Genomic DNA, 57,671 nt, shown 5'->3' on the forward strand with positions numbered 1-57,671 from the left:
CGACCTCATGCACCTCACTCCACCACCGGAGCAAGAGGCCACACCTGCCACAAACCCTGGCATCGCCTGCGAAACGACCTGCCCCCACCTGGCATATCCGCCTGCCGATTACCGCTGAGCAGCCAGGCAAGAAACTCACCCAGATGCTTGGCCGAGGTATCAATCCGCTGCACGCCAGTTGAGTGGCACGAGGTGCAATGCCACCTCTGCTTGCCCGATTTCGACAGTCCGTACCGGATCAGCTTCCTGCCACAGGAATCGCATTTCGAGATGTTCACTCACCGAATCTGCCAGTACCAACTTTGACGCCCACTCTCCCGCACCATAAAGCCGAAAAGTCGATGTTTCACCAACACATTTTGTCCACCCTCAAAGTTGGCCCCCAACAACTTTGAACCAGACTTTCTCGCACTACAAAGCCGAAAGGTCGGGCTCAGACCAACTCTTTTTGTCCTTTAACCCGCTTAAAGGGGCAAAAAACCGAGTTACAGAAATAAAAAACCGACCGGATAAACCGGTCGGTTAAAATCGTGGAGCTAAGGGGATTCGAACCCCTGACCTCTTCCATGCCATGGAAGCGCGCTACCAACTGCGCCATAGCCCCGTATTAATTTGTCTCTACACTTAACGTGTAAGCGTGGAGCTAAGGGGATTCGAACCCCTGACCTCTTCCATGCCATGGAAGCGCGCTACCAACTGCGCCATAGCCCCAATCCGATAAAACGAACCGGTTTTGCGTTCAACCTTCGCTTAACGCAACGTGGAAAACTTTAGCCGCCACAAACCCGTTTTGGCAAATCCTTTAGCAGTGGCTTACGTCACCAAATTGCCGGGGTGGAGTTAGAGCTATCTGTCACGCTCACATTCCACTGGCGAATAGCCCAGCCTGGCGGGCGTAAACCGTTATGTAGCACCCCCCAGGCGCAGTTACCCAGAGATAGCAGTCCCGACCAGTTATTGGGGTCTAAACCAAGCAAACAGGTAGTGCCCATGGTCAACACTGCCGAGTGCGCTACCAGCACCACCGTATCGTCAGTGCCCAAGCCCTCCACGGCGTCGCGCATAGCTGCAGCAGAGCGGTGGCCTACCGCCTCACGCTCTTCCATGCCAATGCCGGCAGGAGTGGCGCACTTACCGCGCCACAGCTCAAACTCTTGAGGCCAGTTTGACTTAATTTCTTTGCCGGTCAGGCCTTCCCAAATCCCGAAAGAGCGCTCAATTAGGCGCTTATCGCTAGCTACCTTAACTCCAGTCAGCTTAGCTAACGCCTGGGCGGTTTGCTGCGCCCGTTCAAGCGGAGAAGCAATGATTTTAACCGGTTTGTAGGCCGCAATGATTGGCGCCGCCACGTCAGCTTGAGCCAAGCCAGCCTCATTTAAAGAAATGTCGGTTACCCCCTGCACACGCCCTTGCAGGTTGTAATCAGTCTGTCCGTGACGCCACACCACCAACTTAGCCATGTTTACTCGCCGTCAAGCACGCTGGCGGGCAGCTCAATCTGCGGGCAGTCCTTCCACAGACGCTCCATCGCGTAGAACTCGCGGTCCTCATCGCGCTGAACGTGCACCACAATGTCGTTGTAGTCCAGCAGCACCCAGTGAGCCTCAGAATAGCCCTCACGCATACGACGCTTAGCACCAGCCTTGTGCAGAGCCTCCTCTACAGCGTCCACCACGGCCATAACCTGACGCTCATTGCCGGCAGAGATCACTAGGAACACATCGGTTAGGGCCAAACGCTGTGAAACATCGATGGCGATAATGTCGCTAGCCTTCTTCTGGGCGGCTGCGTGGGCTGCTGCGTGGGCAAGTTCAATCGCATAAGGGGTGGCGGACATTTCGTCTCCTTAAATTTTTTAGCCTAAGTCTGATTAAAGCACAGCCGCCAAGCATGTAAATACTTGGCGGCTGCTTTGCTTTTTAATGTTTGCCTATTCGAGGCTGGCAAGTCCCAGGGCCAGAGCGTTGGTGGAGCCGCCGTCGAGCACAACGAACCACACCACTGCCGCAACCACCAGCGCCAACACAATGATCAGCAACATGGTCAGGAAGATACGCAAGCCACGTCCCCCCTGGCCGGAGTCATCATCTTCCAGGTGGTCATACAACCCAGTGTCTGCTAGCGCCTCATTGGGGGCCGAGTGAGCCTGCTGCTTAGCGCGAGCCTGGCTGAAGGCACCCCAGTTGGGTAATACCTCATCTTCAAACTCATCTTGAGTAGAAACTATCTCTTCAGTGCGCTGCACCGCCGGCGGGTTGGGGTTGGCAGGCTGAATAATGGTCAGCTCACCGGTGTTGGTGTCTACCTCACGTACACCCTTGGCTACTGAGGGGGCGCGCACGATCGGACGACGTGCCGGGGTCTCATTAGCGGCCGGGGCTGGGGTAGGCGCCGGGGCCGGGGTGGGCGCCGGCTGAGCGTTACCACCCAGCAGTGAACGACGACGCATCGGGGCTGCCTCAGCCTGCCCCGGGGCGGGCTGAGCGTCAGCCAGCGGCTCATTTACCGGTGCATAGGCGGCCGTAGAAACATTCCAGTCACCAGCCTCATCAGCAGAAGGCGCCTGCTGGTGGGTGCGGTCGGCGGCAACCGACTGCCACAGCGGGCCCTGCTGGCCACCACCAGGAGCCACCACCGGGGCAGGCTGGGGCGCTGACTGAGCTACTGGCAGCTCAGCTGAACGTGCAGACTGGGCAGCCAGGCGAGCATCCGTAGCCGGACGAGCATCCTGGTTAGCTAGCACAGAGTGCACAGGCAGGAAGGGCGAAGCCGGGGCGGCCTCAGCGCGCGGGGCAGCCGACGGCGTCGGGGCACTAACCGCATTAAAGACCGTGCGACGTCGGGGCAGATCCGCACCAAAATCAGAAACCGCCGAGTTAGCACTAGCTGCCGAGGCGGCAGTACCAGACAAGGCGCTAGGGGCACTGGCGGCAGAGCGGGCGCTAACCGCATTTACACCAGCTAAATCAGCTGAAGCAGCGGTAGCCGAGAAAATACTGGGGGCACTAGCTGCGCTAGCAGCCGCACGTCGGCGCGAGCGAGTCCCTGCGCGGCTAGCCAAATCAGCTGAAGCTGCCGTAGCCGAAGCCGCCGTGGCAGAGAAAGAACTGGGAGCACTAGCCGCATTAGCGCGGCGGCGGCTAGCGCGCCCCTCAACCGCATGCGCAGCCGAGGCGGCACTTAAAGAGCTGTAAGCACTAGCGCTACTGGCCATACCCGCACTGGCCGCGCTAGCAGCACGCCGCGAGCGCGCCGGGTAAGTGGGCAGTGAGGGGGCTCCAGCGTGGTTGGAATTTACGTGTACCACCGGCTGGTCTGCGCGGGCCTGGCCGCCCAGTGGGCCAGCTCCAGCATTGGGGGCGCTAGCAGCGGAAATGCCAAAGGAAGCGGCTGAGGCGGCGGTGGGTGAGCTGCCGGCTAGATGCGTAGGCAGCCCCATGCCAGGGCTATTACCACCATTACCGCCATTACCAGCGGGCGCGGTTACCGGCGGGAAAGCTGGGGCAGCGTGCCCAGCGCCTTCAGGCAGGCGACTAGCGGCGGTAGGTACCACGCGCGTGTCTCTAAGGTCTTCGCCGGCAGTAGCAGCCGGGGCAGCCGGGGCGCTAGAGCGACTAGAGGCAGCTAAATCACCGGGGGCGGAACCTAAAAGCGGCTCACGGATAGGCTCAAAACTGTTGTGTTCGTGCAGAGTGTGGCTCTTAATATCCATCTCTGCCATAGGGCTTTGCAGGGCTTGGGCCTCATCAACAGTTAATTCCCCTGAAGCTACTGCCTCGCGTAAAGCTTCTTGTTCTTCACGCAGGCGGCGCATTTCACGGCGGGTTAGCAGGGGCTGCTGGCCGGTTAGGAAGGCTTCACGCTCCGCTGAGCGCTCCGCTTCGCGGCGTGCTCGCCGCGACATTGGGCGGGCAGCTCCGTTTTGAGGCGCGTCAGTCACTTTCGCTATCCTTCCTGCCGGTTTGTCCTTGGGCTACATTGGCGGTCATTGAGGTGGTTGCGCCGCTGCGCTGCCCACTTCGATAGAGACCGTATTTACGAATGTATTGCACTACGCCGTCTGGTACCAGGTACCACACCGGCGCGGCGCGTTTAACTCTTTCACGACATGCTGTTGAGGAGATGGCCATAGCTGGCACCTCAACCAGTTGCACGCTATCTGGCAGTCCGGTTTTGTCTAGCACATGTCCCGGACGGGTGACCCCCACCATATGTGCAAGCTCGAATAGTTTATCGGCGTCTTTCCAAGAGAAAATCTGCGCCAACGCATCTGCGCCAGTGATGAAGAACAACTCCGTGCCCGGATAAAGTGCGGCGATATCACGCAAAGTATCCACAGTGTAGGTAGTCCCGCCGCGGTCAATATCCACCCTGGATACCGTAAAGCGCGGGTTAGAGGCCGTAGCGATAACCGTCATCAGGTAGCGATGTTCGGCTGCAGAGACGCGACGGTCACGTTTAAAGGGTTGGGAAGCTGTAGGAACGAAGATCACTTCATCAAGCTCAAAGGCGTCTTGCACCTCGCTTGCAGCCACTAAGTGGCCATGGTGAATCGGGTCGAAAGTGCCACCCATAATGCCTATGCGTGGTGCTCGCCCTGTTTTTTCCATGCCTACATACTGCCATGAATTAATATAAATAGCCTATCCTTATGGGGTATTAACCAAGTTTTCTTACAGTTTCGCGGCCTACTCTGGCAATCTGACACGTAATTACGGGAGGCAGTAATGACCAGGCATGATCGGCTTAGCGAGCTGCTGGCTATGGTTCTGGAAGCCGGCAGTGTGCATATTGACGACGTCGTCGCTCAGCTAGGGGTTTCCGCCGCCACCGCCCGGCGCGACCTGGATTTACTGGCTAGCCAACAGCTAGTTACCCGCACTCGTGGCGGGGCTAGCGCTAACCCTACTTCTTCAGAGCTGCCTTTGCGTTACCGCACTACGCGCATGTCTGAGGAAAAGACGCGTATTGCTCACGCCGCCGCCAAACTGGTTGAGCCAGGCCAAACTATTGCTCTTAATGGGGGCACTACCACCACTGAGATTGCTCGTGAGCTGGCCTTGCACGCCCCTGAACCCACTTTGGAAGTGCCGCAAGTTACGGTGGTTACTAATGCGGTCAATATTGGCTATGAGTTGACTGTGCGCTCGCATGTGCGCGTAGTGATGACCGGTGGGGTACCCCGCCCCCAGTCATATGAGCTGGTAGGCCCCCTGGCGCAGCGGATTTTGCCCGATATTTACATCAACACCTTGTTTTTAGGGGTTGAGGCTCTAGGTCCGCGCGGGGCCTACGCTTCTCATGAGGGTGAGGCAGCTATTAACGCGGCCTTGGCTGATGCAGCTGAGACGGTAGTGGCGGTTAGTGACCACTCTAAACTTGGCACTAGTGCCTTTGCGCTGATCCGTAAGCTGTCACAGATTGACCTGCTGATCACTGACAGTGGCGTGGATGAGGACACACTGGCGTGGATCAAAGCCGCCGGCGTAGAGACTATGATTGTTTAAGGGAAACATTTTCTCCCCTACCCCAACATAATCGAACACAGCTTGGGTGGCGCCTGACGCGTCAGCTTAGCTGTGTAACTGCTGCCGAGGAAGTCTGCAATGACCATGCCCCCCGCCCCGCGCACTACCGGTCGTGTCACTATGCCCATTCAAGAGGGCATTGATGAACAAATCCGCGCCCTTTGCACTGTTTTAGGTGCAGATGCCGTCCGTAACTCTGACGGCACTTGGCTCCCTGAAATCGCCTCTGAACTGGTGGATAAGGTTTACTCCACCTACTTCCCGGCCCGTGGCGATCAAGAATTTGCGCTGGCTCATCCCCAAACTTTGGTTAACCAGTATCTGCTTTCTGCCCGCCACACCGCTTTAGGGACCGCTGCCCTAGAAATTGATGTGATGGAGGGCTATTTCCGTGACCAGTTCGCCCCGCACTATGAGCGCTATGAGCGTTTTTGGGAGGTCACTGACCGCACCACTGGCCAGGTAGTGCCCACAGAAAACTGGCAGCTAGATCGCCAGCGCGGGGTGGTAACTATCCCCCAGCCCACGCCTTGGCATGAATACACCGTGGCTTTCCTAGCTGATCAGCTATGGGACTCCACCCAGATGTACAACTACATCACCAACAATTGGCAAGATGACCCCACCCGCGTCAAAGAGCGCCCCTATGACGCGCGTAAGCACCCGGTGTGGGAGCACACCCGCCAGGCTTTGACCGATTGGCTAGAGGCCCACCCGGAAGTGGATGTGGTGCGTTTTACCACTTTCTTCTACCACTTCACGCTGGTATTTAACGAGAGCGGCAAAGAAAAGTTTGTGGACTGGTTTGGCTACTCTGCCTCCGTCTCACCTGAAGCTTTGGACGCTTTTGAGGCTGAATATGGCTATGCTCTGCGGGCTGAAGATTTTGTCGACGCCGGCTACTACAACTGCCCCTTCCGCTCCCCCAGCCCCCAGTTCCTAGACTGGATTGATTTCACCTCCAGGTTTGTGGCCGCCAAGGCCAAGGAGCTGGTAGATATTGCCCACGCTAATGGGCGCGAAGCCATGATGTTCCTAGGTGATAACTGGATTGGCACCGAGCCTTACGGCAAGTATTTCCCCTCAATTGGGCTAGATGCGGTGGTTGGTAGCGCCGGTAGCGCCGCCACTACCCGCCTGATCAGCGATATTCCCGGGGTTAAATACACCGAGGTACGTTTCTTGCCTTACTTCTTCCCCGACGTTTTCAACCACGAGGGTGGAGACCCGGTAGGCCAGGCCAATGATTCTTGGCTAACTTCACGACGCGCTATTGTGCGCCACCCGCTAGACCGGATGGGTTATGGCGGCTATGTTTCGCTGGCTCTGGAGTTTCCTGAGTTTGTTCAGCGCATTGCCCAAATCTGTCAGGAGTTCCGCGATATTCACGAGTTTTCCGGCGGTAATTTGCCGGCTAATGCCCCCTTTAAGGTGGGTATTTTGAATGCCTGGGGTAAGCTGCGCAGCTGGCAAACCCATATGGTGGCTCACGCCCTGTGGTACAAGGCCTGCTACTCCTATGTGGGTGTGGTTGAGGCCCTGGCTGGTTTACCTTTTGAGGTGGAGTTCCTCTCCTTCGACGAGGTTTTGGACCAGGGTGTGCCCAAGGACATTGGGGTGCTGATTAATGCTGGCGCCGCTGGGACCGCTTTTTCTGGAGGCAAGGTTTGGGATGATCCGCGCCTGAGCGAAATTATTCGTGCCTGGGTGGCCGCTGGCGGCGGTTTCATTGGGGTGGGTGAGCCTAGCGCCTATTCCAAGGGCGGGGCTTTCTTGCAGCTCAGCGATGTTTTGGGGGTGGATCGCGAGCAGTCCTTGTCACTGTCTACTGACCGCTACCCGGTGGTTACTGCCGACCATTACGTTAGCGCTGATTTAGACTCTGTTTTCGACGACGGCCAGGGCGCTGGTGGGGATGTGTTTGCTACCAGCGCGCAGATTCTGCGTCTAAAAGAGGGCAGCGTACAGCTGGCAGTTAACCACTATGGATCCGGGCGCGCCGTGTATTTCTCAGGTCTGCCCTACTCCTATGTAAACAGCCGCACCCTGCAGCGCGCCCTGTATTGGGCGGCTAACCGCCAAGACCTCATCGAGCAGTGGCACACCAGCCACCCAGCTACTGAAGTAGCTTGGTATCCGCAGGTGCGCCGGTTCTTGGTGACCAACAACTCCTACCAGGCAGTTAGCACTAGCATATGCGGCCAGGGTCAAACCTGGCAGGTTGAACTTGAGCCTATGGGCAGCTGCTGGATGGATGTGAACTAAAGTGTTTAGGCGCGCGTTACCTAAACGCGCGCCTAAGCCTGCGCCAGCGTTTGGGACTGATAATTAGCTCAAGCCCAAAGACCACCATCCACACAAACAAAATAGTCAGGTGCACGCGCTGCGCAATGCCGCTGTAACGCTGGAGTACTTCTAGCACGGCGGCGGTAATCGCATAGAAGGCACTTGCCGCAGTCATTATGCCGGTTAGGTAACGACTAGCCGGCATAAGTTTGTGTAGCTTTAAGCCGCTGCGTGGGCTCAGTAGGCCGGTTAGGCCCGCGCCGGCGGCAATCCAGGCCCCTCCCACCACAATTGAGGAGCCCTCATGAACCCGATGCACCCAGCTGGTGGAGTGTGCCAGCTGCGCCTTGCAGCTGGCTAAAGACACCGCGCACTGCATGGGGAAACTAACATCCACAATGGTGGCCACCCCAATAAGTACCAGTCCCCCAAACCCTAGCAGGGCGCAGTGCCTACCCCAGCGGTTAAGCCTGCGCCAATGAACATTTCTACCTAGGTTGTTAAGCCCTACCACGCCGGTGCCGCTAACTAGCAGTGAGGCTACGCCGTCGCCAATGCGAGTCACCTTAGCGGTAGGTTGGCCACTAGCAGCCAGCTCTGAGGCGTAGGCGTTAACCCAGCTTAAATGCGAGCCCAGCAGACCAGACAGTAGCCAGGTGGAATAAACTATGGCGGCAAGTATTATGGCCACACCAGTGGTGCGTGCATATTTAAACGGCATCGCGTCCTCATCGGGATTGGGAGTACTGCCTTTATTATGGCTGTCCGCCCTGATTACTAACCAATTGCATCGCTCAAGGCAAATTGAGCCACTGTGAGATTTTAAGTAAACATGCTAAACGATTGACACATATAAGCTGGCTTCGCCGGGGCAAGACAAAGGCGTCCTACCCCACCTCACCAGGCGATATGCCCAAAAATCGTCCAGGTGCGGAAGCACCGTTAGTGGAGCGACCAGCGCGATTAAGGCCGCTCCGCTAACACGGTGCTAGCACGTCATACATGACGTCAGATCTTTGCCTGACAGCTTCACCAGGTTTATTTACGCTTCTGGGTCGGTCCACAAACCTTGGGCAGCTTCTTCACGCAGGGCTGCGCGGGCAGCCTCCTTAGCGTCCATACGTTCTTTGTATTCGGCTCGGCGCTGCTCGTTGGTACGGCGGTGGTAGTCCTCCACGCGCACATCCGTGCCACGCTGTCCCAGCAGCTCAGCCCCGGCAGTGAGGCTGGGCTCCCAAGTGAAGATGACGCCGTCGCTTAAATCACCAATCAGCACTGTGTCTCCACCCTGCGCCCCGGCCTTAAGCAGCTCATCTTCTACGCCAGCAACCGCCAGACGGTCAGCCAGATAGCCCACGGCCTCATTATTAGTGAAGTCAGTTTGCAGCACCCAGCGTTCAGGCTTGTGACCACGCACCTGATAAACCTTGCCCTCCTGGGGGTGGTTAATCAGCTTAATGGTAGCGATAGGCTCATTCTTGCGTCGTCCCACCGGGGCCGGGGTGATAACCGGGCGCAGCGTCTGACTTTCGGTCTCTTGTAGCTGCTGGCGATCCTGCTCTACCAGGGCCGCTAGCGCATAGGACAGTTCACGCAGGCCCTTACGGGTTAGCGCGCTCACCTCAAATACCGGCCAGCCGCGCTCTAGCAGCTCATCATGCATCATTTCCGCCATGGCGGCGCCGTCAGGCATATCCACCTTGTTAACCACAATCACGCGCGGGCGGCTCATCAGCGGCAAGCGGCCCGTAGCGCTGCCATCATCAGCTAGGCGCTGAGAGTAGGTGGCTAGTTCGGCTTCAATAACCTCAAGGTCATGGAGCGGATCACGGTCAGATTCCAATGTGGCCGCGTCAAGCACATGCACAATCACTGCGCAGCGCTCAATGTGGCGCAAAAATTCTAGGCCCAGCCCCTTGCCTTCACTGGCGCCGGGGATCAGCCCGGGCACATCCGCGATGGTGTAACGGTTAGAGCCGGCCTCAACCACACCCAGGTTTGGTACCAAAGTGGTGAAAGGATAGTCAGCAATCTTGGGGCGCGCCGCGCTCATGGCGGCAATCAGGGAGGATTTACCGGCGCTGGGGTAACCCACTAAAGCCACGTCGGCGATGGACTTTAGCTCAAGTACTACATCTTTTTTCTCACCGGGCAAACCCAATAGGTGAAAGCCCGGGGCGCGGCGCTTAGAGGAAGCTAGGGAGAAGTTACCGCGCCCGCCGGCGCCGCCTTCCGCCACTACCAGCTCTGCTCCCGGCTCAACCAGGTCAGCGATTACAGTGCCGTCAGTGTCTTTAACTACCGTGCCTTCAGGCACAGGCAGGATTACGTCAGCGCCGTTTTCACCGCGACGCCAGTCCCCCATACCGGGGGTGCCGCCGGCGGCACTGCGGTGGGGGCTGCGGTGGTAGCTAAGTAGAGTGGTGACCGAGGGGTCTACCCGCAAAATAACTGAACCGCCGTGACCGCCGTCGCCACCATCAGGACCAGCCAGGGGCTTGAACTTTTCACGGTGAATCGAGGTGCAACCATGGCCGCCGTCGCCACCGGCAACGTGCAAAACCACGCGATCAACAAAACTGGCCATGATCTCTCCTAGGTATCAGTTGCGGGCGTAGATATGACGCAAGGGCGGCCGGCATCGCGCCGAACCGCCCTCACATGACGTTTAGTCGCTGGTCTCAGGCCTCAACTAGAACGTTGACAACCTTACGACCGTGGTGGGTGCCGAACTCGACACTGCCAGCTGCGGTAGCAAACAGGGTGTCGTCGTTACCGCGGCCTACGTTTACACCAGGGTGGAAGTGAGTGCCGCGCTGACGCACGATAATCTCTCCGGCCTTAACAAACTGGCCGCCGTAGCGCTTAACGCCCAGGTACTGTGCGTTCGAGTCACGGCCGTTGCGGGAGGAACCCAGACCCTTCTTGTGTGCCATTTCCTAATCCTCTTTTCTGCTAAGACTAATCGATGCCGATATAGGGCAAGATCAGGCGATTGCGGTTACCTTGACGGCGGTCAGCTTGGCGCGGTGGCCCTGACGCTTGCGGTAACCGGTCTTGTTCTTGAACTTGAGGATGTTGATCTTAGGACCCTTCTCGTCGCCGACGATTTCGGCGCGAACGGATACCTCGGCTAGGCCAGCAGCGTCCGAGGTCACCTTGTCGCCATCCACCAGGAGTAGGGGGGCGAGGGTTACCTCGTCGCCGATCTCACCGGCAAGCTTGTCGACAACGACGACGTCGCCGACGGAGACCTTCTCCTGACGGCCACCAGCCTTGACGATCGCGTAGACCACGTTGATGCTCATCTCTTTTAGTCGTTTTAAGCGCCCCGTAGCTACTAAGCCAACTTGGCACTTTCTGGCAAACGGTGCGCAACGCACCGACGGTCAACTCTACGTGACGAAGGGGCGTTGCGCCAACCTGTTTTCGCTATTCTTCGGTGTGGTCTTGCGCACCGGTTTCAGTTTGTGCCGGTGCCACCACCCCGGAGCTAGCTGCCCGACGGCGCGGGCGACGCATAGTTTCCAGCACCGTGTCGGCGCTAGCAACTACCGATCCACCTCCGGAAATAGTCTGCTTCTGGGCCGGGGCGGCCGGTGCATGTGCGGGGGTGACGCTTACATTGGGAGCACTAGCGGCGCGGCGCACAGCCCGACGGCGCGGGCGCGGCTGGGCTACCTCGCTAGCTGCGTGTGCCTGCTCGGCTACCTCGGTGCTTGCGGGCGCCTGTCCGGTTACCTCCTCCTGGGAGGCTGCCGGCTCTAGTGGCGCGTCAGCCGGCTGCTGAGCCTCAGCGGCGCCGGCGTGGGCCGCAACGCTATCGCTGTCCGCAGCAGCGCCGTCGTGAGCACCAGCGTCGCCAGCGACCGGGGCGGCGTCGTGAGCAGCACCGTTGGCAGCGTCGTCGTGAGCCTGCTGCGGCTCCAAAACCTCCATAAAGTCAACCGGCGCAGCGCTCTGCACAAACCGACCCGAGCGGCGCACCCGGCGCGGGGGGCGGACGGTTTCACGCGGCGTCTCACTGGCCCCGCTTTCGTGAGCCTGCTCAGCGGCGGCAGCAATCTGGGCTAGAGCGTTGCGCACATTGTCACGCTCAGACTCATCGGCCACGCTAGCTGCAGCAGATTCGCTGGCGACGTCACCCTTATGACGCGGCTCTTCATCCCGGCGCTGCTTACGACGACGCTTACCACCATCTAGGTGCGCCGAGGCAGACATGGACATGTCCACCACCTGGTTTTCCACCGGGGCGTCATGAACGATAAAGCCACGCCCATTGCAGTGCTCACACGGCGTCGAGAAGGCCTCCACCAGCCCCTGCCCCACGCGCTTACGGGTCATCTGCACCAGACCCAAGCTGGTTACTTCAGTGACCTGGTGACGGGTGCGGTCGCGGCCCAGGCATTCGATTAGGCGGCGTAGTACCAGGTCACGGTTAGACTCCAGCACCATATCCACGAAGTCGATTACCACCATGCCACCGATGTCGCGCAGACGCAGCTGGCGCACAATCTCCTCAGCTGCTTCCAGGTTGTTGCGGGTGACGGTCTCCTCTAGGGTGCCGCCCGCGCCGGTAAAGCGCCCGGTGTTGACGTCAATAACCGTCATGGCTTCAGTGCGGTCAATTACTAAGGTACCGCCGCTAGGTAGCCACACCTTGCGGTCAAAAGCCTTAGCTAGCTGCTCATCCACCCGGTAAGTGGCAAACACGTCCACCGGGGAAACCCAGTGCTCTAGCCGGTCAGCTAGCTCAGGGCTCAGCTCAGTGACGTATTCACTAATGGTCTGCCAGGCCTTAGTGCCAGAGACGATCAGCTTGCGGAAGTCTTCACTAAAGACGTCACGCACCACGCGCAAAGCCAACTCCGGCTCGCCCTTTAGTAGCAGTGGGGCTTTGCCTGAGCCACGATTAACGGCCTCTACCTTCTTTTGGATCTGCTCCCATTGGGCGGTTAGGCGCTGCACGTCAGCGGCTAGCTGCTCTTCAGTAGCGCCCTCAGCGGCGGTGCGCACAATTACGCCGTGTCCGGCGGGCACAACCTGCTTCAAAATGCGCTTTAGGCGGCCGCGCTCAGTGTCGGGCAGCTTGCGTGAAATACCGGTCATAGACCCCCCGGGCACTAGCACCAGGTGGCGTCCGGCCAGGGTGATCTGGCTGGTTAGGCGCGCGCCCTTGTGACCGATGGGGTCCTTAGTTACCTGCACTACCACCGTGTCGCCGCTCTTGAGGGCGTCTTCGATGCGGCGGGGCTTGCCTTCCAGGCCGGCGGCGTCCCAGTTAACTTCACCGGCGTAAAGCACGGCGTTGCGGCCCTTGCCTAGGTCAACGAAGGCAGCTTCCATGGAGGGCAGCACGTTTTGTACGCGGCCGATGTAGACATTGCCCACCATTGAGGTTTGGGTGTGGCGGGCTACGTAGTGTTCTACCAGCATGTCGTCTTCAAGTACGGCGATCTGGTTGAGGCCGTCTTTTTCACGCACGATCATCTGGCGGTCTACGCTTTCGCGGCGGGCCAGGAATTCAGCTTCGGTCACGATGGGGCGACGGCGTCCGGCCGCGCGTCCTTCACGGCGGCGCTGACGCTTAGCTTCTAGGCGGGTAGAGCCTTTAAGCGCGGTAACTTCGTCTTTAACGTCCCGGGCTTCGTCTGAGCGGGTACGGGTGCGGCGGCGACGGCGACGGCGCAGCGAGCCAGACTCGCCGCCTTCTTCTTCCTCACTACCTTCTTCACTGGCCTGTGCGTCACCTTCAGCCTCTTGAGAGCCGGAGGCATCGGCAGAGGCGGCGCTGGGGGTGTTTTCTTCTTCCTCTTCGCGCATGCGTGAGCGGCGTCCGCGCCCGCCACGACGACGGCGCACAGACTTGCGGCCGTTTTCTTCGTCTTCTTCAGCTGTGATTACATCAGTACTTTCGTCCTGAGTTGCTTCGCTCTCTTCGTCAGCTACTTCGACGCGCTTTTCGCGGCTAGTACGTTCGTCACGGTGGCGAGTTTTGCGGGACTTAACGCTCGCGCGCGGGGTGCGGGCGGCGTCGTCGTCATTTTCAGCAGAATCAGCCTCTACTACCGGGCGCTTACGCACTGCCGAAAAATCGGGGGCCTGAAATAGTAGGGAACCAAAAGAAGCGGACGCACTGGGGGCTGCCTGGGGTTCCTCGGCAGCACTAAAAGTAGAGTCAGCCATTATTTTCTCCAAAGTGACGCAGCCCAGGTTCGCACCTACCCCAAGCTGGTCGGGTCGTCGCCGCAGTGGGCGGAAAGTCTAGGAGCATCCCTTATGGGATGTCAGGGCCGCCGCAGTGCGCATTCTAGCCGGGCTTTGCAGCGACGAACTTATGCGGCGCAAAAGCAGTTTGGCGAGCGCAGGGCAGGCGGAGAGCGCGCTGGTACGTAAGCGGAGCTCTTAGGGAATTATTCCACACCCATGGCACTAAAACCTGGTAGAGGCGTCACAGATGGCCAGTTTTTACTGTTGGCGTTAATAGCCTCAAGCGGAGCCTGAGCATTTTTCGGGCGTGTCGAAGCTGGCTTAGGGAGAGCACAAAAACGGGACTTAAGTCAGAAACATATAAACCGACCCCAGTCAGTAGGGACGTATGTCCCAGGTATTTTGCAAGGGTAAACAAATTCACTTGAGTCGTTTGCACCCTTAGTCAAAAAGTCCCACTTCTTCATGACAGCGCGTCAGGCTTGGAAGTACACTTACGGCGAAGTGTTTTGGCCCTACGGCTAAAAACTCAAGATTGAATCATTAGTACCAAGAAAGGTAGCGCTTGTGACCACCGCAATGGCGCTCGACAGTCTGGACCTAGCCCGCTGGCAGTTCGGGATCACGACCGTCTATCACTTCGTTCTGGTTCCGCTCACCATCGGCCTAGCACCGCTGGTGGCGCTCATGGAAACCGCTTGGCTCAAGACTGGTAACGAGCAGTGGCTAACTCTTACCAAGTTCTTCGGCAAGGTATTCATTATTAACTTCGCACTCGGTGTGGCCACCGGTATCGTGCAGGAATTCCAGTTCGGTATGAACTGGTCTGAATACTCTCGCTTTGTAGGCAACATCTTTGGCGCTCCGCTAGCCTTCGAGGCCCTGCTGGCCTTCTTCATGGAATCCACTTTCATGGGCGTGTGGATTTTCGGCTGGGACCGTCTGAGCAAGAAACTGCACAACCTGTGCATCTGGATGGTAGCGCTAGGCGTTAACCTGTCCGCCCTATTCATTTTGGCCGCTAACTCCTGGATGCAGCACCCGGTAGGCGCCGTCGTTAACCCCAAGACCGGCCGCGCCGAGCTTGATGGTATTGGCGGCTTCTTCGAGGTACTCACCTCTCCCCTAACCTGGGCCACCTACCTGCACGTAGTGACCACTGCCCTGCTGGTTGCCGGCGCCATGGTTATGGGTATTTCCATCTGGTGGATGGTGCGCGCGGTGCGTGCCGAGCAGAAGTTTGAGGCCACCGAGCTGTGGCGTCGCGGCGCTCGCTTTGGCGCCTACTTCGCCCTAATCGCCGGCCTTGGTGTACTAGGCACCGGTCACTGGCAGGGCCAGCAGATCGCTGAATACCAGCCCGCCAAGTTCGCCGCCGCCGAGGCCCTGTGCCAGAGTCAGGAAGGCGCCGGCTTTACCGTAGCTGCCTTTGGTGACTGCTCTGCCAACGGCGGCCCCACCCGCATCATTGAGATCCCCAAGGTCTACTCCTTCATGGCCACCAACGACTTCAACGCCCGCATGACCGGCTTGGACGACGCCCAGAAGGACATGGAGCAGCGCTTTGGTAGCACCGCTGCCGACGGCTCCAAGATCAACTACACCCCCGACGTGATGACCACCTTCTGGACCTTCCGTCTGATGATCGGCACCGGCTCGCTATCCATCTTGCTGGCCCTGGTGGTGCTGTACCTGACCCGCGCCAACAAGCTCATTGCTAACCGCAAGCTGGGCACGCTGGCTCTGTGGAGTGTGACCCTGCCCTTCCTGGGTGCCAGCTTCGGTTGGATCTTTACCGAAATTGGCCGTCAGCCTTGGGTAGTAGCCCCCAACCTGGCCACGGTACGTCCTGACGACCCCACCACCTGGGTATACATGCTCACCCAGAACGGTGTATCCACGGTAGTCTCTTCTGCTTCCGTATTGACCAGTATGGTCGTATTCACCCTGCTCTATGCCGCTCTGGGCGTGGTTTGGTTTATGCTCCTGCGTCGCTATGTGCGTGAAGGCGTACGCACCCCGGTAGCTGACAAACCGGCCGACGACGCCGAGCTGACCTTCCAGTACTGATAAATACAAGGAAGTAAGACAAAATGACGTTATCTGTTCTCTGGTTCATCCTCATCGCTGTTTTGTGGATCGGCTACCTGACCCTAGAAGGCTTCGGCTTTGGGGTGGGCATGATCTACAAGTTCGTGGCCAAAGATGAGCGCGAACGCCGCGCCCTACTAGGCACTATCGGCCCCCACTGGGACGGTAACGAGGTATGGCTACTCACCGCTGGTGGTGCCACCTTCGCCGCTTTCCCCGAGTGGTACGGCACGCTCTTTTCTGGAGCCTACCTAGTTCTGTTCCTGATCCTGCTGGCCCTGATCGTGCGTGTCTGCGCTATTGAGTGGCGCGGCAAGATCAACTCTGACACCTGGCGTGCTCGCTGGGACTGGGCCCACACCATCAGCGCCTGGCTGCCCGCCATCTTGTGGGGTGCGGCCTTCGCCAATCTGGTGCAGGGTATGCAGATTGAGGTAGTTGAGGTTGCCAGCCGCAAGGTTGTGCCCGTCTCTGAGGCCCTGGCGGCCCAGAGCGCCGGCACCCTGATTCCGGGTGCCTCCCACGAAATCACCGGTGGCTTCTGGAGCCTGATCACCCCCTTCACTCTGCTAGGTGGTTTGGTTACCTGCTCGCTGTTCTTGACCCACGGGGCCCTGTTCGCGGCCCTAAAGACCGCTGGCGATCTGTCCAAGCGTTGCTCCGCCCTGGCCCTGAAGCTGGGCGTGGTCTCCACCGTACTCACCGCACTGTGGGCGCTGTGGGCTCAGCTGGCCTACTCCGCCAGCCCCGCTTCTTGGATTGGTCTGGTACTGGCTGCCCTGTTCCTGGTGGCTTCCTTGTACCTGAATCTGCGTGGGCGTCAGGGTCTGGCTTTTGCCACCCACTTTGGTGCCATTGCCTTTGCCGTGGTGTTCATCTTCCTGGCTATCACCCCCGACATTATGCGTTCTGCCATCAACCCGGCTTACTCGCTGACCATCTCTCAGGGTGCTAGCGCGGATGTGACCTTGCTGATTATGAGCATTGCTGCCGTGGTATTCGTACCCGTGGTGCTGGTGTACACCATTTGGAGCTACAAGGTCTTCGCCAAGCGCATCAACGCTGAAAAGATCGACCCCAATGCCGGCCTGGACCCGGTTAAGGTGCGCGACAACTCCGCTAAGCCGGTGGGCTTGGCTTACTGATCACTTGGCCTGCTGATCAATAAGATCAGTACTCACCACTGATTGATGTTTAGCAAAGCGCTGGTGGCGGGCAACCTGCTTATGGTTGCCCGCCACCAGACTTTTTTCCTAAATCAAACTATTTGAATATCCTCGCTAGACTGGCCTTGTGAAGCCTTTGGACCCACGCCTGGCGCGCTACGCTAAAGCGGCTCGCAGCTACATTATTTTCACCGCAGTCACCGGTTTTCTAACCGCCGCTGCCATAGTTAGCCAAGCTGCTTTGATTGCCTACGTAATTGCCCCCGTGATCACCTCAAAGCAGTCCTTAAACACGCTGGCCCTGCCACTGGCCCTGTTGGCGGGGGTGCTAGTTGTGCGCGTAGCAATTACCTACCTGCAAGAGTCACGCGCCCACCGCGCGGCCACACAAACGGTGGTGCAGCTACGCAAGCGCGTATTAGAGCAGGCTATTGCCGCCGGCCCACGTTGGCGCTCCACCAACACTTCCCAGAGTGCCACTTTGGCTACGCGTGGCCTAGATGATCTAGAGCCTTACTTCACCCGCTACCTGCCCCAGCTGCTGCTGGCGGCCACGGTCACCCCGGCCACGGCCCTAGTGATGTTCACCCAAGACATCCCCTCAGCTATTGCGGTAGTGGCCACGATCCCGCTGATCCCTATTTTTATGATCCTGATCGGCAAGCTCACCTCTCAGTACTCCAATGAGCGTCTAGCAGCCATGCAGCGTCTAGGCGCCCAGGTTTTAGATTTGGCTTCAGGGCTACCCACCCTTAAGGCGCTAGGGCGCGCCCAGGGGTCAAGTAAACGCATTTATCAGCTTGGCAAGGCTTATAACGCCACCACTATGGCTACTTTGCGGGTAGCTTTCCTCTCTGGCGCAGTGCTGGAATTTATCACTACCCTATCGGTGGCGATTGTGGCCGTTGAGGTAGGTTTCCGCCTGCTATATGGGCACCTGGATTTAGCTACTGCCCTGCTGGTAATCATGATTGCCCCCGAGGTTTATCAGCCCCTGCGTCAGGTGGGTTTCCACTTCCACGCCTCAGCTAATGGTGTGGCTGCCGCCGAGCAGGCTTTTGAAATCATTGAGCGCTCCCAGCACCAGGGCAGCCAAGCGGCCCCACAGCTGAGCCAAACCACTATTGAGATCAGAAATCTTTCGGTTAAGGCTCGCGGCACCTATGCCCCAGCTTTGCTTTCGGCCCGCTTAGAGCCGGGAAAAATCCATGTGCTGGTAGGTAAATCCGGTGCCGGTAAAACCACCACCGCCCAGGTATTAATGGGCTTAGTACAGCCCACTAGCGGCCAAGTTAATTTGCTCAGCGACGGCGCCAGCTTGGATTTGCGTGAAGTTGAGCTTAACTCCTGGTGGCGCCAGCTAACCTGGGTGAGCCAACATCCAGCGATTTTACCCGGCTCAGTGCGTCAGTATCTGCTTAGTGCCGGCGCGTGCAGCCAAGCCGAGCTGGAAAAGGCGGCGCAGGTAACCGGTTTCGACGCCGTCGTAGCCGCGCTGCCCCAAGGCTGGGACACCCAGCTGGGTCAAGGCGGGGTGGGTTTAAGCGTGGGTCAGCGTCAGCGCTTGGCGTTAACCAGGGCCCTAGTCAACCCCAGCGCCCTGGTACTGCTTGATGAACCCAGCGCCCACCTGGATGCCATCAGTGAAAACCAGATCGTGCAGGCCGTGCTGCAGCTGCGTGAAGCAGGCTCAACCGTGGTGGTTATTGCTCACCGTCAGGCACTTATCAACATTGCCGACAATGTCATTGAGGTGTGCGCCCAGGCGCTAGCCGCGCAGGAGGCTTAAGTGAATATGGTGTTTCTAAGCAGTCAAGAACGCGCCAGCCTACGCCAGTGCCTGCGCCTGTTAGGGCTTAACCGGGGTCGGTTTTGGGCTTCAGTGCTTACCGGTAGCGCCGGTTTGGCTAGCGCCATTGCCTTAAGTGCGGTGGCTGCCTGGCTAATTGCCCGCGCCAGCGAGCATCCCGATGTGGTGATGCTGGGAGTGGCGCCCGTAATGGTGCGCCTATTTGGTATTTCCCGCGCAGTTTTACGCTATGCGGAACGCCTAATCAGCCACGACACGGCGCTGCGCGGCATGAATGGGCTACGTACCCGGGTTTATCAGGCCCTAGCTGGCTCACGCGCTGACGTGGTGGCCGCCCTGCGCCGTGGGGATGTGCTAGCCCGCATGGGAGCTGATATCGACGCCGTCGGCGACTTGGTGGTGCGCGCCTATCTGCCCGCAGCGGTAGCCCTGGTGAGCAGCCTACTGACGGTAGTGGCTATCGCCTTTATCTATCCCCCTGCTGCCCTGATTTTGGCTCTGTGCCTAGCTATCAGCGGTATTGGCGCTCCCCTAGTAACCATGCGAGCTACTCGCCGGGCCCTAGATGCGCGCCGCCTAGCTGACACGCAGCTAGCAAATGCCACCCTCAACATCCTGGAAAACGCTGACGAGCTGCGCATTAACGGCACTATGGAAACCGCCCAAAATGAGCTAGCCCAAATTGAGCAGCGCATTATTGCCCTTAAAGACAGCGCTGCCCGGCCTGGCGCGCTAGCCGCAGCCATTGATATTGCCGCCACCTTAGCTGCCGTAATTGGGGCGATTTTGGTTGGTAGCCCGGCTGTGGCCGCCGGCAGCCTTAACCCGGTGATGCTGGCGGTTATTACGCTTACGCCTCTGGCTGCTTTTGAAGCCACCGCCCCACTTGGTCCGGCCAGCACCCAGCTAATTGTTTCCGCCCAGGCCGCCACGCGCGTAATGGAGCTGGTTGATCAGGCCCGTCAGGCAGCCGATGAGCCCACCCACGAGCTAGCTGCGCCCGGTGCCAAGGTAAGTTTGCGCGCCCGCAACCTGGCTACTGCTTGGCCAGGGGGCCCCGTTATCAGTCAAGGCATTGATCTGGAAGTTAAACCAGGCCAGTCACTGGCCATTGTGGGCTCTTCGGGAATTGGTAAAACCACTCTGCTGTACACCCTGGCCGGGATCCTGCCTGGCGCCCAGGGCAGCGTCGAGGTACTGACCAGCCAGAACACTTGGCAGCCACTGTATGGCGCCCCGCGTCAACAAGCCGCCGCCTACGTGAGCCTAACTGCTGAAGATGCCCATATTTTTAATACCTCAGTGCTAGAAAACCTGCGTGTAGCCAAGGGTGATATCACTGCTGAGCAAGCCCATAAACTGCTAGAGCAGGCTGGTTTAGGTACTTGGATAAGCCAGCTACCTAAAGGTTTAGACACTGTCTTAGGGTCGGGTGCCACCAGTATTTCCGGTGGAGAACGCCGTCGACTCTTACTGGCCCGCGCCCTAGCCAGCCCCGCCCGCATCCTGCTGCTAGATGAGCCCGGTGAGCATCTAGACCCGGCCACCGCTGACGCCCTAATCACCGACCTATTACAAGCCGACTCTAAGCGCGCTATTGTGCTAGTAACCCACCGGCTAAGTGCTTTGGCCAGCGCTAATGAAGTAGTGCTGCTAGGCAAAGAAAACCAAGCTGTCCGCATTGTTGCCCGTGGCAGCCACAGCCAGCTACTAGCTAGCAGCAAGGAATACGCTTGGGCTCTAGTGCAGGAGGAAAGTAGCGATGAGTGACACCTTCCAATTTCCCGGAGTGCCAGATGATGACCCGCTGGGCGATATTGATATCCCCTCTCCCCTAACCCCCAGGGTTTCTACGTACTCCTCGGCTACGGTCGCCGTCGAAAACGGGGAGGTAAACGGCTTCACTGTGCACTCCAACCGGATGCGCTCCACCCGGGCCCTAACTGACCTGGGACTAGGCACTGCCGCCGATCTAGATTCACGCACCCTGGATCTACTGGCAGCCGCCCTGGATCTAACCAGCTCCCTAAAAGTACGTGATGCTCTGCAGCGTTTTGTTACCTCTGCTTGTCAGCTAACCGGGGCCGCTTGGGGCACTATTGCGGTGCATAACCAAAACAACCCCTTTGGACCCATGGTTAACGCCGGTGTGCCCACCGCCTCACCGGTGCAGCTAGCTTATGAATCAGTGCAGGGACCAAATCAGCTAAACCCCCAGCAGGCGGGCACCCTAATCGATTCGGGTGCAATTATCCGCAATGACCTGTCTGTTGCCAGCGCTTTTACCGGCGCCATTGAGGGCGAAGGGCCCGGCTCGCTGCTAACCGTGCCCTTGCAGGTGCACAGCCAAATCTTTGGCCAGATTTATCTGTGTGATAAGCCCGGCGGGTTTGTTACTAGTGACGCCGCCACTGTCTCTATGCTGGCGCGCGCAGCGGCTGTAGCCATTGATAATGCTCGCCTGTACCGGGTGGCTAATGAGCGCACTCAGTGGATGAGTGTCTCCCAGGAGCTAACCAGCACGCTGCTTTCTGGCGCCGACGAAGAAGACGCCCTGGGGCTGATTACCAAGCGCGTGCGTGAAGTGGCCCGCGCAGATACTTCGGCCCTGATTTTGCCGGGAATTGGTGACAGCTGGGTGTGCGAGCTGGCTGACGGCTTATGGGCTAATGAGCTGATTGGCACCGTGTTTCCCCCCGATGGGCGGGCCATGAACTGCCTGCATACTCGCTGCGGCCTGCTGGTGCCCTCTTTATGTGAAGAAAAAGTGCTGCGGGTGGAGGAGCTAAGCCGCTTTGGCCCAGCCCTATATGCCCCCATGATTTCCCACTCTCAGGGTATTGGGGTGATTTTGCTGCTGCGTGTGCCTGGGCGCGGGGAGTTTACTGAGCAGGATCTAGAAATCGCCCAATTGGTGGCCTCCCAGGCTTCGATGGCTTTTGAACTGGCTAGTGCCCAGCACGCTGAAGAGATGGCTAATCTGCTTGATGAGCGTGCCCGCATTGGCCGTGACCTGCATGATCTGGCCATCCAGCAGCTGTTTGCTACCGGTATGCGTATCACTTCAGCCCGCAAGCGCTTGGCTGCTGGGGAGCAGCTGGGGCCCGAGGAGATTTTGGCTGCTCTCGACGGCGCGCTGGGGGCTATTGATGAGTCGGTGGCCCAGATCCGCTCGATTGTGCGCTCTTTGCGTGACCGTGATGAGGAAGTGGGCGTGGTGGAGCGTTTGCGCCGCGAATCCTCACTGGCCCGTAACTCTCTGGGTTACGCCCCTTCGTTGATTATTACCGTTGACGGCAAGTCGCTTAGCAACTGTTGCCGCGACGAGGAAGATAACCTGATCTCCATTATTGACGCCGCCGTTGACGATGATCTGGCTGATGACCTGGTAGCAGTAACCCGTGAGGCGCTAGCGAATGTGGCCCGCCATGCCAAGGCTTCCTCAGTGCGGGTGCAAATTGATTTCACCGGTTTGGATCTAACTAACGCCTCGTGTCAGCACACCCCCAGCCAAGTGGAGATTCAGGTAGATGACGACGGCGTGGGGCTAGATCCTACCTCTACGCGTAGCTCCGGCACCGCCAATATGAGTCAGCGGGCACTGCGTCGTGGCGGTAGCTTCAGTTTGGGGCCCAGTCCGCGCGACGACGCTGCCCAGGCTGCGCAGGCAGGTCAAGATACGCATCGCGGCACCCGCCTAATTTGGCAGGCGCCGCTAGAAAACTCGGTCGGTTAAGAAAATCGGTTAGCTACGTGAGCCGGCGCGCCAACCCGAGGCGCGCTGGCTAGCTACCCAGGCGGCCACCTGAGTGCGGCGCTGCAGGCCCATCTTGGCCAGCAGGGAGGTGATGTGGTTCTTCACCGTCTTTTCAGCAACCCCCAGCTGGGCGCCGATTTCCCGGTTAGACAGGCCCTCACCGATCAGCACCAGCACCTTACGCTCAGCGTTGGTTAGGTCAGCGGTAGGGTCATCGTGGTCAGCGCGACGGCGGGTAACCGTGCGCTCATCTAGCAGCACACGCCCGTCAGCCACAGCCCGCACCACATCAGAGATTTCGGCGCCGTGCACGCTCTTAAGCACGTAGGCACGGGCCCCTACCTCCAACGCCTCAGCCAGGGCCTCGTCGTCGTCGAAGGAAGTTAGCACGATGGGCAGAGCCTGCGGGACAGACTGCGACAGGGCGCGGATAACCTCAATACCAGTGCCGTCAGGTAGCTGTAGATCCACCAGGACAACGTCAGGACGCATTAGGTCCGCACGTCGTATAGCTTCCGCCTTAGAACCGGCCTCCGCTACAACTTCGAGGCCGTCTGCGCGGTCAATGATGTCTGAGATGCCGCGACGGACAATCTCATGGTCATCGATAATCATGACGCGAACGTTCGCGCCCTCCCGGTTTTCTACCATGGAGCTAAGACTAGCAACAATGGGCCCTAGTCCTATAATCAAAAACTTGTAAAACTATAGGAAATTTTTATAACGCGGTGTTTTAACCTTGTTTATTGCGCTGACAATTGGGGCAGCGTACATGTGAACGCCCGCCAATAACCTCTTTGCGTAGTAGCCGCCCACAACGCGAACAGGGCTGCCCTTCACGTCCATAGACCTCTAGCGACCTAGCAAAGTATCCAGCTTCTCCTTCAGTATTTACATATAAAGCATCAAAACTGGTGCCGCCTTGAGCTAAAGCGCGTTGCATAACTTCGCCGGTGCTTTGCAGTAAAAGTTTTAACTTGGCTTTGCTCAGTGAACTACCCGGCCGGGCGCCGGCAATACGTGCAGCCCATAAAGCTTCATCAGCATAAATGTTGCCGATTCCCGATATAACACCTTGATCTAAAAGCTGGGTCTTTATAGCTCGACTAGAGGCCTGCAAGCGGCCAATTACCTGGGCTTTATCAAGATAGGGATCTAAAACATCGCGAGCCACATGAGTGTCAGTTACCGGAATGGCATTTAACTGACTGCCGCAGCCACCTGGAAAACCATCACTAGTGGGCACCATATCCACCACCGCCAAGCCGCCAAACATGCGCTGATCAACGTGGTGCAGCACGGTGGAGCCTTCCAGCCTTAAACGCACCCGCAAATGGCGGTGATTGAAATGCTCAGCCTCTAGCCCACTATGGACCAGCAGCTGCCCACTCATACCCAGGTGGGCGGTCAGGGCGGCGCCGTCGTCGAGAACTAGCCATAAAAACTTGCCGCGACGCACCGCCGCCTGCACCTGACGACCCACCAACTGATCAACAAATGAGGCCGGTCCCCCCACATGCCTGCGCAGCGGGCGGCTATCTAGCACCTCAACCTCTGTGAAATGCAGCCCCACCAGGTGCTTTTCTAGCCCCCGGCGCACTACCTCAACTTCAGGAAGCTCAGGCATTAATCGTCAGTGGCGTTAGCGGGCACGCCTCCTAGCAGGCTGCCGTGAGCCTGGTCGGCGGCCAAAGCCTCATTAACCCCGGGCAGGGCCAAGCCGGCGTCGCCCTTTTCAGCTAAAAGCCGGGCATAAGCAGACTCAGCGGCCACCAGCTCCGCAGCCTTCTTCGAGGAGCCCTCCCCGCTGCCCAGCTCATGGTCACCCACGCGGGCGCAGGCCCTAAAGCGACGCGAGTGGTCAGGCCCAAAGCCCTCAACCTCGTAGTTAGGCGCACCCAAGCCGTGCGCATTACACAGCTCCAGCAGCGAAGTCTTCCAGTCCATAGCGCCCCCACGCACCTGGGCGCGGTTAAGGAAACCAGAGACCAAAACCTGCACTACCGGGCGGGTAGCGTTAAAACCGTGAGTTAGGTAGGTGGCGCCAATCATGGCCTCAACCGTGTCAGACAGGATTGAAGCTTTTTCACGCCCACCGGTAATGGCCTCACCATTACCCAGCAAAATGAACTCACCCAGACCTAGCTGCTGGGCAATCTGCGCCAAAGCTGGCTCAGAGACGGTAGCTGAACGCATTTTGGCCAACTGTCCCTCGCTCACGCCTGGAAAGCGCGTATATAGCTCCTCAGTCACCACCAGGCCCAGCACCGAGTCACCCAGAAACTCTAGGCGCTCATTGGTGGGCAAACCGCCCTGCTCATGGGCCCAAGAGCGGTGGGTGAGGGCCAGTTCTAACAGCTCAGGGTCAATTTTGATACCCCAGCGGTTAAGCAGCACCTCACGGTCAGTGCGAGCGGCGGGGGCTTTTACCCGAGACTTACTTTTGCGAACCATCATTCTTCCTCTAGCAATGAGCGCAGTGCAGACCAGCGCGGATCTAGGATCTCGTGGTGATGGTCGGCAGGTAGATCAGCTAGACGCTGTCCACATTCTTGACATAGCCCTGGGCAGTCATCGCTGCACAGGGGCTGGAAGGGCAGCTTTAAAACCAGGGCGTCACGCAGTACCGGCTCTAAATCCACGCTGTCCTCATCTGAGATGGTCAGCAGCTCATCGGCGTCTTCTGTCTCGCTGTCTTCAGTTAGCTTGGCAGCTACTTCCGGCAGGAAAAACATCTCTGAGAAGTCAATGTCTTGCTCATAGCTGATCTCATCGAGGCAGCGGCCGCATTCGCCGGCAATCTGTACCTGGGCACTGCCGCTAACCAGTACGCCGTCGGTCATGGAGGTCAGTGTGGCCTGCATCCGCACAGGGGAGCCTGGCTTAGCGCCAATCATGGCGTTACCCAGATCTGCCGGGGCCGGCACAGTTAGCTCTACTTCTTTTACGGAACCTGCCTGGTGAGGTAGATCACGCAGGGAAATTACAAAGTCATTCATGTTTGCCTCCAGTAGTTATGCAATGGGCAAAGTTTTTGGCAAGGGGCGTCGCCTGGGGTAACCGTTAGGAGGGGTCAACTGACCAGCCCATATTGCGACGGCGCGTCACCGAAGGGTCCTGCCAGGTCTGGCTTGCCGGGGTTTCGGGGTTACGACGTCGCTCCAGCTCAGAGCGTCCAGCCATAGTCTGGTGCAGCAACTTTTCTAGAGTCTGCTGCAAGGAAGCCAGGTGGGCATCTGAATAGTTTTCCGCACCCGCGCGCATCCCGGCGGCCTTATCTTCAGCCTGGGCCACAATCTCATCGGCGCGCTCATGGGCGCGACGCACAATATTCTCGCCAGAGATAAGCCGCTCAGCTTCTTCATGGGCATGCTCAATTAGCGCCTCAGACTGGCGGTGACCGTCAGCGACTATAGCCTTGGCGCGCTCACGGGCCTGGTTAATAATCTCGTCTTCCTGCTCCAGGATTTTGCGGGCATCTTGGATAGACAGCGGTAAATGCTGGCGTACCTGGAACAGTAGGTCAGAAAATTCTTCACGGTTTACCAGCACCGAGGCGCCCATGGGCATCGGGCGAGCCTGTTCCAGAGCGCGCTCAAGCTTGCTCAGGTACTTTAGGACATCTGCCCCACGCTCATTTTCAGACACTGCGCCTCCTTCAAGATTTAAGGGCCGTGGCAACTACTGACGGCACAAGTGAGTCAATGTTACCGCCGTAGCTGGCCACATCTTTCACTAGTGAAGACGAGATATGCCCCATGCCGGGGGCAGCGGGTAAAAATACCGTCTCCACTCCACCTAGCTGTGTGTTTATAAAGGCCATAGGCGCTTCACTATCTAAATCGCTGCCGTTACGTAGCCCTTTAACAATAGCAACCGCCCCGATTTGCTCAGCGTAGCTGGCCACTAGGCCGTGCAGGGCCACTACTTTAACGTTTTGCAGGTGGCTTAACGACGCCGTCGCTAAGCGCACTCTTTGCTCATCACTAAAGTGGTAACGCCCGCGCTTATCACGGTTTTGCGCCACAGCCACTACTACCTGGTCAAAAATTTTGGCAGCCCTGCTAACAATATCGACGTGTCCATTAGTTATTGGGTCAAAGGAGCCGGGGTAGAGAGCTGTGCGCATGTACTAAGCCTAATGCCAGCTGCAACTTTAGCCGCTGCGAGCGCGCCGTAATAGGCTTTAAGTATGAGCAGAATCGTGGCCGGCAGCGTAGGTGGGGCCCCCTTACGTGTGCCCTCTTCAGGTACTCGCCCTACTTCTGAGCGGGTGCGCGAGGCCCTGTTTTCTAAACTTGAGACCTATCAGGTGCTGCAAGGTGGGCGGGTAGTTGACTTATGCGCGGGCTCTGGGGCCTTGGGGCTGGAGGCTGCTAGCCGTGGCGCTAGCGAGGTGGCCCTGGTTGACTATGCGCGCGGGGCGGTTAAGGCCTGTCAGGATAATGTGCGCCGGCTGGGTTTGCGCGGGGTGCGCGTGGTTATGGCTAAGGCGCAGGCCTATACTGCGGGGCCGGCTGGTAGCCCGGTGGATTTAGTGTTTTTTGATCCGCCCTATGACATGAGTGAGGCTAGCGTCAGTGAGGTTCTTGCTCCGCTGGTGCGCAGCCAGGACCCGTGGCTGCAGCCGCACTCGGTGGTGGTGGTGGAGCGTTCTACGCGCTCACCGGAGCCGACTTGGCCGGCAGGGATGCATAGTTTTACCGATAAGAAATACGGTGAAACTCGCCTGTGGTTTGCCGAGTTGGATTAGGGCCAGTTCCGTTTACTAGGACTTTTAACTAGGACTTTTCTAGGAAGGCCTGCGAGTCTTCATCTAGGCGCCGGGCCAGCACTTGGGCTAGGGCCGGCGCCTGCTCTAGCTGTGGATCGGCCTTAACTATTTGCCAGGCGTCTTGGCGGGCTTGCTCAATTACTTTGACGTGTTCACTGTCAGTTACTTGCAGTAGGTCTAGGTTGCGTTTGCGCCCTGACTGGCTTGAGCCCAGTACATCGCCTTCGCTACGTAGGCGTAGATCGGCTTCGGCTAGTTCGAATCCGTTGGTGGTGGAGGCGAAAGCTTTGAGGCGGTGGAAGGCGGGTGAGCCTACCTGCGCGCCGGTGACTGCCATGCATATGGCGGGTTTGTCGGCGCGCCCCACCCGTCCGCGTAGCTGGTGCAGTTGGGATAGGCCAAAGCGTTCGGCGTCTAGGATCACCATCATGGTGGCGTCTGAAACGTCCACCCCTACCTCCACTACGGTGGTGGTTACTAATAGTGGGGTGGTGCCTTGGATGAAGTTACTGAGGGAGTTTTCTTTTTCGACGCCGTCCATGCGCCCGGTGAGGGTACCAATAGAGATGCCAGCTAGTTCTGGTTCTTTGGCTAGGCGCTGTGCCCAGTCATTTACGGAAGCTAGGGACGCGTCTGAAGTTTCACTGTCAATGCTGGGGCACACCACGAATACGCGTCCGCCTCCAGCTATTTCTTGGGCAGCGCGGCGCCATAAGGCTTGCACCCAGGCTTGTCTTTCCCAGGGCACTAGGTGGGTGGTTACCTGGGTGCGCCCGGCTGGTAGCCCTTCTAAAACTGAGATTTCTAGATCACCAAAGACGGTCATGGCCACGGTGCGGGGAATGGGTGTGGCTGTCATAACCAGTAGGTGCGGGGTGGTGTGAGCGCCGCTTGGGTCAAGTGAGCCGCGTTCACGCAGCACATTACGCTGGGCCACCCCAAAGCGGTGCTGTTCATCGATAACTACCAGCCCCAAACCAGGCAGCTGGACAGTGTCTGAAAGTAGGGCGTGGGTGCCTACCACTATGGCGCTTTCACCACTGGCCAGTTTGGCTAGCACTGCGCGTTTAGCGGGCACGCTCATAGAGGCGGTTAGCAAATAGATTTTGTCTGCGGCGCCTACTTCTAGCCCCGGCAACGCCGCTAAGCCACTGCCTTGGGCACCTTTGCTTTCTTTAGCACCTTGCGCCGCGCCAATTGGGCCCACCTGGCTAAGTAGGCGTTTTAGGGAGCTTACATGCTGGGCTGCTAGCACTTCAGTGGGGGCCAGTAGGGCGCACTGACCACCTTGACCTAGCACTTGGGCCATTGCGCGCAGGGCCACCACGGTTTTACCGGCGCCCACATCACCTTGCAGCAGACGCTGCATGGGCACGGTCTTGTTCAGATCCTGGGCGATCTGCTCACCCACCTGCACTTGGGAGGTGGTTAGTTCAAAAGGCAAATGCGCGTCAATCTGGCTACGCAGCGAGTCTGCCTTAGGCACCGGCCAGGCAATGGCGTGTTCTCGAGCCAATACATCAGCGCGGTGGCTGGCTAAAGCCACCTGGGTGAGTAAAGCCTGGTTGTAGCGCAGGCGTGAGCGCGCCCGCACCCACTGGCTGCTATCTGCCGGCCCATGCACCTGTCGGTAGGCTTCAAGCAGACCAAGTAGACGGCGTCTAGCCAATATTTTCTTTGGCACATACTCGGGCACATCCGTATCGCGAAGCTGATCAAGCACCATGCGCACAGCCTTAGCCAGGCGCCAACTAGGCAAGGCTTCACTAGCGCGATAAATCGGGATAGGCCGGGCCATCAGGGCTTGACGCTCAGTTTCACTTAGCTCATCAAGTACCTGGAACTTGGCACCGGTTAGCTGCAAGCGTCCGCCACGAAACTTGGTTTTACCGGCGAAAATTGCGGTGGTATCAGGCTGAAGTTGGCGAGCGTAGTTGCTTAGCTGGTAGTGGGCTCCGAACATCACCACTTCCATCTCCATCAGCCCGTCAGTAACTAGGGCCTGTAAAATTGCTGGTGGCCGCCCGGACATGGTGCGCCTAACCTGGGCGTGAATTACCTGCACCTGTACGGTTACCTCTTCATCGGCAACCAGCTGGCCTAAAGAGCTCAGCTGCCCCCAGGTTTCGTAGCGTTTAGGCAGATAGTCCAGCAAATCCCAGCCGGTATGTAGATCCAGCTTAGCTAGGGCGGTGGCGGTGCGTTTACCCAGCAACCGCTCCAGGGGCCGCTCTAGCAGGCCAGGGGCCCTCTCACTGGCCGGTGTCATTAAAATCCTTCCAAGCCCACCAGCACCTGGTCTAAATCTTGGTGCGAGGCGTAGATATTTATGTCCAGGTCTTCGTCTATGCCCATATCTTGGGCTTTTTGTACGACGGCGTCGCGGATTAAGGGGGCCACGTCGCTATCGGCCAGGGCACCGACTAAAACCGTAACTGTCACGGTCCACTCCCCCAGCGCCTCAGCCACCGCCAGGGCGATGCGTTCGGCGTCGACCCCACTAAATTCAAGCACCCGCATACGCACCGCCGTCACCCAGGCGGTACGTTCCATCAAAGCCAGCTTGGCAGCCTCGTCTACATCTGAGCTGTTTTCCAGTTCAGCCAGGCCCAAAGCCATGGCGGTGACAAACATTGCCACCTCGTTAGAGGTGTCAGCGACCTTCAGGCGGGTCAGGGCTTCAACGCCGCCGGCAGATTTACTGGCGTAATCACCAGCCACCAGTACGTCGTCGCCAAGATTACTGTCATCTAAAGCCCACACAGCGGCGCGTGAAGTGAGCGAGCGGGAAGCTGCGTGGGCCGCCGAGATTGAGGCCTCATCGCAAGGTAGTACAAAAGCATTGGGGTTTTGAATATCGCCTGCTGCCCGCACGATTGCGTCAGAGTCTGGCTCTAGTACCACCACAGCCCCAGCCCGCGCCAAAGGCACGATTAGTCCCGGGGCGCGTGTGCAGGCAATTACCCCGATCTCGTTTTGGACTTTACGGGCCGCTTTTGAGGGGCGCTTAGCACTAAAGCGTTCCAGGGGAATCACATTTGAGCCGCCCCGAGCGTTAAAACCGTAAGGGTTTGTGGGCGGCTCGGTGTGGCTAGAGCGCAGGCGGCGAATACAGACCTGGCGGGCCTTACCGTAAGGAGGTAGGGCCGCGCGCGGGTTGTCGGTGTGCACATGCACGTGGAACAAACCCATATTGAGGCTGTCGACCGCCCCCACCACGGCCACACTGTCACCTATTTCTCCCAGCCCCTTGCGTAGTCGCTCAGCTTGGAAAGCGGTGGCGTTCCACAGGTACATCACCTCAAACTCACCCGAGCGGCCCGAAACCCGCTTATGGGAAGTGTTGTTTTGAGATAGGTCAGTGAGCATATTTACAGCCGTACCGGTCAGATCCCCCTGCGGGTTAAATACGTCTGCCAGCGCCGTCATAATCAGCATGATGGCCCCGGCTCCCGCATCAACTGGGCCGTGACCAATACCAACCGTTTCCACCACTGCCTCTTGGGCCCCAAAAGCGGCGGTGGCAGTGATTTCCTCCAGGGTTGGGCGCGCTGAATTATCTAACGTGTCAGCGCCCGCCTGGGCAGCTGAACGCATGGCACTAATGAAAGTGCCCTCCACCGGGTGGGAGACTGCTTTTACGGCTCCACGCGCCATGGCCTGCAAGGCGGCCACCAACTCCACTGGACGCAGCCCTTGGCTGGGAGCTTTTTGGGCACTTTCGCTAAAAGCAAGTAAACACTGGGCCAAAATCATCCCAGAGTTACCCCGCGCCCCCAGCACCGCTCCCGCTGAGGCCACTGCGGCGGCGTCGGCAAAATCAATCACATCAGCTTGAGTTAACGCGCGGGCCGCCCCAGCCAAAGTATGAGTAACATTTGCACCAGTATCACTATCTGCAACCGGGAACTCATTTAGCGTATTTAGCAGCTCACCGTAGCGCACGCAGGCAGCATGAGCATGGACCAGCCAACTGTGGAGCTGTTCAATACCCAGGTGTTCAGGCGCAGACATAGAACTAATTTTGCCGTGTTAACCTAGCTAGAGGCTACCCGGACGCAAGCTGTGCCTCAGACCATAGCTGTAAAGTTTGAGCATAGGGGCAAAATAACGCTACACTGTTCGGGTTGCCTGAGGCGGTTTGCCTGAGGTACATGACCTTGCGCCAGGCCGGGTTTGCCGAGTCTAGGCGTTTTCAAGTTGAAGATCAGGAGTGAGACACCGTGGCTGCTGTTTGCGACGTCTGCGGCAAGGGCCCCATCTTCGGCAAGAGCGTCTCGCACTCCCACGTGCGGACCAACCGCCGGTGGAACCCCAACATTCAGCGAGTTCGTGCTCTCGTTAATGGCGCCCCTAAGCGTCTAAACGTGTGCACTTCTTGCCTCAAGGCCGGCAAGGTTACCCGCAACATCTGAGCGCGTAGCTAAGGCTTTAAAGTATGGCTCTATCCCTTTGGGATGGGGCCATTATTTTTTAATATTGCAGGTGGCAATGCTTCGTGAGCTAGGTTACTGTAGTGACATGACAGCTACGCCACGCCCTGCCGAATTTTCTTTTATCGGTCGTATTCCTGTAACTGAAGTATTTCCCGTCATTGAAGATGGGCGCTGGCCTACAAAGGCTGTTGTAGGCGAAACCATTCCGATTCGCGCCACAGTTTTCCGTGAAGGCCACGATGCTTTTGCCGCCACCGCCATTTTGGTGCGCCCTGACGGCACTGATGGCCCGCGCGCCAACATGTACGAAATCGCCATGGGCCTTAACCGCTACGAGGCCCGCCTAACCCCCGACGAGCCCGGCGCTTGGAGCTTTAGGGTTGAGGGCTGGTCTGACCCCTACGCCACCTGGAAGCATGACGCCACACTCAAGGTGCACGCCGGCGTCGACGTCGAACTAATGCTGGAAGAAGGCGCCCGCCTGCTGCTACGCGCAGCCGAGGTGCCCACCCGCAGCAAGGGTGGCGTCAACACCCTCAACTACGCCGCCTCCGTACTACGCGACACCTCGCGCAACCCCTACGAGCGTCTAGATGCCGGCCTAAACATCTCAGTACAAAACGAGCTGGCTGCCCTACCGCTACGCGACATGGTTTCCCCCTCTGCCACCTACCCGCTACAGGTGGACCGCCAGCGGGCCCTATTCGGTTCCTGGTATGAGATCTTCCCGCGCTCACTGGGCGCTTACTTCGACGGCGAAAAGTGGGTTTCAGGTACTTTGGCTAGCGCCACCCAGCAGTTGGACCGCATTGCCGCCATGGGCTTTGACGTGCTCTACCTGACCCCGGTCTCCCCCATTGGCTACACCAACCGTAAGGGTAAGAACAACACCCTCACCGCCCTTGAAGGCGACCCGGGCTCCCCCTACGGCATTGGTTCCGACGCCGGTGGGCACGACGCCATCCACCCCGACCTGGGTACTTTTGCTGACTTTGACGCGCTGGTAGAGCGTGCCGGACAGCTGGGCATGGAAGTAGCCCTAGACCTGGCTCTACAGTGCTCTCCCGACCACCCCTGGGTGAAGGAACACCCTGAATGGTTCACGGTATTGGCAGACGGTTCAATTGCTTACGCTGAAAACCCGCCTAAGAAGTATCAGGACATTTACCCGCTTAACTTCGACAATGACCCTGAGGGTATTTACCAGGCAATTTATGACGTAGTAGTTACCTGGATTAACCACGGGGTAAAGATTTTCCGCGTGGATAACCCCCACACTAAGCCGCTACCTTTCTGGCAGAGGCTAATTAAGCAGATCGGCGAGGAATACCCCGACGTATTCTTCCTGGCGGAGGCTTTCACTAAGCCCGCCATGATGCGCACCTTGGGCATGATCGGCTTCCAGCAGTCCTACACCTACTACGCCTGGCGTAACGCCAAGTGGGAGCTAGAGCAGTACCTGCACGAGCTCAGCCACGACACCGCCCACGTGCTACGTCCGGCCTTCTGGCCCACCACTCACGACATCCTGACCCCGTTCATGAGCTGGGGTAAGGAGGGCGCCTTCAAGCTGCGTGCAGTGCTAGCGGCTACACTCAGCCCCACCTGGGGTATCTACAGCGGCTATGAGCTGGCCGAGTCGGTACCGCGTCCGGGCTATGAGGAGCAGATCGACAACGAGAAGTATGAGTACAAGCCCCGTGACTTCGAGGCGGCCCGTGGTAACGGTATTGAGCAGCTACTAACTGATCTAAACCGAATCCGCCACCAGCACCCGGCTTTGGCTCAGCTGCGTGACATCACCTTCCACACCACCACCAACGATTCTCTGATCGCCTACTCCAAGCGGGTACGCGCTGAGGAGTCTTTGGATGGCCGTGAGGACATTGTGCTCACTGTGGTTAACCTTGACCCCTACAACACGGTTGAGGGTGAAGTGCTGCTGAACCTGCCTGCCGTGGGTCTGCCCGGCAACGCTGATGGCTCACGCCCGGTAGTTAAGGCCGTCGATGAGCTAAACGGCGGCGAGTACTACTGGTCCGGTTCTAACTACGTGCGCCTAGACCCTCACGAGGGTCGTTTCGCCCACGTATTTAACATCACCCGCCTCTGACGATCAGTGATGAGTGCCCCAGCCTGGCCCGAAGCGACGCAGCTAGCTAACCTGCTGCGTCCAGTTTTGGCTACCCAGCGCTGGGGCACCTTACTGCCTGACAATGTCCAGGTAAGTTTTGAGGTGCTTGACTCAGGCGACACCTTACGTTGGTATTTCTTCTTACTTGACGACGGCGCTGCCCTGAGTGTGCCCATCAAGCTGGCTTGGCAGGCGCCCACTAGTGGCTGGCAGGCAAGCTTTGAGTGCGACGGCCGCCTAGCTTGGCTAGGCGAGGCCTGTACTTTGGATGCCACCTGGCAGGCTTTAACCGGCCTTAAGGTGAGCGTGATTGATGACAGCGCCCGTGAGCAGTCCAACACCTCCGTGGTGCTCTCCACCGCGCAGGGAAAAGTTATCGCTAAAGTACTGCGCCGCCTATACCCAGGCGCTAACCGCGAGTGTCTCTTCGCCCGGGCCCTGGCTGATTTCGACGCCGCCCCTACGCTGGTGCTAGCCCCCACCTTGGCCTGGCCCTTTGCGCCGTCGACGGTTGAGGCGAGCACAAGCCAGACAGTCCCTAACGCGGAGGCACTAACTACGCCGCCTGCCGCGCCGCAAGTAGTAGTGGCTGTGGGGCACCAATTTATTGCTGGGGCTCGCGATGGCTTTGCCTACTACGTAGAGCAGCTACGCCAAGCCCTGCCCGGGCAGCCGCTTAGCCTGGCAGTGCCTGAGCAGCTGGGTAAATTAACTGCGCAAATGCACGTTTGCCTGGCACGTAGCTTGGGCACACAGAGCCAGACTAACTACGCCACCCTATCTCGCCAGCGTTTAGCTGCGCTAACTGAGCAACTGCAGACGCTACTGGCAACCAGCCTGCTTGACCCTGAGCAAACTAGCCGCGCTCGCACCCTGAGCCAGCAGCTAGAAACTGTGCTAGAGCCGCTACTGGCTGAAATTAACCAGGCCGTGACTTTGCAAGCCATTCACGGCGACTACCACCTAGGCCAACTACTGGTATCTGGGACCGACTCGCCCAACGACTTACGCTCCCCCAACTGGTATGTGGTTGATTTTGAAGGCGAGCCGCTACGCACCGATACTGAACAGCCATCGCTAGCTCCCTTAGAACGGGATCTCGCTTCTATGGCTCGCTCTTTTAGCTATGCCTTAGCTACTGCTGGCATAAGTGAGCACAGTTGCGATGCTTTGGTGAGAAAATTCTTTATGGCTTACCGCCAAGAAATTGCCGGTCTAGCCTGCATGCATGTTCCTGCTACCCACCCTTTAGCGCAGCCGGGAACGACTGCCGTCCAAGACCAGGTCTTGACAGTGGAGCTGCTGTTAAAGACCGTTTATGAGCTCGTCTATGAGCTCACGCACCGCCCGACATGGGCCCACATTCCCCTGGATGACCTGGGACGAATGGTGACGCACACAACCCAAAAACATGGGAGGATATGTTTATGAGTGACAACACAGCGCATGACGCCCTAGCACTAGCGGTACCTGTTGAATCCTGGGTACTTAGCGACGTTGCTTACGGGCGCCACTACAACCCCCATGAGGTCCTAGGCGGCCACCCCGGCGAGCACGGCGTTACCATCCGTACCGTGCGCCACCTGGCCGACGCCGTCGAGATCGTAACCGAAAACGGAACCTACCCGGCCGTCCACGAGCAGGACGGCATCTGGCTAGCGGTTCTGCCTGGCAACGAGGTGCCTGACTACCGCGTTAAGGCCACCTATGGTGACCAGGTAGTCGACGGCGATGACCCCTACCGTTTCCTGCCCACCCTAGGTGACATTGACACCTACCTGATCGGCGAAGGCCGCCACGAAGAACTGTGGAAGGTACTGGGTGCTCACATCAAGCACTTCTCCGGCCCGATGGGTGAAGTTAGCGGTGTGGCCTTCTCAGTTTGGGCCCCCAACGCCCGCGCCGTGCGCGTGGTTGGTGACTTCAACTACTGGGATGGCAGCGCCACTGCTATGCGTTCGCTAGGTGCCTGCGGTGTATGGGAGCTGTTCGTGCCCGGCGTCGGCATCGGTGCCCGCTACAAGTTCGAAATCTGCCACCGTGACGGCACTTGGAAGCAGAAGGCTGACCCGCTAGCTCGCGCCACTGAAATTCCCCCGGCCACCGCCTCGGTAGTTACCGACGAGTTCCACCAGTGGCAGGACCAGGAGTGGATGGAGCAGCGCCCCCAGCGCGACCCGCACAACTCCCCCATGAGCATCTACGAAGTACACGTAGGCTCTTGGCGTCAAGGCCTGGGCTACCGTGGCCTAGCTGACGAGCTGATCCCCTACCTGAAGGAAACCGGCTTCACCCACGTGGAGTTCATGCCGGTAGCTGAGCACCCCTTCGGTGGTTCTTGGGGTTACCAGGTTTCCTCCTACTACGCCCCCACCGCCCGTTTCGGTACCCCCGACGACTTCCGCTACCTGGTAGACCAGCTACACCAGGCCGGCATCGGGGTAATCCTAGACTGGGTACCGGCCCACTTCCCCAAGGATGACTTCGCCCTGGCTCGCTTCGACGGCACCCCGCTGTACGAAGACCCCGACCCGCTACGTGGCGAGCACCCCGACTGGGGTACCTACGTGTTCAACTTCGGCCGTCGCGAGGTGCGCAACTTCCTGGTTGCCAACGCCCTGTACTGGCTAGAAGAGTTCCACGTAGATGGCCTGCGCGTAGACGCTGTGGCTTCCATGCTTTACCTGGACTACTCGCGTAACGACGGCCAGTGGCGCCCCAACCAGTACGGCGGGCGCGAAAACCTCGAGGCCATCAGCTTCCTACAGGAAGCCAACGCCACCGCTTACCGCAAGCACCCGGGCATTGTTATGTGCGCTGAGGAATCCACCGCCTGGCCGGGCGTTACCTCCCCCACCGAGCAAGGTGGCCTGGGCTTTGGCCTCAAGTGGAACATGGGCTGGATGAACGACACCCTGCGCTACATGGCTGAAGACCCGGTTAACCGCCGCTGGCACCACGGTGAGCTGACCTTCTCGCTGGTCTACGCCTTCTCTGAGCAGTTCATTTTGCCGCTCAGCCATGACGAGGTAGTCCACGGTAAGGGCTCACTGATCGCCAAGATGCCCGGTGACGACTGGCAAAAGCGCGCCAACCTGCGCGCCCTGTACGCTTACATGTGGTCTCACCCCGGCAAGCAGCTGCTGTTCATGGGTCAGGAGTTTGGTCAGGGCGTTGAGTGGAACGCCGACAACTCCCTGGACTGGTGGCTGCTGGAGAACCCCGACCACGCCGGTATCAAGAACCTGATCAGTGACCTCAACGCGCTGTACAAGGCCACCCCGGCACTGTGGACCGAGGACTTCACCTACCACGGCTTTGAGTGGATCAACGCTAACGACGGCGACCACAACGTCATCACCTACCTGCGTAAGGGTAAGGATGCTGAGGGCCGCAAGGACCTAATCGCCTGCATCATTAACTTCGCCGGTAACCCCCACGAGGGCTACCGTGTGGGTCTGCCCTTCCCCGGCAAGTGGGAGGAAGTGCTCAACACTGACTCTGAGGACTACGCCGGCTCTGGGGTCACCAACCCCGGCGTGCTTGAGGCTGAAGAGCTGCCCTGGGATGGCCAGAGCGCTTCGGTGCGTCTGCGCGTGCCCCCGCTGGGCGCTATCTTCCTGCGTCCGGTAGTTGACTGAGCTTAGCTCAGCATTTAACTAACCCCCTGGCTGGCGCTAACAAAACCGTTAGCGCCAGCCAGGGGCGTTTTTATGATTTGCGTTTAGTGTCCAGTTTCACTATAAGATAACTTGGGTCTAAAGGCCTATATGCAACCCCACCTAGCCCTACCAGCTGGGCATTTGCTAGGTTTGTAGCACGTTTTGTTTGGGGTCCATGGCACTAGAAAGACAGCATCACACTGAAACATCTCGACAGCGCCCAATAAGTCCCGTAAAACAGAAGTAATACCCGCTGCAGCTTGTTTGCTTTAGATGCCCTTTGGCAAGCAAGACTGCTTAGTCGAAAGCTGAGGCTATGACCGACACTTGGTCCAACGCAGTCGTTTCTCAGGTACGCGCCGTTTCTGGGCGCCCCGCTAAGGCATCCACCCCGCAGGAAGTTTGGGCGGGCCTGTCGGCCGCCGTCGTCGACCACATCGCTGACGACTGGGCATCTACCGACCGCACTTACAAGGCCGGCCGCATGGAGCACTACTTCTCCGCCGAGTTCCTAATGGGTCGCGCCCTACTAAACAACCTTTCCAACCTGGGTCTAGTTGAGCAGGCTCGCGCCTCCCTCAACGCCTTCGGCCAGAACCTATCTGAGGTCCTGGAAGAAGAGCCCGACGCCGCTCTGGGTAACGGTGGTCTAGGCCGTCTAGCCGCCTGTTTCCTAGACTCCTGCGCCACCCTAGACCTGCCCGTATATGGCTACGGTATTTTGTACCGTTACGGCCTGTTCAAGCAGCTGTTTGAAAACGGTTTCCAGACCGAGCACCCCGACTCCTGGATGGAAGAGGGCTACCCCTTCATCGTGCGTCGCCAAGAGGAACAGCGCCTAGTGTCCTACGCCGACATGACCGTGCGCGCCATTCCTTACGACATGCCCATCACCGGCTATGGCACCAAGAACGTTAACACCCTGCGCCTGTGGAAGGCCGAACCGCTAGAAGAGTTCGACTACGACGCCTTCAACTCCCAGCGCTTCACTGACGCCATTGTTGAGCGTGAGCACGTCATGGACATCTCCCGTGTGCTCTACCCCAACGACACTACCTACGAAGGTAAGGTGCTGCGCGTACGTCAGCAGTACTTCTTCTGCTCTGCTTCACTGCAGGACATCGTAGCCAACTACATTGAGAAGCACGGCAGTGACCTACGCGGTCTAAGCGACTTCAACGCCATCCAGCTCAATGACACCCACCCGGTGCTGGCTATCCCCGAGCTGATGCGTCTGCTGCTAGACGACTACAACATGGGCTGGGAAGAGGCCTGGGAGGTAGTCACCAAGACCTTCGCCTACACCAACCACACCGTGCTGGCTGAGGCCCTAGAGACCTGGGAGATGGGCATTTTCGACCGTATCTTCCCGCGTATCGCCGAGATCGTGCGTGAGATCGACCGTCGCTTCCGCCTAGAGATGGCCGAGCGCGGCCTTGACCAGGGCACCATCGACTACATGGCCCCGGTTTCCGGCGGCCGCGCCCACATGGCTTGGATCGCCTGCTACGCCTCCTACTCGATCAACGGTGTGGCCGCCCTGCACACCGAGATCCTCAAGCGCGACACCCTGGCCCAGTGGTACGCCATCTGGCCCGAGCGCTTCAACAATAAGACCAACGGTGTCACCCCGCGTCGCTGGCTCAAGCAGTGCAACCCCCGCCTAGCCGCCCTGCTGGACGAGGTAACCGGCTCTGACGAGTGGGTCAAGGACCTAAGCGTACTAAGCGAGTACACCAGCGCCGGCAACGACGACATCTACCGTCGCCTGGGCGAAATCAAGGCCGCCAACAAGGCCGACTTCGCCAACTGGATCGCTGAGCGTGAAGGCATCAAGATTGACCCTGAGGCCATCTACGACGTGCAGATTAAGCGTCTACACGAGTACAAGCGTCAGCTGCTCAACGCCTTCTACATCCTGGACCTGTACTTCCGCATGAAGCAGGACCCGAGCCTGCAGGTGCCCAAGCGCGTGTTCATCTTCGGCGCTAAGGCTGCTCCCGGTTACATCCGCGCCAAGGCCATCATCAAGCTCATCAACACCATTGCTGAGCTGGTTAACAACGACAGCGACGTAAACGAAACCATCAAGGTGGTCTTCGTTCACAACTACAACGTCTCCCCCGCCGAGCACATCATTCCTGCTGCGGACGTCTCTGAGCAGATCTCCATGGCCGGTAAGGAAGCTTCGGGCACCTCCAACATGAAGTTCATGATGAACGGTGCGCTAACCATGGGTACTCTCGACGGCGCCAACGTGGAGATCCTCGACGCCGTCGGTGACGAGAACGCCTACATCTTCGGTGCCACCGAGGACGAGCTACCCGCCCTCAAGCGCGACTACGACCCGCGCTGGCACATGGACAACGTTCCTGGCCTGCGTCGCGTGCTGGACGCCCTGGTGGATGGCACCCTGGACGACAACGGTTCGGGCTGGTTCTACGACCTGCACCGCAGCCTGCTAGAGCCCTCCTACGAGCCGGCTGACGTCTACTACGTGCTGGGTGACTTCGCTGCTTACCGCGAGGCCAAGGACCGTATGGCTCACGACCACGACGCCGACCCGCTGGGTTGGAACCGTAAGGTGTGGGTAAACATCACCCGCTCCGGCCGCTTCTCCTCTGACCGCACCATCAGCGACTACGCTCGCGAGGTGTGGAAGATCAAGGGTGAGCCGATCGCCTGATTCGCAAGCTGATTAGCTCTGCACGCTGATATATAACGTGGGGGGCCAGTTCCTAGGAACTGGCCCCCCACGTTTAGCTGGCAGTGGTTTTTATAGTGCCTCAGCATGTTTACAAAGCTAGTGGATAACAAACAACTGGGGGGCCTGCACAAAGCAGACCCCCCAGCGTTGGACTAGCTGGCTTAGTACAGCAGCGACGCTAGCGCGCGACGAGTTTTAGACACGCGCGGGTCGGTAGTGCCAATTAGTTCAAACAGCTCTAGCAGGCGCACACGGGCCTGGTCACGCTCATCGCCAGAGCTGCGACGCACAGCCTCTAGGCCACGTGCCAAGGTGCCCTCAATATCGCCCATAGCCAGGGCGGCGTCGGCCCCAGCTAGTAGCTGGCGCCAGGTAGCCTCAGGCTGGTTTGAGGCGGCTAGAGCGGCGTCTAGATCAGCCCCTTCTACGCGCTGGAGCAGCTTAACTTGCTCTAGGGCTAGACGTAGATCATCATTAGCCGGGTCGTTAACCAGAGCGTGCTCGTAGATGCTTTGTGCCTTGGCATAGTCGCCGGCCTCAATGGCTTCGCGCCCTAAACGCTGCTCCTCGGTTTCAACCGGTTCGCTTTGCGCCGCCGGAGCCGCATCTAGACGTACTCGGCCGGTTATGCCGTTAGCCTGAGCCATCTGCATAACCTGCTCAAAGATCTGCTCTAGATGCTGAGCGCTGGCCTGCCCCTGGAATAGGGGCACCGGCTGACCACCCAAGACAGCTACCACGCTGGGCACGCTTTGGGCAGCGAACAGCTCAGCAATTTTGGCGTTAGCGTCGACATCCACTCGGGCCAGCTGGAAGCGGCCCTGATAGCGGGTGGCCAGTGCCTCTAGCGCGGTGTTAACCTCAACAGAAACCTGGCTACGCGGTGACCATAGTGAAATTACTACCGGCACCTGCATGGAGCGCTTTACAGCGTCCTTAAAATTGGTGACGTCAACGTCAATCACTAATGGCGAGTCGATTACCCCGCTGTCAGCGACGCCAGGGGCAGCCCCAGCCTCACTGCCAGCCCCGCTAGCTGCACCCTTAGAGGGCGCTAGGGTGGATAGGTCAACAGCACCAAACATCGACATGGATTACTTCCTTACTTAGGCGGGTTGGAGTCGTCACGGGTCACTGAAGTGAGTACCACGCCGGTTCCCAGGGCGGTGGGCACCTTAGCTTTAGCACCCTTGGGAGGCAGGTAGAAGGCCACCATAGCCTCGTAGGTAGCCATCACTTTACTGGTGACTTCTTTATTTCCACCCATATAGGCGGCCAACTGCTCAGAGACCGTAATGGTGCTCTTGGCAGAGGTGCGCTGGTAGGTGGTGGTAAAGCTCAGTGAACCTACCGCAATAGCCCCATTGTCGCTGGTTACTAGGCCACGGAAACCGTCGTTACCAGCGCTAACGCTAACCGTGATGCTACCGGCATCCTTTACCTGGCTGGCTACAGCCCGCTCAGAGGCTACAAGCTTGCGTAGGCCATCATCGGGGAAAGCCTTACCGTTAGCCGAATCGGGCTTGTTTAGGGCCTCCACGTAGGCGGCCATGGCCTTATCGGGTGAGAACAGGAACTGGTTGGAGTCTGCCTCGATCTGGGCTGAGCCCACAGCCGGGCCGGCAGTCGCCGGGATCTTAGCGCCGGCAAATAGACGCACCCAAGCCCACATCTCATAGTTACTGCGGGCATCTTGTTGGTCTAACACCAGCAGTAGCGGCGAGTTATTTTTGCCGCTGATAGCAGAGACACTGATAGCCGTGCGCGGGAAGGTGGAGGTAGCGCCCACCGCAGACATGCGCGCATTGGTGTTTAGCGTGGCCACCGAGCCACCGCCAGCCTTAACCAGCTTGTAGTTGGCTGTGCGCAGGCGCAGCGCCGGGCCGTTTAGGTAGCCGGTTAGCTTGGCTGGGTCACGGTCTTTATCGGCGGCGGTAAGTCCAGTTTGGATGCGCTTCAAAATGGTTTCTAGACGCGTAGAGTCCAGCACTGGCTTAGCAGTGGCGTCAGCTTTAGGCGGATGCGGCTTGGGTAGCTCCTGGCCACAGGCGCTTAGGCCCAAACCGGCAGCCGTGGTTACCAGGGCCCCTAGGGCGCCGCGTCGAGTCAAATTCATCTTAGTTTTCCTCCTTGGCCACGTCTTCGCGCTGGGGCTCATCTGCCTGTTCCGGGGTGGGCGCGCTTGCCGCGTCGACGCCGGATGCACTTGCTGCGTCGACGCCGGGCGCACCTGCAGCGTCTGCGCTAGAGGCGCTAACCGTGCTGCCAGCGCTAGGGGCGCTGTCTTGCGCGGGAGCGGTGTCTACCTGAGCTTGGCCGTGGGCCGGGGTAGGCGCACTGTTTGCGCTGGAGCTGCTGGCAGCGCTCGGGGCAGAGATCACTGGCTCATTAATGGGCTCAAATATGTCCGTTGAAGCACCTGAGCGTTCCATTGCCAAGGCAGCATTACCGACAGCCGGGGTGGGGCTGGGGGCCGAAGCTGGCTCATCAAAGATACTGGAGTACCTAGGCCCAAACGGGTTAGTGCCCGGGTGCACTGCGAAGGGGTTAACTGCCGCATGTGCAGCGCTGGCGGCGCTTAGGGCAGATTCTTCAATGGGCGCCGTGGGGGCTTTGGGGGCAAAGGCAGCGCTGTTGGGCGGAGCAAACGGGCTGGCTTGCGGGGCACCGCTCACGCGGGGACCAACCGGGGCCTGCTCGGCACTGGCCGCGCTAGGGCCAGAAACTGGCGCCTGCGGGGCGCTAGGGGCACTGAAGGTGCTTTGCCCAGCCGCCGGGGTGGGGTCCGCCGCCGGGGTGGGGGCTACAGCGGGGTTAGCGCCCATAACCGGGGCGCCGCTACCGGCCGGGGTGCCACTAAACGGCGTGGCACTGCCGACCGGGGCACCATTAAACGGAGTAAACGGCGTGGCACTAAACGCAGTGCCCGGCAGATGCGGTACGGCGTCGCCTTCCTGGGGGGCCACCTGGTCTTGGGCAGCAGCCACACGGTCTACGCCCCCAGCAGCCTGAACGGCCCAGATGCCGCGTGAATCAGTAATCGGGTTAGGTGCGGCCGGGATGGTGCGGTCGGCGTCGACGTCGGCAGCGCTTTCGCTGGGCACGTCACGACGCGGGTCAATCCAGACCTTACCGGCTGCCTCAGCCTGGGCCTTTTCGCGCAGCTCCAGACGGGTCAAGGGACGGTTGGGGTCCCTGTTCAGGCGCGCGGCTGCTTCTTCTTGGCGACGACGACGACGCTGGGCATTAGCCAGCTCCTGGTGGCGCATCTGAATATCGAGCATAAAGATGAACACGCCGCCGGCTACCAGCAGACCACCTACGATCAGGCCGGGAATTAACCAGGGGGTGCTTACGCTACGCTTCCACGACAGGCTAAAAGTGGGAGCAGGTTGCTTACCGTCAGTGGCAGCCAACACTACGTAGTTAGAGGAGCTGGGGTCATAAGTGAAGGACACTGAGCCCTTACCGGTCTTGGAGGTTACCCACATATCCGAGCCGTTTAGCGAGGCCTTGGAAGCAACCGCCTTAATGCAGCCCTTAGCGTCAGGGGTGGGGGTAGCGGTGGCCTTGGCGGTTGAGGTAGCCGTGGCCTTAGCCGACGCCGTAGCGGTGGCTTTAGCAGTAGCTGCAGCAGTACCAGTTGCCTTAGCAGTGGGGGTGGCGGTGGCCTTTACGTTACAACGCTCGGTAATTGTGCGCCCCGATAGGGACTCCCAGGAGCTTAGACCGGTAACTTCCGTGTAGGGGTCGTTAGCCAGCCAGGCCTGAGCATCTTCAGAGCGAGCCAGCGCCAAGGTAACCGTAGAGTTAGCGTCTTTAGCTTTGGCAGTAATGGTGACAGTGGAGTCAACCATGTTTAGGACGCCGTCGCCAGTAACGACGTACGCCGTGGTGGCTGCCGGTTTAAGCGTGGCCACTGCTGTCTGCGAAGGACGCCAGATGGTGGCTGAGGCAACCGCCAAGATCACCGCCAACAAGCCCAAGACGATAAGCACGATGCTTAGCACTCGGGGTTTTACTAGGGAAAGAATTCTGTTCACTTAGGTTCTCCTCGGGTGAGCTCGTTCGCGCCGCGCTCTGCGGGATCTAGATATTAAAGCCGTAGCGTAGATATTCTTGCCGTCTAGCCTACACATTTGCGTGAGCTGATGCTAAGAGACAGGCTGATTTGTTTGCTTAGGGGGGAGCTGGGCATCAGTGTCTCATTTGCCGCAAAACCCGTTGCGACCCGCTAGGCTTGGACGGTGGGCACTATTCGCCCCGAGCTTTAACAACCGAGGAGTTAAACGTGGCTGAGGACCACAGTGAATTCGCTATCACCATGCGCGGCTACGATCGGCTGCAGGTGGACCAGCGTTTGGAGAGCCTGAGTCGCCAACTAGTGGAAGCGCGTAACGAGGTGGCCAGCCTTGACCACCGCGCCATGACTTTAGCCGGACAGCTAGCGGAAGCACAGCGTCGTCTACGCGAGAGTGACAAGCCCACTTACGCTGGCTTGGGCTCACGTATTGAGCAGTTGCTACGCAATGCTGAAGAACAGTCTGCCTCTATCTTGGCAAAGGCCAACCGCGAGGCAGATAGCCTGCTAACCCGCACTCGCACGAATGTGGCGCAAATGTCTGAGCGTGCTTCCACCGAGGCTGCCACTACCCTGGCAGATGCTCGCCGGGAAGCTGAAGAAGTACGCTCTAAGGCAGAAAACGAAGCCAGCACCACCCTGGCTAATGCCACGGATCGAGCCAAGGAGCTGGTTGCTGCTGCCAAGCGTGAGGCAGATAAGGTGCGCACCGCCGCCAACACGGAGGCCACCAACCTGACCAACACCAGTCAGCGTGAAGCGGAATTGGCTATTTCTAGCGCCCGCAAGGAAGCTACCGAAATCACCGTTAGCGCCGAGCAGGAGGCCGCTGCCACTCGCGATGAGGCTGCCCGCGCTGCTGAAGAGGCCACCACCAGCGCTGAGCGTCAGGCCCGCGAGCTGCTCGATAACGCCCGTAAGGAAGCCCGCCTGGTTACCGACAAGGCCAACACTCAGGCCGAGGAACTGCTGACCCAGGCTCGTAAGGAAGCTGAGACCACGCGCCGCGCCGCTAAGGATGAGGCTGAGGCGGCTCGCGCTGAGGCCGCCGAGCTGCGCCAAAACAGCGCCCTTGAGGTGGCCGCACTTAAGGAAAGTACTGCTAAGGAAGCTGCCGAGGCCGCTGAAGCTGCCCGTAAGTCTACTGAAGCTATGGTGGCTAAGGCTGAAGAGCAGGCTGCTGACGCCGAAGAGCGTCTGCGTGAGGCTATGGAGCGCGCCGAAAAGATGCGTGCTGCTTCTGATGAGGAGGCCCGCAAGCGCCAGGTGGACGCTAACCGCGCCGCTGAAGAGGTTATTGCTGGTGCCCGTGGGGAAGCTGAGCAGCTGATTTTGGATGCACAGATCCAGGCTGATGCGCTCACTGCCGCCGCTAAGCGTGAGGTGGAGGAGCTGCGCGCACAGCGTGACTCGATCAGCTCTTACCTGGAGGAGATGCGCGGGGTGCTTGGTAGCGCCGCCGCCTTTGTGACCGGTATGCCTGCTTCAGTTACCCAGCCGCAGCTAAGCGCCGACTCTAGCTACAGCAGCGACTCTGCTGACTTGGCTGAGTCTGCTGACTCTAGCGAGTCGGCTGCTAGCGCCGCTAGCGCTGACAAGTAGCCCAAATATAAAACAAGGGGCGGATGGCCTGTTGGCAACCATCCGCCCCTTTCTTATATGCGTAACACTTAAATCACTGCCGTAGTGCTTTAAGCATCACGCATCAAGGTGCGAGCCACGCGGGATCAACGTTTTACCCGCACCTTGGTTTTAACCCTGCCCTAGCTCCAGGCGTAGGCCAGGTAGTCTTGTGCTTCTTCTAGTGAGTGCCCTAGAGATTTCATAGAGCGTGAGTAGGCTCCCGCAGCGCGGTGAGTAGCTGCTTGGTCGCGATCAAGCACATAAGTGCCCAAGCGGCCTCGCCCCTGCACCACTCCGTGGCGCTCTAACTCACGGTAGGCCTTAGCCACAGTGTTTGTGGCTACCCCTAGCGTGGCAGCTAAAGTGCGCGTAGCCGGCAGGCGCGTGCCGGGGGTAATAGCCCCCTTTTCCACGCTTTTACTAACCGCATCTACTATTTGTATGAACACCGGGAGGCTAGAACCCGGGTCAATCTTTATGTTTAAACCCACTGTCTTGCCCATATGCAAAGTGTGCACCATTGCTAGAGATTTTTTCCAGTCCCAAGTTTTCACAAAACCCGCAGGTGAGAGCACATTTGAAGAAGATTTGCAAAAAATAAATAACTACTTCTTATGGAAGATAGTTAATTAATAAGTTAATCCTATAGACATTCCTCTTTGAACATCTCTAACGATATTAATTTATAGCAGCCTTCCCCGCCATTTCAGGGATTTATGAATTAATTAAAGCAAACATTGACTTGGATTTACTACCATGGATCAAAGTTATTTAATTCAGTCAAGCATAGGTAAACGCCACGAACTTGGCAGTTAATCCAACAAACCCGCCACTACCTGCAAGAACAACCCCGCCCTTGGGGCTGTTATGCTCTGCGTGAACACGCACCAAAACTGCTGGTCAACCACGCCCAGCTGACACAATCGCTACCACAATTTGCGATTCCAACAGGAAGTATGCCAGTGACGGCGCTCTTCCAAACCACGCTCAGCGCCAAATAGCGACTCATTAGACCACGCCACCACATGGGGCGTACGCGGCGCAATCGTCTGGTTACAGCCCGGACAGGTATAGCTCTTATCAGCCCCGCGCACATTACGCACCGTAAACTCCGCTCCCCCAGGCCCACGCTGTGAGCGCGGTAGGGAAGCCAGCCGGTCCATATTTAGCGGTACATGAGGCTGGTTATAGGGGCGTTTAGAGCTGCGTCGGGCCATAGGGACGATTATAAGAAGCCAGCTCGACGACGTCGCCAAAAACAGCGACGCCGTCGAGAATGTAACTCAGCCCTTAACGGAACCAGACATCAAACCGCCCACAAAGTACTTACCCAGGACGATATAAACCAGCAGCGTAGGCACTGAGGCAATTAGCGCCCCCGACATTGACGCGCCATAGTCAGCCAGAATCGAGCCGTGCGCCAAGTTGCTCAAAGCCAGCGTCACCGGGCCGTTTTGCGCCCCGCCACCAAAGAACAAGGCAAACAGGAAGTCATTCCAGGCGCTAGTGAACTGCCAGATCAGCACCACCACAAAAGAGGGCACAGAAATAGGTAGCACCACTGAGAAGTAGGTGCGCAGCATCCCGGCCCCATCTACGCGGGCCGCCTCAATAAGCTCATTAGGCAGCGTCTCGTAGTAGTTACGGAAAATCAAGGTAGTGATCGGAATACCGTAAACCACGTGCATCAAGATCAAGGTGGGGATCCCAAAGCCCAGGTCAGCGTTAATCACCAGACGCATCAGCGGAATCATCACCGCCTGGTAGGGAATGAACATGCCAAACAAGATCAGCGTGAACACCACATTGGCTCCCGGGAAGCGCCACTTAGAAAGCACAAAGCCGTTAGCGCTTCCCAGCATGGCGGAGATCAGCGCCGCCGGAATCACTAGTTGCAGCGAGCGCACCAGACCGCCGCCTAGTTCCTCCCAGGCCCGCGACCAGTTTTTAGTTTCCCAGTGCTCAGGCAGGTACCAGGTGGTGGAGGGGTCAGCTTCAGCCGAACCTTTAAAGGAGGTCACGATCAGCACATAGACCGGAATTAGCACCAGCGCCAGGGAGATAAATAGCAGCACATAGCGCACGGTAGTTCCCAGTTGAAAGCGCCGCGAGTCATGAGCGCGCTCAGTTTTAACTTTAGGCTCGCTCATGTTCATTTCCTTGTCTTGGTGTCGTGGATCAGGTAGGGAATAACCGCGATAGCTACCAGCGCCAGCAAGATCACGCCTACGGCAGCGGCGTTGGAGTAGTCGTTGTCGGTCATGAAGTTGTACATGTCGATTGCGGGCACTTTAGTGGAGTAGGTGCGCTGGTCGGTGATCGACATGATTAGGTCGAAGCTCTTAAGCGACATGTGCCCAATGATGATCACGGCGCTTAGGGCAATGGGGGTTAGCTGCGGGAAAATGATGTTCTTGTACAGCTGCCATTCATTGGCCCCATCGACGCGGGCGGCTTCACGTAGGTCATCAGAGATGCCCCTAAAGCCGGCCAGGAACAGGGCCATCACATAGCCTGCCAGCTGCCAGATGGCTGGGATTGCAATTGCCAAGATGCCAAAGTGGACATTTGAGGCCCAGCTGTTTTCTAGGAAGGTCAGCCCGCACATCTCAAATAGTCGGTTTAGACCTGAGGCTTCGCTGCCGGTTTTGGAGTTGAGCAGCCAGCGCCACACCACACCGGAGGCCACAAAGGACACCGCCATGGGGAATAGGAATACCGAGCGGAAGATCCCCTCCCCCTTGATGGGTTTGTCTAGCAGCCAGGCCCACAGGAAGCCTAGTAGCAGCGTGCCCACTAGGAAGGCCACGGTGAACAGGATCAGGTTTATGAAGGAGTGCTGGAAGTTTGGGTCTTCAAAGAGTTTGGAGAAGTTTTCAAAGCCCACATACTTTGAGGGGCGCCGCCCTGAGACCTGGGCGGCCCGGTGGGTGTTGTATAGGGAAGTTTTGAAGTTGGCGCCAATCATGCCGTAAACGAAGATTGCCACCAAGATTAGGGACGGAGAGATTAGCAGCAGGCCGGGGCCCCATTGCTTGATCTTGTTTTTACGCCGTCGCGCCGCGCGGGCTCTAGACATGCGTTGTCCTCCTTGACACTTGCTGATGTTAAGGCGGGCGACGCCGTCGTGGCTTTTGACGACGTCGCCCACCGCGTTTATGCCGGCTGGCACCCTAACCACCAAGAAAGGAACCAGAGAGCACTTGCTGACTTTTGGTCAGCTTTTTAAGGGCGCCAGCCGGAAACTTTACTGAGCTGCCTTGTAGGCTTCAGCCAGGGCTTTTTGCAAAGCCTTGGCATCTGAGGCGCCCTGGGCGAACTTGCTTAGGGCGTCACCCATGGCGTTGGAGGCCTTTGCCGGTAGGGCTGCGCCGTGGGCAATGGAAGAGACGATGGTGTCTTTGGAGAAGTCTTCCATGGCCGAGCGCTGGTACTCAGAGAACTTCTTCTTTTCCTCATCCGTCAGGTCCGTGCGGGCAGGGATAGAGCCCTTGACGGTGTTGAAAGCAACCTGGCCTTCCTTGGAGGAGATGCAGCTGAGCCAGTTCTTGGCGCCGCCGGGGTGCTTGGCCTTTTCGGGCAGAGTGAAGGAGTCGGCTAGGAAGTCGAAGATGCCCTTGGTGCCCGGTACTGGGAAGTAGACGTAGTCGGTGCCGGCGGTCTTCTTGGCGGCGTTGAAACCAGCTACCGCCCAGTCACCCATGACGTTGTAGGCGGCCTTGCCTTCCATAATGGGCTTGATGGCCGGCTCCCAGTCTTCGGTGTATAGGGACTTGTCGGTGAAGGAGACGATCTTGGCGTAGTGCTCAACAGCCTTGGTTACTTCAGCACCAGCCCAGTCGGTCGTGCCGTCGAACAGGCCCGAGTACTTTTCTGCGCCTAGGTCTGCAATTAGCACAGATTCGAACAGGCCCATCTGGGTCCAGGCCATACCCATGGTGATGGGGGTGTAGCCGGCGGCCTTGATCTTTTCCATGTCGCTGATCCAGGCGTCAATAGTTTGGGCAGGCTTGGCCGGGTCTAGGCCGGCAGCCTTAAGCACTGATACCGAGGCCCACACTACGTTGTTGCGGTGGATGTTGGAGGGCACTGAGTAGATGGCACCATCTACGGTTAGGCGCTCCATTAGGGTCTTGGGGAAGGCATCCTTGAGCTTGAACTCGTCGTAGAGCTTGGAGACGTCTTGCAGGTAGCCGGCGTCAATGTCGTCCTTGAGTTCAGCGCCGGCGTGGGCCTGGTAGGTGTCTGGCGGGTTGCCAGCGGACAGGTCTGCAGCTAGCTTCTGCTTGGCCTGGGAGCCGCCGCCACCAGCGATGGCCTTGTTAGCGAATTTGGTCTTGGGGAACTGCGCGTTGAAGACCTTGACTAGGGCTTCTAGGCCGTCCTTTTCGCTTCCGGCCTGCCACCAGGTGACGACGTCGACCTGGCTGGCATCGCCTTGGCCTACCGCCTCGCCGGACTTGCCTTCCTTCTTGTCGCTTGAGCCGCAGGCGGCCAGGGTGGCCGCGAGTGCGGTGGCGCTGGCACCGATTAGTACCTGACGCCGTGACATGTATGTGCTTACGCTCATGATCGCTCCTGAACAGCGTTGTCCTAGAAGTTGTTGCTTACATGCTGGGCTGAACGCGCGTCACGGCGGTCAGTCAAGTTACTTGGGCAACAAATTTTCGTTCTGTAGTTGCAATTGTGCAACAGATTTTCCTGTGATGTTGGAAAAATTGGGTTTTGCGCAAAAATCGCTATCGATTTGTTATTTTTTGTGCACTTTTGTGCGTATGTTTTTTGTCTCTGCTCTGGTTGCGAGATAGCCCAAAATAACAAAGCTGGCCGTCACTTACGTGGCGGCCAGCTTTGGTAGCTAGCTGTGGTAGCTAGTTAGATCAGATCAGACCTAGACCCTTAACGGTGTCCTTCTCGTGCAGCAGTTCCTTGACAGAAGCGTCAATCTCGGCGCGGGAGAAGTCGTCGATCTCTAGGCCTTCAACAATCTTCCATTCGCCGTCAACGCTAGTTGCCGGGAAGGAGGAGATGATGCCCTCGGGCACGCCGTAGGAGCCGTCGCTCATGATGGCGGCGGAGGTCCAGGAGTAGCCCTTAACGCCCTTGACCCAGTCGCGCACGTGGTCGATAGCGGCAGAGGCAGCAGAGGCGGCGGAGGAAGCCCCACGGGCTTCGATGATGGCGGCGCCACGCTTGGCCACGGTGGGGATGAAGTCGCCCTCAACCCAGGCACGGTCAGCCAAAAGCTCGGTGATCGGCTGGCCCTTAACGGTGGCGTGAGTCAGGTCAGGGTACTGGGTGGAGGAGTGGTTACCCCAGATGGTGACCTTGTCTAGGTCGGTTACGTGAACGCCGGTCTTGGCGGCTAGCTGAGCCAGGGCGCGGTTGTGGTCCAGACGGGTCATAGCGGTGAAGCGAGAGCTGGGCACGTCCGGGGCGTGGTTAGCAGCAATCAGGGCGTTGGTGTTGGCAGGGTTACCCACAACCAGGACCTTGATGTCGTCAGCGGCTACAGCGTTAATGGCTGCACCCTGAGGACCGAAGATACCGCCGTTGGCCTGCAGCAGGTCAGAGCGCTCCATGCCCGCACGACGCGGCATAGAACCAACCAGGAAGGCAATGTTGGCGCCGTCGAAAGCCTGCTTGGGGTCATCGAAAATGTCCACGCTACCCAGGGTCGGGAAGGCGGAGTCGAACAGCTCCATAGCGGTACCCTCAGCAGCCTTAACAGCCTGGGGGATCTCCAGCAGGCGTAGGTTTACCGGCTGGTCGGGGCCCAGTAGGGCGCCAGAAGCGATACGGAACAGTAGTGCGTAGCCAATGTTGCCAGCGGCACCGGTGACGGTGACATTTACGGGGGCGTTTGCCATAAGTTAAGTCTCCTTAAGGTAAGACAATTAAGGACTGCTTCCTTGCACAGCCACTGTGTATAAGTGTATGCCCTTGAGCATACAAAATTTAGGACCCAGCGATTTTGCCCAAATCAGAGCCTTTAGTGCGCACGCCGGTTAGCTAACTGTGTTCTATGCCCCCTAAGGCGCTAATGGCAAGCTAAGCTGTTAGCCGTGAGAGGCCAAACCATACCTACCCGCTCACCTCTAGGGCAGCGGGCTTACCGTCAGATTTGTGTGTTTAGCGTCGTGGCAGGGGCCAGCGGCGCCCTAAGTTTGATTGGTTTTGGTAAGGGGGTGGGGGCACCTTTCAACTCCACTGTACTAGCCCATCAAGTCTCTCCGTTTGCGGCGGCGTGGCCTTGGCTGGCCACGGCAGTTATTTTTGCCAGCATCTGCGCCCTAAGCTATGCGGCAGCTGACTATATTGGCCGCCAAAATGCGCTTGATGAAGAATCACGCCTACGCGTGCGCACCTTAGACCACATTTTCGCTATTGGTCACTTGCCGCGCACCGGAGCTGGTGCCGACAGCGCTAAAACCACCTCCACTGGCGCACTAGTGTCTACCTTGGTTGATGGAAGCGAGCGCGTATCTAAATATGAGTTCACCTTCCTGCCTCAAGCAATCAGTGCCCTGATCACTCCCCTAGTGGTGCTAGTGCTGGCGGCTATCTTCATTGACCCCCTTAGCGCCCTAGAACTAGCTGGCGGCGTCGCCGTCGCTATTGGCGCTAGCCTCGCCGTCAGCCGCCTCACCCGTGGCAGCGCGGCTGGCTCACGCCGGCAGCGCTCAGCTCTAGCGGCCCAATATTTAGATGCAGTGCAGGGCCTGAGCACTTTAGTACTCGCCCGCGCCGGTGAACGCTACGCCCAGCGTCTAGCCCAACGCGGTGAAGCTAACCGCCGCGCCCTAATGCGCCTACTGGCCGGCAACCAGCTGGTAATCCTAGCCACCGACCTATTTACCAGCGTATTCATTTTGATGGCCTCCATAGCCATTGCCGCCGCTGGTTTAGATTCCGGACGCCTAGATGCCGGTGATGCCCTGGCCCTGGCCCTAGTAGCGCTAGTGCTGCTAGACCCACTCAACCACGTAGGGGCCTTCTTCTATGTGGGTATGAGTGGACGCGCCAGCCAAAAAGCTATCTGCAATATTTTGGCTACCCCCACCCCCGCCAGCTCTGCCCCCGCGCCGGTGCCCGCCAAGGCTTCCAGCTATCAGCAAGAAGAAGTAGACACCGCCGCTATCTTCTTGCGTGACGTGAGCGTTGGCTGGGGCGATAAAGACGTACTCAAAAACGTCAATCTGCGGGTTGAACTGGGTGAACACATCGGTATTGTGGGTCGCTCAGGAGCCGGCAAATCCACGCTTATGGCCCTGTTGGCAGGCCACTTACTGCCCCGCGAAGGCTATGGGCGCCTCGGCCCTATCCGCCTGCGCCCAGCCAATATGTCGCGTGTACAGCGCTCCAGCGCCCTAGTTAGCCAGCGTTCATGGCTCTTTGGTGACACGGTAGCCCAAAACCTGCGTCTAGCTAAGCCTGAAGCCACCACTGAAGAACTGTGGCACGCCCTAGAAGTCGCCCAGCTAGACACCGAAATTCGGGCCCTACCTAAGGGGCTAGAAACCATGCTAGGCGACAGCGGCATGGGCCTATCAGGAGGCCAAGCTCAACGCCTGGCTATTGCCCGCGCGGTACTAGCTAACCGCCCTATCTTGCTACTTGATGAACCCACCAGTCAGGTAGACCTAGCCAGTGAAGCTGCCATCATTAAAGCCCTAGAAAACCTAGGTGCCAACCGCACGGTGGTAACCATTTCACACCGCCCGGCAGCCCTGATTCACACAGACCGCACTTTTAAGGTTTCTAAAGGCAGACTCCATGAGCTCACGCCGCGCAAACCCAAGGCTAAGCCCACCGGCCCAGCCCAACCCACCAAGGCCCAAGCAGACCAGCTTCTGGCTGCCAAGGTTAGTGGCGACGCCATGACCACTCCCCTAACTTCAGCGCTAGCCTCTCTAGCCCAGATGCAAAAAACCACTAAAACCAAGAAAAACTCTGCCAAAAAACCAACTGCTATGGATGCCAGCTCAGCCCACAGCGCTAGCGGAGAGGAGGACTGATGTCACGGCGTCGGGTTTATAACTGGCTCCTAGAAGTAACGCGGCCGGCCCTAAAGCCCCTGGCCCTGTCAGTAAGCGCCCGCCTACTGGACCAGATCTTGCAGGTAGTCATCTACTCCCTGGGGGCCTATGCACTCGCGGTGGCGCTACGCAAACTCAGCGGGGGCGGCACTGGGCTGGATACTGGCCTGGTGTGGCTGTTCCTATTGGGATGCTTCATCATCGCCCTGGTCAAGGCCGCTTTACGCTACGCCGAACAGTTTATGGGGCACCTAGTTGCTTTCAAAGCCCTAGAGTTGCTGCGCATTGAGCTGTTTAGGTCTATGCTGCCCCAATCGCCGCGCCTGTCTCTACACACTCGCTCAGCTGAGCTGACCGGGCGGCTAACTAAAGATATTGACCGCATTGAGGTGTTTTTTGCTCACACTTTGGCGCCGCTAGTAAGTTCGCTGGTAGTGCCGCTGCTGACCTGGGTGTGGATCGCCTTTGTGTCTCCGGCTACGGTTTCTATCTTTGTCCTGGTAATGCTGGCGCTGACCCTGGTGGCGGTGCCTTTGATGGGAGCTAAGTTCTCTCTTGCTGGGGCTCAAAAGAGCGCCAAGATTCGCGGTCAGCTCCAGGCCCACGTAACCGACTCGGTGCAGGGCTATAACGAGGTGCTTTCTTATGGCGCCCAGTTGCAGCGGCTAGAGCAGCTTGAACGCATTGGTGATTCGATCACCGCCGCTGATGCTCCAGTGCGGGCTTGGGCGGCCCTGCGTTGGGCGGCTGGGCAGCTGTTGATGGCCCTGATGCTGTTTGGGGTGCTGTTTATTTGGCTGCGCGACCCTGTTTTTGAGGCCGCTCCCCTGGCTCAAGCCCCCACGGTGGTGGCGGTGACTGCCGCCCTGGTAGCTCAGCGCACTAGCGCGCGTACCTTGGAGGATATGCCTTCTTCAGTGTCGGTAGCTTGGGCTAGTGCTGAGCGGGTTTATGCAACCGCCCATGGGCCGGCTTTGCTTGATGGGCCTAAAGCTTTGCCTGCCCGTCGCGACGACGCCGCCAAGTCTGGTTTGGAGGTCACCTGGCACAAGGTTTCTTATGCCTACCCCGGTGAGCGTAAACACCAGGCCTTAACTCAGGTTTCCCTGCATCTAAACGCTGGTTCTTGGACAGTACTGGCGGGTGCTAGCGGTAGCGGCAAGTCCACGCTAAGTATGCTGGCGGCGCGCTGCGATGACCCGGTAGGCGGACGCGTGCTACTTGATGGACACGATGTACGCACACTTAAAGTTGATTCACTGCGTTCCCAAGTACAACTAGTAAGCCAGCATCCGTTCATTATGCGCGCCACCATCCGCGAGAATCTGGCTTTGGCGGCCCCGCAGGCCGATACCGCCCAGCTGTGGCAGGCCCTGGAATACGCCCAGCTGGCTGCTGAGGTGCGGGCTATGCCTAAGGGGCTAGATACGCTTGTGGGCGAGCGTGGCAGTTCGCTTTCTGGCGGTCAGGCCCAGCGCCTGGCTTTTGCCCGGGCCCTGGTAGCTAAGCCGCGCCTGCTGATTTTGGATGAGTTCACTTCGCATATGGATTTGAAGCTGGCTGCTAGTGTGCGTAAGTCTTTACGCCAGGCGCTACCTGAAGCCACCATTTTGGAAGTCTCCCACACGCTGGAGGGCCTGGAATTGGCTGATCGGGTGGTGGTCTTTGAAAATGGCCAGATTGTCCAAAGTGGCAAGCCCCAAAAGCTAATGAATACTCCCGGCCCACTGCGCCAGCTTATGGACCGCTAGGTCAGCTATGGACCACTAGATAGCCATCGGCCGGCTGCGACGGCTAGCAAGCTGCCATAGCTAACAAGCTACGCAGCTCAAACACCAGCAATTTACACAAATAGTTAGCGCTAACCTTGCGGTTAGCGCTAACTATTTTTTATGAGGTGTCTAGTGCAGCTAGCTAGCATCACTAGCTATACCGTGGCTAGGGCACTAGGCAGCCTTTAGACTGCGCACTAGACAGCGTTAGGCTCCCAGCTGCTGGGATAGAGCGCGGTCTTCGTCAGTGACTACCCCTTCCACCGAAACCTTGTCCAGGTAGGCCATGCCGTCAAAAGACAGCTCACGGGCGTTTTCCGGGTCAGCTTTAGAGTCGTTGAACTGGCCGTGAGCCAGGCGGTCAATCACAATGGCAATAGCGCCGTCGCCAGTTACGTTGGTGGCGGTGCCGAAGGGGTCCAAAGCGATGTAGGTGGCAATCATAAGGGCAATAGCGGACTCGTTAAAGCCCAGCATTGAAGAGAGCACCCCGGTGGCGGCCATAATCGCACCTCCGGGCACACCCGGGGCGGCCACCATGACAATACCCAGCATGAAAATAAAGCCGGCATACTGCATCGTTGAAACGTGCATCCCCTGGGAGGCAATAATGGCTAGCGAGAAAGCCGTAATTTTCGAGGTTGAACCGGCCAGGTGAATAGTGGCGCACAGAGGCACGGTGAAAGCAGCTACCGGCGCAGATACCCCATTTTTGCGGGTCTGGCGCAAGGTCACCGGGATGGTTGCTGCCGAGGAGGAGGTACCCAGGGCGGTGGTGTAGGCGGGCATCATGGTCCACAGCGCCTTTAAGGGGTTGCGCTTACCAACCAGACCGGCCACCACAAACTGGGTCAGCAGGATAACCACTTCCAACACCAGCACCACCACTACTACGCTCAGCAGGGTGCGCATAATGCGCCAAGCTGCACCCGAGATAGCCAGGTTCAAGAAGGTACCAAACACGTGTAACGGCAGCAGCGGAATAATGATCTTGTTGATCAAAGCGCTGATAATGGCTCTAAATTCAATGCTGGCTTTACGCAGTACACCCCTGGGCACCAGTGACAGGCCAATGCCGATCACGAAAGATAGCAGCAGCGCCGTCATGACCCCAAAGACCGGGGGCATTTCCACTTCAAAATAAGACTTGAGGCTACCGGCGTCGGCCTTACCCACACTAGAGGCCAAAGACTTGGTGATAATGTGCGGAAAAACGCCGGCGCACACCATGTAGGTAAGGAAACCTGAAAACAGGGTGGAACCATAGGCCAGGGCCGCAGTAATAGAGAGCCACTTACCGGCTCCACGTCCTAAATCTGCAATAGCCGGAGTTACTAAACCCACGATGATCAGCGGAATTGCAAAACTTAAGAACTGGGCGAAAATCGCCGAAAAGGTAACAAATACACGCGCCAACGGCACGGTGATCAGCGGGGAGGAACCTACCTTAATAGAGCCCACCACCAAAGCGGTCACTATCGCTAGAATCACCCAAAACAGGATGCCGCCAGCTTTTATTAGCTTACGCACCGAGATCATGCCTTTTCCTTCGCTCGTGGCGAGGCGCCTGGCGAACGCGGCGCGCCGCCAATAGC

43 protein-coding genes, 2 tRNA genes and 1 pseudogene are annotated in these 57,671 nt (G+C 58.4%); 17 read left to right on the plus strand and 29 right to left on the minus strand.

Annotation, left to right across the window (positions count from 1 at the left end; genetic code table 11):
* Positions 1–182, plus strand: a 182-nt coding sequence (locus HMPREF0045_RS10935) for a hypothetical protein (protein WP_231196671.1), incomplete at its 5' end; no start/stop codon positions are given.
* A gap of 33 nt (positions 183–215) precedes the next feature.
* On the opposite strand, the pseudogene HMPREF0045_RS11390 reads toward HMPREF0045_RS10935, so the two are convergent.
* From HMPREF0045_RS11390 to nadD, 7 genes and pseudogenes are all read right to left on the minus strand, one after another.
* Positions 216–278 (minus strand): annotated as a pseudogene (locus HMPREF0045_RS11390) (hypothetical protein); the annotation flags it as partial.
* 253 nt (positions 279–531) lie between these two features.
* Positions 532–604 (minus strand) — tRNA-Ala (locus HMPREF0045_RS03525).
* Between the two features lie 34 nt (positions 605–638).
* Positions 639–711: transfer RNA gene (locus tag HMPREF0045_RS03530), tRNA-Ala, on the minus strand.
* A gap of 107 nt (positions 712–818) precedes the next feature.
* Positions 819–1,460, minus strand: a complete 642-nt coding sequence (locus tag HMPREF0045_RS03535; protein WP_005985585.1) for a histidine phosphatase family protein — start codon at positions 1,458–1,460, stop codon at positions 819–821.
* A 2-nt stretch (positions 1,461–1,462) separates the two neighbouring features.
* A complete protein-coding gene (rsfS, locus tag HMPREF0045_RS03540; protein ID WP_005985587.1) occupies positions 1,463–1,837 on the minus strand; it encodes a ribosome silencing factor in 375 nt (124 codons plus the stop codon).
* 93 nt (positions 1,838–1,930) lie between these two features.
* On the minus strand, positions 1,931–3,940 hold the full coding sequence (locus HMPREF0045_RS03545) for a hypothetical protein (RefSeq protein WP_005985589.1): 2,010 nt from the start codon (positions 3,938–3,940) through the stop codon (positions 1,931–1,933).
* Positions 3,933–4,610 (minus strand): nicotinate-nucleotide adenylyltransferase, encoded by a 678-nt coding sequence (gene nadD / locus HMPREF0045_RS03550; RefSeq protein ID WP_040315696.1) that lies wholly within the window; start codon positions 4,608–4,610, stop codon positions 3,933–3,935. The genes HMPREF0045_RS03545 and nadD overlap by 8 nt, the downstream gene beginning before the upstream one ends.
* 117 nt (positions 4,611–4,727) lie before the next feature.
* Between nadD and HMPREF0045_RS03555 the strand changes: the two genes are divergently transcribed.
* Both HMPREF0045_RS03555 and gnpA read left to right on the plus strand, forming a co-directional pair.
* Positions 4,728–5,507 (plus strand): DeoR/GlpR family DNA-binding transcription regulator, encoded by a 780-nt coding sequence (locus HMPREF0045_RS03555; protein ID WP_005985593.1) that lies wholly within the window; start codon positions 4,728–4,730, stop codon positions 5,505–5,507.
* 99 nt (positions 5,508–5,606) lie between these two features.
* Positions 5,607–7,793, plus strand: coding sequence for a 1,3-beta-galactosyl-N-acetylhexosamine phosphorylase (gene gnpA, locus HMPREF0045_RS03560; protein WP_005985595.1), 2,187 nt, complete (start codon positions 5,607–5,609; stop codon positions 7,791–7,793).
* Between the two features lie 16 nt (positions 7,794–7,809).
* Here gnpA and HMPREF0045_RS03565 read toward each other — a convergent pair whose 3' ends face one another.
* The 5 genes from HMPREF0045_RS03565 to HMPREF0045_RS03585 all read right to left on the minus strand — a co-directional run bounded on the left by HMPREF0045_RS03565 (position 7,810) and on the right by HMPREF0045_RS03585 (position 14,000).
* A complete protein-coding gene (locus HMPREF0045_RS03565; RefSeq protein WP_005985597.1) occupies positions 7,810–8,535 on the minus strand; it encodes a DUF998 domain-containing protein in 726 nt (241 codons plus the stop codon).
* A 321-nt stretch (positions 8,536–8,856) separates the two neighbouring features.
* Positions 8,857–10,401, minus strand: a complete 1,545-nt coding sequence (gene obgE / locus HMPREF0045_RS03570) for a GTPase ObgE (protein ID WP_005985600.1) — start codon at positions 10,399–10,401, stop codon at positions 8,857–8,859.
* 94 nt (positions 10,402–10,495) lie between these two features.
* Positions 10,496–10,750: a 50S ribosomal protein L27 gene (gene rpmA, locus HMPREF0045_RS03575; RefSeq protein ID WP_005985602.1), complete on the minus strand. Its 255-nt coding sequence runs from the start codon at positions 10,748–10,750 to the stop codon at positions 10,496–10,498.
* A gap of 51 nt (positions 10,751–10,801) precedes the next feature.
* The gene (gene rplU, locus HMPREF0045_RS03580; protein ID WP_005985604.1) at positions 10,802–11,122 is read right to left on the minus strand and encodes a 50S ribosomal protein L21; all 321 of its coding nucleotides are present in this window, start codon (positions 11,120–11,122) and stop codon (positions 10,802–10,804) included.
* A 124-nt stretch (positions 11,123–11,246) separates the two neighbouring features.
* Positions 11,247–14,000, minus strand: coding sequence for an Rne/Rng family ribonuclease (locus HMPREF0045_RS03585; RefSeq protein ID WP_005985606.1), 2,754 nt, complete (start codon positions 13,998–14,000; stop codon positions 11,247–11,249).
* 603 nt (positions 14,001–14,603) lie between these two features.
* Here HMPREF0045_RS03585 and HMPREF0045_RS03590 point away from each other — a divergent pair.
* The 5 genes from HMPREF0045_RS03590 (at position 14,604) to HMPREF0045_RS03610 (ending at position 22,827) form a co-directional block, all read left to right on the plus strand.
* On the plus strand, positions 14,604–16,094 hold the full coding sequence (locus tag HMPREF0045_RS03590) for a cytochrome ubiquinol oxidase subunit I (protein WP_005985608.1): 1,491 nt from the start codon (positions 14,604–14,606) through the stop codon (positions 16,092–16,094).
* 23 nt (positions 16,095–16,117) lie between these two features.
* Positions 16,118–17,260, plus strand: a complete 1,143-nt coding sequence (cydB, locus tag HMPREF0045_RS03595; RefSeq protein WP_005985610.1) for a cytochrome d ubiquinol oxidase subunit II — start codon at positions 16,118–16,120, stop codon at positions 17,258–17,260.
* Positions 17,261–17,408: 148 nt separating this feature from the next.
* Positions 17,409–19,070, plus strand: a complete 1,662-nt coding sequence (gene cydD / locus HMPREF0045_RS03600) for a thiol reductant ABC exporter subunit CydD (RefSeq protein ID WP_005985612.1) — start codon at positions 17,409–17,411, stop codon at positions 19,068–19,070.
* 6 nt (positions 19,071–19,076) lie between these two features.
* Positions 19,077–20,861, plus strand: coding sequence for a thiol reductant ABC exporter subunit CydC (gene cydC, locus HMPREF0045_RS03605; protein ID WP_005985614.1), 1,785 nt, complete (start codon positions 19,077–19,079; stop codon positions 20,859–20,861).
* The gene (locus tag HMPREF0045_RS03610; protein WP_005985615.1) at positions 20,854–22,827 is read left to right on the plus strand and encodes a GAF domain-containing sensor histidine kinase; all 1,974 of its coding nucleotides are present in this window, start codon (positions 20,854–20,856) and stop codon (positions 22,825–22,827) included. The genes cydC and HMPREF0045_RS03610 overlap by 8 nt, the downstream gene beginning before the upstream one ends.
* 9 nt (positions 22,828–22,836) lie before the next feature.
* On the opposite strand, the gene HMPREF0045_RS03615 is transcribed toward HMPREF0045_RS03610, so the two are convergent.
* The 6 genes from HMPREF0045_RS03615 to coaD all read right to left on the minus strand — a co-directional run bounded on the left by HMPREF0045_RS03615 (position 22,837) and on the right by coaD (position 26,977).
* The gene (locus HMPREF0045_RS03615) at positions 22,837–23,499 is read right to left on the minus strand and encodes a response regulator (protein ID WP_005985617.1); all 663 of its coding nucleotides are present in this window, start codon (positions 23,497–23,499) and stop codon (positions 22,837–22,839) included.
* A gap of 82 nt (positions 23,500–23,581) precedes the next feature.
* Positions 23,582–24,475 carry a bifunctional DNA-formamidopyrimidine glycosylase/DNA-(apurinic or apyrimidinic site) lyase gene (gene mutM / locus HMPREF0045_RS03620; RefSeq protein WP_005985619.1) on the minus strand — a complete coding sequence of 298 codons (894 nt, stop codon included), beginning with the start codon at positions 24,473–24,475 and terminating at the stop codon, positions 23,582–23,584.
* Positions 24,475–25,302, minus strand: coding sequence for a ribonuclease III (gene rnc, locus HMPREF0045_RS03625; RefSeq protein WP_005985621.1), 828 nt, complete (start codon positions 25,300–25,302; stop codon positions 24,475–24,477). Before rnc ends, mutM begins: the two co-directional genes overlap by 1 nt.
* Complete coding sequence (locus tag HMPREF0045_RS03630; protein ID WP_005985623.1) at positions 25,302–25,847, minus strand: YceD family protein; 546 nt, start codon at positions 25,845–25,847, stop codon at positions 25,302–25,304. Before HMPREF0045_RS03630 ends, rnc begins: the two co-directional genes overlap by 1 nt.
* A gap of 64 nt (positions 25,848–25,911) precedes the next feature.
* A complete protein-coding gene (locus HMPREF0045_RS03635; protein ID WP_005985624.1) occupies positions 25,912–26,496 on the minus strand; it encodes a hypothetical protein in 585 nt (194 codons plus the stop codon).
* Positions 26,497–26,506: 10 nt separating this feature from the next.
* Positions 26,507–26,977 carry a pantetheine-phosphate adenylyltransferase gene (gene coaD / locus HMPREF0045_RS03640; protein ID WP_005985625.1) on the minus strand — a complete coding sequence of 157 codons (471 nt, stop codon included), beginning with the start codon at positions 26,975–26,977 and terminating at the stop codon, positions 26,507–26,509.
* A 63-nt stretch (positions 26,978–27,040) separates the two neighbouring features.
* Here coaD and rsmD point away from each other — a divergent pair, with 63 nt between their 5' ends.
* Positions 27,041–27,601 carry a 16S rRNA (guanine(966)-N(2))-methyltransferase RsmD gene (rsmD, locus tag HMPREF0045_RS03645; RefSeq protein ID WP_005985626.1) on the plus strand — a complete coding sequence of 187 codons (561 nt, stop codon included), beginning with the start codon at positions 27,041–27,043 and terminating at the stop codon, positions 27,599–27,601.
* A 28-nt stretch (positions 27,602–27,629) separates the two neighbouring features.
* Here the strand turns inward: rsmD and HMPREF0045_RS03650 are convergent, their stop codons facing one another.
* Both HMPREF0045_RS03650 and HMPREF0045_RS03655 read right to left on the minus strand, forming a co-directional pair.
* The gene (locus HMPREF0045_RS03650; RefSeq protein ID WP_005985627.1) at positions 27,630–29,891 is read right to left on the minus strand and encodes an ATP-dependent DNA helicase RecG; all 2,262 of its coding nucleotides are present in this window, start codon (positions 29,889–29,891) and stop codon (positions 27,630–27,632) included.
* Complete coding sequence (locus tag HMPREF0045_RS03655) at positions 29,891–31,636, minus strand: DAK2 domain-containing protein (RefSeq protein ID WP_005985628.1); 1,746 nt, start codon at positions 31,634–31,636, stop codon at positions 29,891–29,893. The genes HMPREF0045_RS03650 and HMPREF0045_RS03655 overlap by 1 nt, the downstream gene beginning before the upstream one ends.
* A gap of 209 nt (positions 31,637–31,845) precedes the next feature.
* Here HMPREF0045_RS03655 and rpmB point away from each other — a divergent pair, with 209 nt between their 5' ends.
* The 5 genes from rpmB to HMPREF0045_RS03675 all read left to right on the plus strand — a co-directional run bounded on the left by rpmB (position 31,846) and on the right by HMPREF0045_RS03675 (position 40,540).
* Positions 31,846–32,037, plus strand: a complete 192-nt coding sequence (gene rpmB / locus HMPREF0045_RS10010) for a 50S ribosomal protein L28 (protein WP_003785965.1) — start codon at positions 31,846–31,848, stop codon at positions 32,035–32,037.
* Positions 32,038–32,143: 106 nt separating this feature from the next.
* A complete protein-coding gene (locus HMPREF0045_RS03660) occupies positions 32,144–34,171 on the plus strand; it encodes an alpha-1,4-glucan--maltose-1-phosphate maltosyltransferase (protein WP_155813085.1) in 2,028 nt (675 codons plus the stop codon).
* Between the two features lie 9 nt (positions 34,172–34,180).
* Positions 34,181–35,623 (plus strand): phosphotransferase, encoded by a 1,443-nt coding sequence (locus HMPREF0045_RS03665; RefSeq protein WP_005985641.1) that lies wholly within the window; start codon positions 34,181–34,183, stop codon positions 35,621–35,623.
* Positions 35,620–37,833: a 1,4-alpha-glucan branching protein GlgB gene (gene glgB / locus HMPREF0045_RS03670; protein ID WP_005985643.1), complete on the plus strand. Its 2,214-nt coding sequence runs from the start codon at positions 35,620–35,622 to the stop codon at positions 37,831–37,833. Before HMPREF0045_RS03665 ends, glgB begins: the two co-directional genes overlap by 4 nt.
* A gap of 337 nt (positions 37,834–38,170) precedes the next feature.
* Positions 38,171–40,540, plus strand: coding sequence for a glycogen/starch/alpha-glucan phosphorylase (locus HMPREF0045_RS03675; protein ID WP_005985644.1), 2,370 nt, complete (start codon positions 38,171–38,173; stop codon positions 40,538–40,540).
* A 182-nt stretch (positions 40,541–40,722) separates the two neighbouring features.
* Here the strand turns inward: HMPREF0045_RS03675 and HMPREF0045_RS03680 are convergent, their stop codons facing one another.
* From HMPREF0045_RS03680 to HMPREF0045_RS09525, 3 genes are read right to left on the minus strand one after another with little or no spacing between them, the layout of a single operon-like run.
* On the minus strand, positions 40,723–41,652 hold the full coding sequence (locus HMPREF0045_RS03680; protein WP_005985646.1) for a tetratricopeptide repeat protein: 930 nt from the start codon (positions 41,650–41,652) through the stop codon (positions 40,723–40,725).
* Positions 41,653–41,663: 11 nt separating this feature from the next.
* Complete coding sequence (locus tag HMPREF0045_RS03685) at positions 41,664–42,677, minus strand: hypothetical protein (RefSeq protein ID WP_005985647.1); 1,014 nt, start codon at positions 42,675–42,677, stop codon at positions 41,664–41,666.
* Between the two features lies 1 nt (position 42,678).
* Positions 42,679–44,604, minus strand: coding sequence for a hypothetical protein (locus HMPREF0045_RS09525; protein WP_005985649.1), 1,926 nt, complete (start codon positions 44,602–44,604; stop codon positions 42,679–42,681).
* Positions 44,605–44,852: 248 nt separating this feature from the next.
* Between HMPREF0045_RS09525 and HMPREF0045_RS03695 the strand changes: the two genes are divergently transcribed.
* Entirely contained in the window at positions 44,853–46,244 is a 1,392-nt protein-coding gene (locus HMPREF0045_RS03695; RefSeq protein ID WP_005985651.1) for a DivIVA domain-containing protein, read from the plus strand.
* 161 nt (positions 46,245–46,405) lie between these two features.
* Here the strand turns inward: HMPREF0045_RS03695 and HMPREF0045_RS03700 are convergent, their stop codons facing one another.
* The 5 genes from HMPREF0045_RS03700 to HMPREF0045_RS03720 form a co-directional block, all read right to left on the minus strand.
* Complete coding sequence (locus tag HMPREF0045_RS03700) at positions 46,406–46,768, minus strand: GntR family transcriptional regulator (RefSeq protein WP_034478570.1); 363 nt, start codon at positions 46,766–46,768, stop codon at positions 46,406–46,408.
* A 780-nt stretch (positions 46,769–47,548) separates the two neighbouring features.
* Positions 47,549–48,415 carry a carbohydrate ABC transporter permease gene (locus tag HMPREF0045_RS03705; protein ID WP_005985655.1) on the minus strand — a complete coding sequence of 289 codons (867 nt, stop codon included), beginning with the start codon at positions 48,413–48,415 and terminating at the stop codon, positions 47,549–47,551.
* Between the two features lie 2 nt (positions 48,416–48,417).
* Entirely contained in the window at positions 48,418–49,344 is a 927-nt protein-coding gene (locus HMPREF0045_RS03710) for a carbohydrate ABC transporter permease (protein ID WP_005985657.1), read from the minus strand.
* A gap of 168 nt (positions 49,345–49,512) precedes the next feature.
* A complete protein-coding gene (locus HMPREF0045_RS03715; protein ID WP_005985659.1) occupies positions 49,513–50,835 on the minus strand; it encodes an ABC transporter substrate-binding protein in 1,323 nt (440 codons plus the stop codon).
* A 310-nt stretch (positions 50,836–51,145) separates the two neighbouring features.
* A complete protein-coding gene (locus tag HMPREF0045_RS03720) occupies positions 51,146–52,135 on the minus strand; it encodes a malate dehydrogenase (protein WP_005985661.1) in 990 nt (329 codons plus the stop codon).
* A 195-nt stretch (positions 52,136–52,330) separates the two neighbouring features.
* Here HMPREF0045_RS03720 and HMPREF0045_RS03725 point away from each other — a divergent pair, with 195 nt between their 5' ends.
* Both HMPREF0045_RS03725 and HMPREF0045_RS03730 read left to right on the plus strand, forming a co-directional pair.
* On the plus strand, positions 52,331–54,283 hold the full coding sequence (locus HMPREF0045_RS03725) for an ABC transporter ATP-binding protein/permease (RefSeq protein WP_005985663.1): 1,953 nt from the start codon (positions 52,331–52,333) through the stop codon (positions 54,281–54,283).
* Positions 54,283–56,055 (plus strand): amino acid ABC transporter ATP-binding/permease protein, encoded by a 1,773-nt coding sequence (locus tag HMPREF0045_RS03730; RefSeq protein WP_005985665.1) that lies wholly within the window; start codon positions 54,283–54,285, stop codon positions 56,053–56,055. Before HMPREF0045_RS03725 ends, HMPREF0045_RS03730 begins: the two co-directional genes overlap by 1 nt.
* A gap of 228 nt (positions 56,056–56,283) precedes the next feature.
* On the opposite strand, the gene HMPREF0045_RS03735 is transcribed toward HMPREF0045_RS03730, so the two are convergent.
* A complete protein-coding gene (locus HMPREF0045_RS03735; RefSeq protein ID WP_040315980.1) occupies positions 56,284–57,606 on the minus strand; it encodes a dicarboxylate/amino acid:cation symporter in 1,323 nt (440 codons plus the stop codon).
* Between the last annotated feature and the right edge of the window lie 65 nt (positions 57,607–57,671).

Origin of the sequence: Actinomyces graevenitzii C83, assembly GCF_000239695.1 — a bacterium.
Classification (GTDB): domain Bacteria; phylum Actinomycetota; class Actinomycetes; order Actinomycetales; family Actinomycetaceae; genus Actinomyces; species Actinomyces graevenitzii.

Bases quoted from the DNA above. Each gene is read 5' to 3' on its own strand.
- HMPREF0045_RS03535 (WP_005985585.1), bottom strand. From the start codon at position 1,460: ATGGCTAAGTTGGTGGTGTGGCGTCACGGACAGACTGATTACAACCTG.
- rsfS (WP_005985587.1), bottom strand. From the start codon at position 1,837: ATGTCCGCCACCCCTTATGCGATTGAACTTGCCCACGCAGCAGCCCAC.
- nadD (WP_040315696.1), bottom strand. From the start codon at position 4,610: ATGGAAAAAACAGGGCGAGCACCACGCATAGGCATTATGGGTGGCACT.
- HMPREF0045_RS03555 (WP_005985593.1), top strand. From the start codon at position 4,728: ATGACCAGGCATGATCGGCTTAGCGAGCTGCTGGCTATGGTTCTGGAA.
- gnpA (WP_005985595.1), top strand. From the start codon at position 5,607: ATGACCATGCCCCCCGCCCCGCGCACTACCGGTCGTGTCACTATGCCC.
- HMPREF0045_RS03565 (WP_005985597.1), bottom strand. From the start codon at position 8,535: ATGCCGTTTAAATATGCACGCACCACTGGTGTGGCCATAATACTTGCC.
- obgE (WP_005985600.1), bottom strand. From the start codon at position 10,401: ATGGCCAGTTTTGTTGATCGCGTGGTTTTGCACGTTGCCGGTGGCGAC.
- rpmA (WP_005985602.1), bottom strand. From the start codon at position 10,750: ATGGCACACAAGAAGGGTCTGGGTTCCTCCCGCAACGGCCGTGACTCG.
- rplU (WP_005985604.1), bottom strand. From the start codon at position 11,122: ATGAGCATCAACGTGGTCTACGCGATCGTCAAGGCTGGTGGCCGTCAG.
- HMPREF0045_RS03585 (WP_005985606.1), bottom strand. From the start codon at position 14,000: ATGGCTGACTCTACTTTTAGTGCTGCCGAGGAACCCCAGGCAGCCCCC.
- HMPREF0045_RS03590 (WP_005985608.1), top strand. From the start codon at position 14,604: ATGGCGCTCGACAGTCTGGACCTAGCCCGCTGGCAGTTCGGGATCACG.
- cydB (WP_005985610.1), top strand. From the start codon at position 16,118: ATGACGTTATCTGTTCTCTGGTTCATCCTCATCGCTGTTTTGTGGATC.
- cydC (WP_005985614.1), top strand. From the start codon at position 19,077: ATGGTGTTTCTAAGCAGTCAAGAACGCGCCAGCCTACGCCAGTGCCTG.
- HMPREF0045_RS03610 (WP_005985615.1), top strand. From the start codon at position 20,854: ATGAGTGACACCTTCCAATTTCCCGGAGTGCCAGATGATGACCCGCTG.
- HMPREF0045_RS03615 (WP_005985617.1), bottom strand. From the start codon at position 23,499: ATGGTAGAAAACCGGGAGGGCGCGAACGTTCGCGTCATGATTATCGAT.
- mutM (WP_005985619.1), bottom strand. From the start codon at position 24,475: ATGCCTGAGCTTCCTGAAGTTGAGGTAGTGCGCCGGGGGCTAGAAAAG.
- rnc (WP_005985621.1), bottom strand. From the start codon at position 25,302: ATGGTTCGCAAAAGTAAGTCTCGGGTAAAAGCCCCCGCCGCTCGCACT.
- HMPREF0045_RS03630 (WP_005985623.1), bottom strand. From the start codon at position 25,847: ATGAATGACTTTGTAATTTCCCTGCGTGATCTACCTCACCAGGCAGGT.
- coaD (WP_005985625.1), bottom strand. From the start codon at position 26,977: ATGCGCACAGCTCTCTACCCCGGCTCCTTTGACCCAATAACTAATGGA.
- rsmD (WP_005985626.1), top strand. From the start codon at position 27,041: ATGAGCAGAATCGTGGCCGGCAGCGTAGGTGGGGCCCCCTTACGTGTG.
- HMPREF0045_RS03650 (WP_005985627.1), bottom strand. From the start codon at position 29,891: ATGACACCGGCCAGTGAGAGGGCCCCTGGCCTGCTAGAGCGGCCCCTG.
- HMPREF0045_RS03655 (WP_005985628.1), bottom strand. From the start codon at position 31,636: ATGTCTGCGCCTGAACACCTGGGTATTGAACAGCTCCACAGTTGGCTG.
- HMPREF0045_RS03660 (WP_155813085.1), top strand. From the start codon at position 32,144: ATGACAGCTACGCCACGCCCTGCCGAATTTTCTTTTATCGGTCGTATT.
- HMPREF0045_RS03665 (WP_005985641.1), top strand. From the start codon at position 34,181: ATGAGTGCCCCAGCCTGGCCCGAAGCGACGCAGCTAGCTAACCTGCTG.
- glgB (WP_005985643.1), top strand. From the start codon at position 35,620: ATGAGTGACAACACAGCGCATGACGCCCTAGCACTAGCGGTACCTGTT.
- HMPREF0045_RS03675 (WP_005985644.1), top strand. From the start codon at position 38,171: ATGACCGACACTTGGTCCAACGCAGTCGTTTCTCAGGTACGCGCCGTT.
- HMPREF0045_RS03680 (WP_005985646.1), bottom strand. From the start codon at position 41,652: ATGTCGATGTTTGGTGCTGTTGACCTATCCACCCTAGCGCCCTCTAAG.
- HMPREF0045_RS03685 (WP_005985647.1), bottom strand. From the start codon at position 42,677: ATGAATTTGACTCGACGCGGCGCCCTAGGGGCCCTGGTAACCACGGCT.
- HMPREF0045_RS03700 (WP_034478570.1), bottom strand. From the start codon at position 46,768: ATGGGCAAGACAGTGGGTTTAAACATAAAGATTGACCCGGGTTCTAGC.
- HMPREF0045_RS03705 (WP_005985655.1), bottom strand. From the start codon at position 48,415: ATGAGCGAGCCTAAAGTTAAAACTGAGCGCGCTCATGACTCGCGGCGC.
- HMPREF0045_RS03710 (WP_005985657.1), bottom strand. From the start codon at position 49,344: ATGTCTAGAGCCCGCGCGGCGCGACGGCGTAAAAACAAGATCAAGCAA.
- HMPREF0045_RS03715 (WP_005985659.1), bottom strand. From the start codon at position 50,835: ATGAGCGTAAGCACATACATGTCACGGCGTCAGGTACTAATCGGTGCC.
- HMPREF0045_RS03720 (WP_005985661.1), bottom strand. From the start codon at position 52,135: ATGGCAAACGCCCCCGTAAATGTCACCGTCACCGGTGCCGCTGGCAAC.
- HMPREF0045_RS03730 (WP_005985665.1), top strand. From the start codon at position 54,283: ATGTCACGGCGTCGGGTTTATAACTGGCTCCTAGAAGTAACGCGGCCG.